59 protein-coding genes and 1 riboswitch (2 of these 60 cut by a window edge) are annotated in these 57,671 nt (G+C 41.3%); of the genes, 51 read left to right on the top strand and 8 right to left on the bottom strand.

Features of this window, described 5'->3' with window-relative positions; all coding sequences use genetic code 11:
- From MHH41_RS15020 to MHH41_RS14915, 22 genes are all read left to right on the top strand, one after another.
- Positions 1 to 72, top strand: the 3' end of a protein-coding gene (locus MHH41_RS15020; protein WP_340866515.1) for a 3-hydroxyacyl-CoA dehydrogenase/enoyl-CoA hydratase family protein. Its footprint begins 2,316 nt before the window's first position; 72 of the gene's 2,388 nt are visible here — the last part of the coding sequence; its start codon lies beyond the left edge, outside the window; its stop codon occupies positions 70 to 72.
- 12 nt (positions 73 to 84) lie between these two features.
- Complete coding sequence (locus tag MHH41_RS15015) at positions 85 to 1,260, top strand: acetyl-CoA C-acetyltransferase (RefSeq protein ID WP_335343202.1); 1,176 nt, start codon at positions 85 to 87, stop codon at positions 1,258 to 1,260.
- A 14-nt stretch (positions 1,261 to 1,274) separates the two neighbouring features.
- The gene (locus MHH41_RS15010) at positions 1,275 to 3,056 is read left to right on the top strand and encodes an acyl-CoA dehydrogenase family protein (RefSeq protein ID WP_251190843.1); all 1,782 of its coding nucleotides are present in this window, start codon (positions 1,275 to 1,277) and stop codon (positions 3,054 to 3,056) included.
- Between the two features lie 276 nt (positions 3,057 to 3,332).
- Positions 3,333 to 3,689, top strand: a complete 357-nt coding sequence (locus tag MHH41_RS15005; RefSeq protein WP_003213086.1) for an arsenate reductase family protein — start codon at positions 3,333 to 3,335, stop codon at positions 3,687 to 3,689.
- A 66-nt stretch (positions 3,690 to 3,755) separates the two neighbouring features.
- Complete coding sequence (gcvH, locus tag MHH41_RS15000; RefSeq protein WP_003213614.1) at positions 3,756 to 4,139, top strand: glycine cleavage system protein GcvH; 384 nt, start codon at positions 3,756 to 3,758, stop codon at positions 4,137 to 4,139.
- Between the two features lie 45 nt (positions 4,140 to 4,184).
- On the top strand, positions 4,185 to 4,421 hold the full coding sequence (locus MHH41_RS14995) for a YusG family protein (protein ID WP_003212882.1): 237 nt from the start codon (positions 4,185 to 4,187) through the stop codon (positions 4,419 to 4,421).
- Between the two features lie 128 nt (positions 4,422 to 4,549).
- Positions 4,550 to 4,894 (top strand): toprim domain-containing protein, encoded by a 345-nt coding sequence (locus MHH41_RS14990; RefSeq protein WP_003213068.1) that lies wholly within the window; start codon positions 4,550 to 4,552, stop codon positions 4,892 to 4,894.
- Positions 4,895 to 4,906: 12 nt separating this feature from the next.
- Complete coding sequence (locus tag MHH41_RS14985) at positions 4,907 to 5,209, top strand: thioredoxin family protein (protein ID WP_050944089.1); 303 nt, start codon at positions 4,907 to 4,909, stop codon at positions 5,207 to 5,209.
- A gap of 120 nt (positions 5,210 to 5,329) precedes the next feature.
- Positions 5,330 to 5,671, top strand: a complete 342-nt coding sequence (locus tag MHH41_RS14980; protein ID WP_003212918.1) for an SCP2 sterol-binding domain-containing protein — start codon at positions 5,330 to 5,332, stop codon at positions 5,669 to 5,671.
- A gap of 102 nt (positions 5,672 to 5,773) precedes the next feature.
- Positions 5,774 to 5,882, top strand: a riboswitch (SAM riboswitch).
- 154 nt (positions 5,883 to 6,036) lie between these two features.
- Positions 6,037 to 7,062: a methionine ABC transporter ATP-binding protein gene (locus MHH41_RS14975; RefSeq protein ID WP_050944687.1), complete on the top strand. Its 1,026-nt coding sequence runs from the start codon at positions 6,037 to 6,039 to the stop codon at positions 7,060 to 7,062.
- Entirely contained in the window at positions 7,055 to 7,723 is a 669-nt protein-coding gene (locus MHH41_RS14970; RefSeq protein ID WP_024423401.1) for a methionine ABC transporter permease, read from the top strand. Before MHH41_RS14975 ends, MHH41_RS14970 begins: the two co-directional genes overlap by 8 nt.
- 14 nt (positions 7,724 to 7,737) lie before the next feature.
- Entirely contained in the window at positions 7,738 to 8,559 is an 822-nt protein-coding gene (metQ, locus tag MHH41_RS14965; protein ID WP_003212678.1) for a methionine ABC transporter substrate-binding lipoprotein MetQ, read from the top strand.
- Between the two features lie 104 nt (positions 8,560 to 8,663).
- On the top strand, positions 8,664 to 9,032 hold the full coding sequence (locus tag MHH41_RS14960) for a carboxymuconolactone decarboxylase family protein (RefSeq protein ID WP_003212803.1): 369 nt from the start codon (positions 8,664 to 8,666) through the stop codon (positions 9,030 to 9,032).
- A 215-nt stretch (positions 9,033 to 9,247) separates the two neighbouring features.
- On the top strand, positions 9,248 to 9,385 hold the full coding sequence (locus MHH41_RS14955) for a hypothetical protein (protein ID WP_162839378.1): 138 nt from the start codon (positions 9,248 to 9,250) through the stop codon (positions 9,383 to 9,385).
- Positions 9,386 to 9,596: 211 nt separating this feature from the next.
- A complete protein-coding gene (sufC, locus tag MHH41_RS14950; protein ID WP_003213654.1) occupies positions 9,597 to 10,382 on the top strand; it encodes a Fe-S cluster assembly ATPase SufC in 786 nt (261 codons plus the stop codon).
- An 18-nt stretch (positions 10,383 to 10,400) separates the two neighbouring features.
- Positions 10,401 to 11,714: a Fe-S cluster assembly protein SufD gene (gene sufD, locus MHH41_RS14945; protein ID WP_003213450.1), complete on the top strand. Its 1,314-nt coding sequence runs from the start codon at positions 10,401 to 10,403 to the stop codon at positions 11,712 to 11,714.
- A complete protein-coding gene (locus MHH41_RS14940) occupies positions 11,714 to 12,934 on the top strand; it encodes a cysteine desulfurase (protein ID WP_137054427.1) in 1,221 nt (406 codons plus the stop codon). Before sufD ends, MHH41_RS14940 begins: the two co-directional genes overlap by 1 nt.
- Positions 12,924 to 13,370, top strand: coding sequence for a Fe-S cluster assembly sulfur transfer protein SufU (sufU, locus tag MHH41_RS14935; protein WP_003212941.1), 447 nt, complete (start codon positions 12,924 to 12,926; stop codon positions 13,368 to 13,370). Before MHH41_RS14940 ends, sufU begins: the two co-directional genes overlap by 11 nt.
- A gap of 17 nt (positions 13,371 to 13,387) precedes the next feature.
- Entirely contained in the window at positions 13,388 to 14,785 is a 1,398-nt protein-coding gene (gene sufB / locus MHH41_RS14930; protein WP_003213112.1) for a Fe-S cluster assembly protein SufB, read from the top strand.
- A 972-nt stretch (positions 14,786 to 15,757) separates the two neighbouring features.
- Positions 15,758 to 17,371 carry a type I restriction-modification system subunit M gene (locus tag MHH41_RS14925; RefSeq protein ID WP_340866514.1) on the top strand — a complete coding sequence of 538 codons (1,614 nt, stop codon included), beginning with the start codon at positions 15,758 to 15,760 and terminating at the stop codon, positions 17,369 to 17,371.
- Complete coding sequence (locus MHH41_RS14920) at positions 17,364 to 18,599, top strand: restriction endonuclease subunit S (protein ID WP_340866513.1); 1,236 nt, start codon at positions 17,364 to 17,366, stop codon at positions 18,597 to 18,599. Before MHH41_RS14925 ends, MHH41_RS14920 begins: the two co-directional genes overlap by 8 nt.
- Before the next feature lie 28 nt (positions 18,600 to 18,627).
- Entirely contained in the window at positions 18,628 to 21,678 is a 3,051-nt protein-coding gene (locus tag MHH41_RS14915) for a type I restriction endonuclease subunit R (protein ID WP_340866512.1), read from the top strand.
- Between the two features lie 295 nt (positions 21,679 to 21,973).
- Here the strand turns inward: MHH41_RS14915 and MHH41_RS14910 are convergent, their stop codons facing one another.
- Positions 21,974 to 22,624 carry an FMN-dependent NADH-azoreductase gene (locus MHH41_RS14910; RefSeq protein ID WP_340866511.1) on the bottom strand — a complete coding sequence of 217 codons (651 nt, stop codon included), beginning with the start codon at positions 22,622 to 22,624 and terminating at the stop codon, positions 21,974 to 21,976.
- 83 nt (positions 22,625 to 22,707) lie between these two features.
- On the opposite strand from MHH41_RS14910, the gene MHH41_RS14905 reads away from it, so the two are divergent.
- Complete coding sequence (locus tag MHH41_RS14905; protein ID WP_106029290.1) at positions 22,708 to 23,640, top strand: helix-turn-helix transcriptional regulator; 933 nt, start codon at positions 22,708 to 22,710, stop codon at positions 23,638 to 23,640.
- Positions 23,641 to 23,716: 76 nt separating this feature from the next.
- Here the strand turns inward: MHH41_RS14905 and MHH41_RS14900 are convergent, their stop codons facing one another.
- Positions 23,717 to 24,916, bottom strand: coding sequence for a DUF418 domain-containing protein (locus MHH41_RS14900; RefSeq protein ID WP_340866510.1), 1,200 nt, complete (start codon positions 24,914 to 24,916; stop codon positions 23,717 to 23,719).
- 252 nt (positions 24,917 to 25,168) lie between these two features.
- On the opposite strand from MHH41_RS14900, the gene MHH41_RS14895 reads away from it, so the two are divergent.
- From MHH41_RS14895 to MHH41_RS14845, 11 genes are all read left to right on the top strand, one after another.
- Entirely contained in the window at positions 25,169 to 25,864 is a 696-nt protein-coding gene (locus MHH41_RS14895) for a response regulator transcription factor (RefSeq protein WP_050944081.1), read from the top strand.
- A complete protein-coding gene (locus MHH41_RS14890) occupies positions 25,851 to 27,158 on the top strand; it encodes a HAMP domain-containing sensor histidine kinase (RefSeq protein ID WP_340866509.1) in 1,308 nt (435 codons plus the stop codon). The genes MHH41_RS14895 and MHH41_RS14890 overlap by 14 nt, the downstream gene beginning before the upstream one ends.
- Positions 27,159 to 27,195: 37 nt before the next feature.
- A complete protein-coding gene (psiE, locus tag MHH41_RS14885) occupies positions 27,196 to 27,624 on the top strand; it encodes a phosphate-starvation-inducible protein PsiE (protein ID WP_003212694.1) in 429 nt (142 codons plus the stop codon).
- 220 nt (positions 27,625 to 27,844) lie between these two features.
- A complete protein-coding gene (locus MHH41_RS14880; protein WP_340866508.1) occupies positions 27,845 to 28,390 on the top strand; it encodes a PadR family transcriptional regulator in 546 nt (181 codons plus the stop codon).
- On the top strand, positions 28,383 to 29,129 hold the full coding sequence (locus tag MHH41_RS14875) for a transporter (RefSeq protein ID WP_340866507.1): 747 nt from the start codon (positions 28,383 to 28,385) through the stop codon (positions 29,127 to 29,129). The genes MHH41_RS14880 and MHH41_RS14875 overlap by 8 nt, the downstream gene beginning before the upstream one ends.
- 581 nt (positions 29,130 to 29,710) lie before the next feature.
- On the top strand, positions 29,711 to 30,619 hold the full coding sequence (locus MHH41_RS14870; RefSeq protein WP_340866506.1) for an alpha/beta fold hydrolase: 909 nt from the start codon (positions 29,711 to 29,713) through the stop codon (positions 30,617 to 30,619).
- A 139-nt stretch (positions 30,620 to 30,758) separates the two neighbouring features.
- Positions 30,759 to 31,715, top strand: a complete 957-nt coding sequence (locus tag MHH41_RS14865; RefSeq protein ID WP_226803994.1) for an ABC transporter substrate-binding protein — start codon at positions 30,759 to 30,761, stop codon at positions 31,713 to 31,715.
- A 70-nt stretch (positions 31,716 to 31,785) separates the two neighbouring features.
- Entirely contained in the window at positions 31,786 to 32,802 is a 1,017-nt protein-coding gene (locus MHH41_RS14860; RefSeq protein WP_003213394.1) for a FecCD family ABC transporter permease, read from the top strand.
- Positions 32,795 to 33,832: a FecCD family ABC transporter permease gene (locus tag MHH41_RS14855; protein WP_340866505.1), complete on the top strand. Its 1,038-nt coding sequence runs from the start codon at positions 32,795 to 32,797 to the stop codon at positions 33,830 to 33,832. The genes MHH41_RS14860 and MHH41_RS14855 overlap by 8 nt, the downstream gene beginning before the upstream one ends.
- Positions 33,833 to 33,853: 21 nt before the next feature.
- The gene (locus MHH41_RS14850) at positions 33,854 to 34,573 is read left to right on the top strand and encodes an IucA/IucC family C-terminal-domain containing protein (RefSeq protein ID WP_340866504.1); all 720 of its coding nucleotides are present in this window, start codon (positions 33,854 to 33,856) and stop codon (positions 34,571 to 34,573) included.
- A gap of 111 nt (positions 34,574 to 34,684) precedes the next feature.
- Complete coding sequence (locus MHH41_RS14845; RefSeq protein ID WP_003212829.1) at positions 34,685 to 35,143, top strand: hypothetical protein; 459 nt, start codon at positions 34,685 to 34,687, stop codon at positions 35,141 to 35,143.
- Between the two features lie 81 nt (positions 35,144 to 35,224).
- Here the strand turns inward: MHH41_RS14845 and MHH41_RS14840 are convergent, their stop codons facing one another.
- On the bottom strand, positions 35,225 to 36,103 hold the full coding sequence (locus MHH41_RS14840) for an endonuclease I family protein (protein ID WP_340866503.1): 879 nt from the start codon (positions 36,101 to 36,103) through the stop codon (positions 35,225 to 35,227).
- A 169-nt stretch (positions 36,104 to 36,272) separates the two neighbouring features.
- On the opposite strand from MHH41_RS14840, the gene MHH41_RS14835 reads away from it, so the two are divergent.
- Entirely contained in the window at positions 36,273 to 37,508 is a 1,236-nt protein-coding gene (locus MHH41_RS14835; protein WP_340866684.1) for a pyridoxal-phosphate-dependent aminotransferase family protein, read from the top strand.
- 159 nt (positions 37,509 to 37,667) lie between these two features.
- Positions 37,668 to 38,858, top strand: a complete 1,191-nt coding sequence (locus MHH41_RS14830) for an MFS transporter (RefSeq protein ID WP_340866502.1) — start codon at positions 37,668 to 37,670, stop codon at positions 38,856 to 38,858.
- 54 nt (positions 38,859 to 38,912) lie between these two features.
- Here MHH41_RS14830 and MHH41_RS14825 read toward each other — a convergent pair whose 3' ends face one another.
- Together MHH41_RS14825 and MHH41_RS14820 are read right to left on the bottom strand one after the other, a co-directional pair.
- Positions 38,913 to 40,070: an oxalate decarboxylase family bicupin gene (locus tag MHH41_RS14825; RefSeq protein ID WP_340866501.1), complete on the bottom strand. Its 1,158-nt coding sequence runs from the start codon at positions 40,068 to 40,070 to the stop codon at positions 38,913 to 38,915.
- Positions 40,071 to 40,134: 64 nt separating this feature from the next.
- Entirely contained in the window at positions 40,135 to 41,295 is a 1,161-nt protein-coding gene (locus tag MHH41_RS14820) for a PucR family transcriptional regulator (protein WP_340866500.1), read from the bottom strand.
- 320 nt (positions 41,296 to 41,615) lie between these two features.
- Between MHH41_RS14820 and MHH41_RS14815 the strand changes: the two genes are divergently transcribed.
- From MHH41_RS14815 to MHH41_RS14795, 5 genes are all read left to right on the top strand, one after another.
- On the top strand, positions 41,616 to 42,467 hold the full coding sequence (locus MHH41_RS14815) for a DUF72 domain-containing protein (protein ID WP_003212748.1): 852 nt from the start codon (positions 41,616 to 41,618) through the stop codon (positions 42,465 to 42,467).
- A gap of 63 nt (positions 42,468 to 42,530) precedes the next feature.
- Positions 42,531 to 43,904 (top strand): bifunctional metallophosphatase/5'-nucleotidase, encoded by a 1,374-nt coding sequence (locus tag MHH41_RS14810; protein ID WP_340866499.1) that lies wholly within the window; start codon positions 42,531 to 42,533, stop codon positions 43,902 to 43,904.
- Between the two features lie 67 nt (positions 43,905 to 43,971).
- Positions 43,972 to 44,277, top strand: coding sequence for a YunC family protein (locus MHH41_RS14805; RefSeq protein ID WP_050944071.1), 306 nt, complete (start codon positions 43,972 to 43,974; stop codon positions 44,275 to 44,277).
- Positions 44,278 to 44,352: 75 nt separating this feature from the next.
- A complete protein-coding gene (yunB, locus tag MHH41_RS14800; protein WP_044140941.1) occupies positions 44,353 to 45,117 on the top strand; it encodes a sporulation protein YunB in 765 nt (254 codons plus the stop codon).
- Positions 45,118 to 45,243: 126 nt separating this feature from the next.
- The gene (locus MHH41_RS14795) at positions 45,244 to 45,474 is read left to right on the top strand and encodes a hypothetical protein (protein ID WP_106029280.1); all 231 of its coding nucleotides are present in this window, start codon (positions 45,244 to 45,246) and stop codon (positions 45,472 to 45,474) included.
- A 56-nt stretch (positions 45,475 to 45,530) separates the two neighbouring features.
- Here the strand turns inward: MHH41_RS14795 and MHH41_RS14790 are convergent, their stop codons facing one another.
- A complete protein-coding gene (locus MHH41_RS14790; RefSeq protein WP_251191405.1) occupies positions 45,531 to 46,475 on the bottom strand; it encodes a M23 family metallopeptidase in 945 nt (314 codons plus the stop codon).
- Between the two features lie 327 nt (positions 46,476 to 46,802).
- Between MHH41_RS14790 and lipA the strand changes: the two genes are divergently transcribed.
- Entirely contained in the window at positions 46,803 to 47,699 is an 897-nt protein-coding gene (gene lipA / locus MHH41_RS14785; RefSeq protein WP_034317455.1) for a lipoyl synthase, read from the top strand.
- Positions 47,700 to 47,736: 37 nt separating this feature from the next.
- Here lipA and MHH41_RS14780 read toward each other — a convergent pair whose 3' ends face one another.
- Complete coding sequence (locus MHH41_RS14780; protein ID WP_050944070.1) at positions 47,737 to 48,372, bottom strand: YhcN/YlaJ family sporulation lipoprotein; 636 nt, start codon at positions 48,370 to 48,372, stop codon at positions 47,737 to 47,739.
- A gap of 120 nt (positions 48,373 to 48,492) precedes the next feature.
- Between MHH41_RS14780 and MHH41_RS14775 the strand changes: the two genes are divergently transcribed.
- From MHH41_RS14775 to MHH41_RS14765, 3 genes are read left to right on the top strand one after another with little or no spacing between them, the layout of a single operon-like run.
- Positions 48,493 to 48,768, top strand: a complete 276-nt coding sequence (locus tag MHH41_RS14775) for a YutD family protein (protein ID WP_003213192.1) — start codon at positions 48,493 to 48,495, stop codon at positions 48,766 to 48,768.
- 19 nt (positions 48,769 to 48,787) lie between these two features.
- Entirely contained in the window at positions 48,788 to 49,222 is a 435-nt protein-coding gene (locus tag MHH41_RS14770) for a DUF86 domain-containing protein (RefSeq protein WP_113387334.1), read from the top strand.
- A gap of 18 nt (positions 49,223 to 49,240) precedes the next feature.
- Complete coding sequence (locus MHH41_RS14765) at positions 49,241 to 50,014, top strand: TIGR01457 family HAD-type hydrolase (RefSeq protein WP_340866682.1); 774 nt, start codon at positions 49,241 to 49,243, stop codon at positions 50,012 to 50,014.
- A 41-nt stretch (positions 50,015 to 50,055) separates the two neighbouring features.
- Here the strand turns inward: MHH41_RS14765 and MHH41_RS14760 are convergent, their stop codons facing one another.
- Positions 50,056 to 50,556: a phosphatidylglycerophosphatase A family protein gene (locus MHH41_RS14760; protein WP_106066291.1), complete on the bottom strand. Its 501-nt coding sequence runs from the start codon at positions 50,554 to 50,556 to the stop codon at positions 50,056 to 50,058.
- Between the two features lie 132 nt (positions 50,557 to 50,688).
- Between MHH41_RS14760 and yutH the strand changes: the two genes are divergently transcribed.
- The 6 genes from yutH to MHH41_RS14730 all read left to right on the top strand — a co-directional run.
- Positions 50,689 to 51,699, top strand: a complete 1,011-nt coding sequence (yutH, locus tag MHH41_RS14755; protein WP_034620180.1) for a spore coat putative kinase YutH — start codon at positions 50,689 to 50,691, stop codon at positions 51,697 to 51,699.
- Positions 51,700 to 51,784: 85 nt separating this feature from the next.
- Positions 51,785 to 52,768, top strand: coding sequence for a 2-hydroxyacid dehydrogenase (locus MHH41_RS14750; protein WP_212045506.1), 984 nt, complete (start codon positions 51,785 to 51,787; stop codon positions 52,766 to 52,768).
- 208 nt (positions 52,769 to 52,976) lie between these two features.
- Positions 52,977 to 54,278 (top strand): homoserine dehydrogenase, encoded by a 1,302-nt coding sequence (locus MHH41_RS14745; RefSeq protein ID WP_113387332.1) that lies wholly within the window; start codon positions 52,977 to 52,979, stop codon positions 54,276 to 54,278.
- Positions 54,278 to 55,339 carry a threonine synthase gene (gene thrC / locus MHH41_RS14740; RefSeq protein WP_044140848.1) on the top strand — a complete coding sequence of 354 codons (1,062 nt, stop codon included), beginning with the start codon at positions 54,278 to 54,280 and terminating at the stop codon, positions 55,337 to 55,339. The genes MHH41_RS14745 and thrC overlap by 1 nt, the downstream gene beginning before the upstream one ends.
- Positions 55,336 to 56,268 carry a homoserine kinase gene (gene thrB, locus MHH41_RS14735; protein ID WP_034620114.1) on the top strand — a complete coding sequence of 311 codons (933 nt, stop codon included), beginning with the start codon at positions 55,336 to 55,338 and terminating at the stop codon, positions 56,266 to 56,268. Before thrC ends, thrB begins: the two co-directional genes overlap by 4 nt.
- A 302-nt stretch (positions 56,269 to 56,570) precedes the next feature.
- On the top strand, positions 56,571 to 57,671 hold the 5' portion of the coding sequence (locus MHH41_RS14730) for an alpha/beta hydrolase family protein (RefSeq protein WP_340866498.1). The gene runs 870 nt beyond the window's last position; the window shows 1,101 of its 1,971 coding nt (coding positions 1–1,101); its start codon is at positions 56,571 to 56,573; its stop codon lies beyond the right edge, outside the window.

Raw genomic sequence — 57,671 nt, 5'->3', positions numbered from 1 at the left:
CTTGTAGGAGAAGTGAAATCACAAGCACGCATGCAGCACATGCTCGTCAAAGGAAAACCTTTACGTAACTAAGGGGGAGTCAAAATGAGAGAAGCAGTCATTGTCGCTGGTGCGAGAACACCAGTAGGGAAGGCGAAAAAAGGATCGTTAAAACATGTTCGGCCTGATGATATGGGCGCATTGTGTGTAAAAGAAACATTAAAGCGTGCTGGTGATTACGACGGACAGATAGATGATTTGATCATCGGATGTGCAACACCAGAAGCAGAGCAGGGGTTAAATGTGGCTCGGAATATTGGAGCATTAGCAGGGCTTCCGTATACAGTACCTGCCATCACCATCAACCGCTACTGCTCATCTGGTCTTCAGTCAATCGCTTATGCAGGTGAGCGGATTATGCTCGGTCAGGCAGAAACGATCTTAGCTGGAGGAGTCGAATCGATGTCACAGGTGCCGATGATGGGTCATTCCATTCGTCCGAATGCTCAATTGGCAGAACAAGCGCCTGAATACTATATGAGCATGGGGCACACGGCAGAGCAGGTGGCGCAAAAGTATCAGGTCACACGTCAAGAACAGGATGCCTTTGCGGTAAGAAGTCATCAAAAGGCAGCCAAAGCATTACAGGAAGGAAAATTTTCAGATGAAATTGTCTCCGTTGATGTAACAGAGCGGCGGGTAGGGGAGCAATATCAATTAGAAGAACATCAATTTAAGTTTTCACAGGATGAAGGCGTGAGAGCAGGGACAACGGAAGAGATTCTTTCTACTTTGCGTCCGGCTTTCTCGACAAAAGGCACGGTGACCGCAGGAAACTCTTCACAAACAAGTGACGGTGCTGCGTGTGTGATGATGATGGATCGTGAGAAAGCATCCTCACTTTCCCTTCAGCCGCTCGCCAAGTTCCGGGCGTTTGCTGTTGGCGGTGTACCGCCTGAGGTGATGGGAATCGGTCCAATTGAAGCCATTCCGCGTGCGCTGAAAATCGCTGGACTTGAGCTGAAAGATATCGGACTGTTTGAATTAAACGAAGCGTTTGCCTCTCAGGCCATTCAAGTCATTCGTCATTTAGGAATTGATGAAGAGAAAGTGAATGTCAATGGCGGGGCAATCGCGCTAGGACATCCGCTGGGCTGTACAGGAACGAAATTGACATTGTCACTCATTCATGAAATGAAACGGCGAAACGAGCAATTTGGCATCGTCACAATGTGTATCGGCGGGGGCATGGGAGCAGCAGGAATTTTTGAATTGATCTAAAGGGGGAAAACAGAATGAAAGCAATGGAAGAGGTAAAAAAGGGTGGAAGCTTCTTAATTGATGAAACGAATTATGAGCATATCTTTACACCAGAGGATTTCTCTGATGAGCATCAAATGATTGGAAAGACAACAGAGGATTATATTTTACAAGACGTTGTTCCATATATAGATCAAATTGAAAAGCATGAATTTGAGCATTCCGTCAGGCTTCTTAAAAAGGCTGGAGAGCTTGGGCTGCTAGGAGCTGACGTGCCTGAAGAATTTGGCGGGCTTGGATTAGATAAAATCAGTTCAGCCATTATTACCGAGAAATTCTCCAGAGCAGGGAGCTTCTCGCTTTCCTATGGCGCCCATGTCGGCATTGGGTCTCTGCCAATCGTGCTGTTTGGAAATCAAGCGCAAAAGGAAACATATCTTCCTGGACTCGCTTCTGGAGAAACAATTGCAGCGTACGCCCTCACTGAGCCAGGATCAGGCTCTGACGCCCTTGGAGCAAAGACAACTGCGGTCTTAAATGAAGCCGGAACTCATTATGTGCTGAATGGGGAAAAACAGTGGATCACAAACTCCGCATTTGCCGACGTCTTTGTCGTATATGCGAAAATTGATGGTGAACACTTCTCTGCTTTTATCGTAGAAAAGGATTTTCCAGGTGTCAAAACGGGACCTGAAGAGAAAAAGATGGGCATAAAAGGTTCATCGACAAGAACGTTAATTCTCGAAGATGCTCAAGTGCCGAAGGAGAATTTACTAGGTGAGGCTGGCAGAGGTCATGTCATTGCCTTTAACATTTTGAATATCGGACGCTACAAGCTGGCTGTCGGAACAGTTGGTGCGTCAAAACGTGTCATTCAATTATCGGCAGAATATGCAAACCAACGTAAGCAATTCCAAACGCCAATTTCTCGATTTAGCTTAATTGGTGAAAAAGTAGCCAACATGTCGGCAAAGCTCTATGCGATGGAAAGTGCTGTTTACCGCACAGTCGGATTATTTGAACAGCGCATGGGTCTATTAAGTGAAGAAGAGCAAAAGGATGGCAAACAAATTGCCCAGTCCATTGCAGAATATGCGATTGAATGCTCTCTTTGTAAAGTGCTTGGCTCTGAAACTTTAGACTATATAGCGGATGAGGGCGTGCAGATTCACGGCGGATATGGATTCATGCAAGAATACGAGGTCGAAAGAGCCTATCGTGACTCGCGGATTAACCGTATTTTTGAAGGGACTAACGAAATCAACCGTCTGCTTGTACCAGGCACATTCTTGAAGAAAGCGATGAAGGGAGAGCTTCCGCTGCTTCAAAAGGCGCAAACCTTACAGGAAGAGCTCATGATGATGATGCCGGAAGAGCCAGGTGATCAGCCGCTCGATCAAGAAAAATACTTGCTCGCCCATGCGAAAAAGATCGCCTTAATGGTATCTGGAATGGCGGCGATGAAGTATGGAAAAGCATTAGACAAAGAGCAAGAGATTCTTGTGAACATAGCGGATATCGTCAATGAAATTTTTGCTGCTGAATCGGCGATTCTGCGTACTGAAAAGGCAATCGCTGCATCAGGGCTAGATAAGAATACTCAAAAGCTTGCTTACACACAAATTTTCACGCAGGAAGCCTTCTTAAAAATTGAAGCTCATGCAAAAGAATCCTTGATCGCGATGGAAGAAGGAGATGCACTCCGCATGAGTCTGTCAGCTCTTCGCAAACTGACAAGATTCACCCCGATCAATGTCATCGCCAAAAAGCGCGAAGTGGCGAAACGAATCTTTGAAGCAGAGAAATATATCGTATAAGACGGCTTAAAAGGTGCGGATATCATTCCGCACCTCAGCGTGTAGACAAACCCTCGCATTCGTTGTCAGGTCTGCGCTCCGGTGCTCGTCCTTCCTAGACTTCAAAGGTTTTCTATCACGCTGAAAAGAAGACAAAGGGCTAAAATAAAATCATTTTAGCCCTTTGTCAACAATCTGAGGTGCGGGTATCACTCCGCACCTTTTTGTAAGCATACATTTAGGTTTTTAAAATATTTTGTGATAAAATGTTCCCACTACTTGCAGGAGGTGAAAATAGTGGCTTTAGATTTTTATGAATACCCATCTTGCGGTACATGCCGAAAAGCAAAAAAATGGCTGGAAGAACACAATAAAGACATCAACAGCATACATATCGTCGAAGAGACGCCTGATAAAGAAACATTAAAAGCGCTTTACGAAAAAAGTGGCTTAGAGCTGAAGAAGTTCTTTAATACAAGCGGACAGAAATACCGAGAGCTACAGCTGAAAGATCAACTTCCTGCAATGTCAGAAGGCGAGCAGCTAGAATTACTCGCATCTAACGGAATGCTGATCAAGCGCCCGATTACAACAGACGGTAAACGAGTCACAGTTGGATTTAATGAAGATACATTTAAAAGCGTCTGGAAATGATGTAACTTTCATTCAGATTGTGGTATCTTCAATATAGATTGAAAGAAAAGACTGGAGGGGTTTTGAATGAGCACACCAAAAGATTTACGTTATTCAGAAGAACATGAATGGGTCAAAGTAGAAGGAGATAAGGTGCGTATCGGTATTACGCATTTTGCTCAATCTGAGCTAGGCGATATCGTGTTCGTTGAGCTTCCTGAAGTAGGAGACAAAATTACAGCGGACGAGCCTTTCGGAAGTGTAGAATCTGTGAAAACAGTTTCTGAGCTTTACGCACCGATCAACGGTACAATCGTCGAAGTGAACGATGAGCTGGATGACAGCCCTGAATTCGTCAACGACTCTCCATACGAAAAAGCATGGATGATCGTGGTAGAGCCAGCTGATACATCTGAAATTGAGAACTTGATGACTGCTGAGCAATATGAAGAAATGACAAAAGAAGACTAATTCACGTGAAATTGGACACTCTACCTTTATGGGGGGGTGTCCAATTTGTCTTTTCAAAAAGAACATGTGGATATAACAGATCATGTCACTGGACGATTCAAAGAAAGCGGCATGGTGCTGTATCATCAAAATGAAGAGATTGGCACGATGATTAGTGAAAACCAATATGAGTTAAAATCAGGTTATTCCTATGAGCAAAATCGTTTTTATCGTCTGACGGATACATTGACCCACGGAACAGAAAAATATGTAGACTGTGATGATGAAAATGGCTGGTGCTAATCACAGATGAGGCTGCAGTGAGCATAAGCTGCAGTCTTTTTAGTGCAAGCGCCCAATCTTTACAACCTGAATGAAAAATTGTAATCTAAGGGAGAAGTGAACAACGTCAAAAGGGCCGGGTGATCGTGATGAATGTAGAGGTAGAAAAGGTCATCATTGTAGAAGGTAAAACAGACAAACAAAAGCTAAAAGAAGTCATAAGTGAACCTGTTACCATCATTTGCACCAATGGCACGATCAGTACATCGAAGCTGGATCAGCTCGTAGACGAATTATTGGGGAAAGACGTTTACATATTAGCAGACAGTGACGATGCAGGCGACAAACTGCGGAAGCAATTTCGAAAAGAATTCCCTGAAGCATTTCATCTTTTTGTCGACAGAACGTACCGCGAAGTGGCCGCTTCACCGTCAGCCCACATTGCATCTATCCTATTAGCTGCAAACATTGATGTTCATTCGAAATATTTATGAGGGTGGACGTATATGAAAGAGATTGAAGAACACGAATTCAAGGAGATAAAGGACGATTTATTTCTTTTATACTTATATACACCGTTTTGCGGAACATGTCAGTTGGCAAAGAAAATGCTGGCTGTCGTAAACACCATGCAGCCGGATGTACCTTTTTATGAAAATAACTTAAACTACTCACCATGCTTTGCGAAAGATTTTGAGATCGAAAGCGTTCCTTGCTTTCTACTGTTTAAAAAAGGTGAGCTGGTGCAAAAAGGCTATGCCTTTCACTCCGTTCCATATCTTCATGAAATGATTGAAACCGCTAAATAAAGCGGTTTTTTGTCATATTTCAAGCAATTCATCTGAAAATTTGTCGAGTTATTTATAAAGGACAAGCGAATGTTTGTAGAGAAATGTTATGTATAACCAAATGACAGGGAGGTTATACATGTGGAAAAAGTGAAAACCCATGGAAACACAGGACAGCGATTATTGCTAAAACCGCTGCTCTCATCATCATCCTTGAAGATTACATTTGAGGCGGAAACAGACTCTTGTACATTGATTGTGGATGAGCGTGGTGAAGTGAAGAAACTACCTGCAATTGAGTTATCGGATCTCATCTTTTATGGTGAGAGAAAAGAAATACTTCAATTATTAGATGGAGATATGTCCTTACAGCAGTTAATTAGCAGGGGACAAGTGAAAGTAAAAGGGTCATTCCGTGCGCTCCTAAGACTAGAGGCGGTACTTTGGCTGACGAACGGTTTTTTTCGAAAAATGATAACTTAGTCGTTTACTTGGAAATTAGCGATTTACAGCGTTGACATATCTCGGGTAGCATGATATTCTACGTTAGTAAAAACATGAACATCACATAAAACAACATATTTTCTCTTATTAAGAGAGGTGGAGGGACGTGCCCTATGAAACCCGGCAACCGTCAGCATAGCTGAAATTGGTGCCAATTCACTCAAAGCCGCAATGCTTTGAAAGATGAGAGAAAGGCGTATTGAACATAAAAGGCCTTTCTGCTTGCATTGCAGTTAGGTCTTTTTTACTGACCTCACGTCAGGCGAGAAGCATTACAGCAGGAAGAATAAATAACGTATGTGATGGCAACCTATAGATTCAGCAAGAAAGCAGGTGAACAGACTGTGATCCATTTACAGAATGTATCAAAAACGTACCACTCAAAAAGCGGAAATGTTGATGCCGTGAAAGACGTCAACTTGGATATTGGTAAAGGTGAAATATTCGGAATTATCGGGTATAGCGGTGCCGGAAAAAGCTCGCTTATTCGCCTATTAAACGGTCTGGAGCTGCCAACAGCAGGAATTGTTGAAGTGGCAGGCAACCGGATCAATGAAGTATCGAATGCGAAACTTCGGAAAGCAAGACAAGAAATCAGCATGATTTTCCAGCACTTTAACCTACTTTGGTCAAGAACAGTGAGACAAAATATTATGTTCCCGCTTGAGATCGCAGGTGTACCTACATCGAAACGGAGAGAGCGTGCGAATGAACTGATTAAATTAGTCGGTTTAGAAGGAAAAGAAAATGCGTATCCGTCTCAGCTTAGCGGCGGACAAAAGCAGCGTGTGGGGATTGCGAGAGCATTAGCAAATGATCCAAAGGTTCTTCTTTGTGACGAAGCAACATCAGCGCTTGATCCGCAAACAACGGATTCTATCCTTGATCTTTTAGCAGATATCAATAAACGACTTGGGCTGACGATTGTGCTGATTACACACGAAATGCATGTCATTCGCAAAATTTGTCATCGCGTCGCGGTCATGGAAAATGGACGCATTGTCGAAGAAGGCGAAGTATTACGCGTCTTCAGACAGCCGAAGGAAGAGATGACGAAGCGATTTGTACAGCAGCTTGCTGAACCAGAGGAAGCGAAAGAAACAATCGAGCACGTCTTAGAGCGTGTAAAAGAAGGTCAGGTCGTACGGTTGTCCTTTATTGGCGATTCTGCCGAGCAACCGCTGATCACTGAAATCATTCGATCCTTCAATGTCGATGTAAACATCCTTCAAGGAAAGATTTCTCAAACGCAGGAAGGCGCGTTTGGAACACTCTTTATCCATATAAATGGAGAAGAGACCGAGGTAGAAAAAGCCATCGCCTATATCCAAAGCAAACAGGTTGAAATTGAGGTGATGACACATGTTTGAGAAATGGTTTCCAAACGTTGATCTAGACGTCATCTGGAGTGCAACAGGTGAAACAGTGTATATGACACTCATTTCATTGGCATTTGCTTTTGCAATCGGGATTATCCTAGGACTCCTGCTCTTCCTTACAGGAAAAGGCGGTCTTTGGGAAAATAAACCGATCAATGCTGTCATCGGTGCAGTCGTCAACATTTTCAGATCGATTCCTTTTATCATTTTAATTATTCTTTTATTAGGGTTCACGAAATTCTTAATGCATACAATTCTAGGTCCAAATGCAGCACTCCCTGCCCTTGTCATTGGGTCAGCTCCATTCTATGCACGTCTTGTCGAAATCGCACTGCGTGAGGTAGACAAAGGAGTCATTGAAGCAGCACGGTCAATGGGAGCGAAAACGTCGACCATCATTTTCAAAGTATTGCTGCCAGAATCATTGCCAGCCCTCATTTCAGGTATTACCGTAACAGCGATTGCTTTAATTGGCTCAACTGCGATTGCAGGTGCAATTGGAGCAGGCGGACTTGGTGACCTTGCTTATGTGGAAGGATACCAATCTGGTAATACAGATGTTACACTTGTTGCCACTGTGTTTATTCTCATCATCGTCTTTATTATTCAAATAATCGGTGATTTGATTACAAATAAAATTGATAAACGTTAAGGGAGGATTTATTCATGAAGAAATTGATTTTAAGTGCACTATTTCTAGCATTTGCAGGCATCTTAGCTGCATGCGGTTCATCTAATAACGCAAGTGATAGCAAAACCATTACGGTTGCCGCTTCAAAAACACCCCATGCCGAGATTCTTGAAGAAGCAAAACCACTTCTAAAAGAAAAAGGCTACGATCTAAAAGTGAAAGTACTTAGTGATTATAAAATGTACAACAAAGCGTTAGCTGAAAAAGAAGTGGATGCAAATTTTTTCCAACATATCCCTTACTTAAATGAAGAAAATAAATCAAACAAAGATTACAACCTAGTTAGTGCTGGTGCGGTTCACCTTGAGCCTTTCGGTATCTACTCTAAGAAATACAAATCAGTAAAAGATATTCCAAACGGCGGCACGATCATCATGACAAACAACGTAGCTGAACAAGGCCGTATGCTTGCACTATTGCAAAATGCTGGTGTCATTAAGATTGATCCTAAAGTTGATACAATCAACGCAACAGTAAAGAACATCAAAGAAAACCCGAAGAACCTAAAGTTCAAAAAAATCGCTCCTGAACTAACAGCGAAAGCTTATGAAAACAGTGAAGGCGATGCCGTGTTTATTAACGTCAACTATGCGATTCAAAATAAATTGAATCCGAAAAAAGATTCAATTGAACTTGAGCAAACAAAGAACAACCCATATGCAAACATCGTGGCGGTTCGCAAAGGTGAAGAAAAATCAGATAAGATCAAGACATTAATGGAAGTTCTTCACTCTGATAAAATCAAAGAATTCATCGACAAAAAATATGACGGTGCTGTACTACCGGTATCTGAATAACAATGTGTTAACCTCGCTTTCATCAAAGCGAGGTTTTTTTGTGTATTTTTTCAAATCTCGCTCATAATAAAAATGTACAAATGACCTGAAGGGATGGAATGAAGATGAATGAACAGCATATGAGCGGATCCATGCAGCAATCACTGACTGATTATAAAACGGCAATGGGTGAATTTCAGAAGAAAATGCCGGTGTTTGGGAAGAAATTCAATGAATTCACGGAGCAGTGCTTTCAGAGCGATTCATTAACGCAAAAGGAAAAACAAATGATTGCCCTTGGCATCAGTATTCATGCACAGGATGAATACTGCATGATTTATCATACAAAGGGAGCGCTCGATCAAGGCGCGACAGAAGAGAATTTGCTAGAGGTCGTCAGTGTGGCGGCAGCGTTCGGCGGCGGTGCTGCACTAAGTCAAGGCATCACAGTTGTTCAGCAATGTATTGACGAATTTGGAGGACAGACGCATTAAGGGAAGGATAAGATGGCATTTATCCATATCAGGGAGTTGAGTCCTTCTCAGCCGATTGTGTGAGAAAATATGCCAGCATAGCGCGTCATATCCCTTTTGAGTGAAGCCACATGTCTTTGATACAATGAAGCTACACTCAAAGAAGGGAATGGTTTATTATTTGTTCGGACCATAGTACACTGGGATTGGATTATACCGCCGAGATGGAAAAGGCCATGCATAAGGCTCATGGCATGAGCTATGCAGAGTACGAAAGAGACCATGACTTACGGATGAAAGTGGAATATAAACGAGAGCAGTCCTATCGAGATGAGAAAAGACAGCTCGCAAAAATGAATATACGAGGCTATTAAATAGCTAAGGGGCGGGGAGAACAGATTCCCGTCCTTTCTTTATGAAAACAGTCTTTTCGACATAAATCCTTTTATCTACCGGCTTTTTTTGTTAGAATTTTGAGAGCATCCTCTCACGCATATCGTGAATGTGTTGTATTCAGTTTTAATTTGTTATAAAATTAGAATGAGAATAAATTGAGAATAATGATTATTTTGGAGGTATCGATATATGACTGCTTCGACATTAACAATTAAGGACTTGCACGTTGAGATTGAAGGGAAAGAAATCTTAAAGGGTGTAAACCTCGAGATAAAAGGTGGAGAATTCCACGCAGTAATGGGACCAAACGGTACAGGTAAATCAACTTTATCTGCTGCCATTATGGGTCACCCTAAATATGAAGTAACAAAAGGTAGCATTTTGCTTGATGGCGAAGATGTACTTGAAATGGAAGTAGATGAGCGCGCTCAAGCAGGTCTTTTCCTTGCGATGCAATACCCATCTGAAATTAGTGGTGTGACAAATGCGGACTTCCTTCGTTCAGCTATTAACGCTCGCAGAGAAGAAGGCGATGAAATCTCTCTAATGAAATTCATCCGCAAAATGGACGAAAACATGGAGTTCCTTGAAATGGACCCAGACATGGCGCAACGCTACCTAAACGAAGGTTTCTCAGGCGGAGAGAAAAAACGCAATGAAATTCTTCAATTAATGATGATTGAGCCTAAAATTGCGATCCTTGATGAAATCGATTCTGGTCTTGATATCGATGCGTTGAAAGTGGTTTCTAAAGGAATTAACAGAATGCGCGGCGAAAGCTTCGGCTGCTTAATGATCACTCACTATCAGCGTCTACTGAACTACATCACACCAGATCACGTTCATGTCATGATGCAAGGACGTATCGTGAAATCTGGCGGACCAGAGCTTGCACAACGTCTAGAAGCAGAAGGCTATGACTGGATTAAAAAAGAGTTAGGAATTGAAGACGAAACTGTTGGTCAAGAAGCGTAAGCGTTAGGAGGATTATTGATGACATTAGAAACGAAATTATCAGTAGATCAAGATTATGTCAAAAGCTTCTCCGAGAAGCATCAGGAACCGGCATGGATGAGTTCCCTTCGCTTACAGGCTCTTGAAAAAGCAGAAGACCTTCCAATGCCAAAGCCTGACAAAACGAATATTTCTAAATGGAATTTAACCAATTTCAAACAGCATACAGTCGAAAGTGCGCCATTTGGATCATTAGAAGAGCTTCCTGAAGAAGTGAAATCTCTCATTGATTTAGAGGACACGGATAAGACAGTCTACATTCAGCGTGATCAAACGCCAGCATACTTGTCTCTTTCAACGGAAGCGAAAGACAAAGGCGTGATCTTCACTGATCTTCATACAGCGCTTCGCGAACATGGTGATCTAGTGAAGAAATACTTCATGACGGATGCAGTGAAAGTAGATGAGCATAAACTAACAGCTTTACATGCTGCTTTAGTCAATGGCGGAGCTTTCCTCTATGTACCAAAAAATGTAGAACTTGAAGCGCCAATTCAAGCCATCTACCTGCATGAAAATGACGACACGACTTTGTTCAATCATGTCATCGTCGTAGCAGACGATCATAGTGCAGTGACATATGTAGAAAACTACATTAGTACAGCAAAACCTGAAGAAGCAATCTTCAATATCGTGTCCGAAGTGTTCACGGGAGCTAATGCCCGCGTCACATACGGCGCAGTAGATAACCTTTCAGAAGGTGTCACAGTCTATGTGAACAGACGCGGTATGGCAAGTGGCCGTGACAGTAAAATCGAATGGGCGCTTGGCCTTATGAATGATGGAGACGTCGTGTCTGAAAACATCACAAAGCTTATGGGCGACGGGACATTCGGTGATACAAAATCAGTTGTTGTCGGCCGCGGGAATCAAACGGAAAACTTTACAACAAGCATCATCCACTTCGGTAAAAACTCTGAAGGGTATATCTTGAAGCATGGTGTGATGAAGGATCAAGCATCCTCTATCTTTAACGGAATTGGTAAAATCGAGCATGGCGCAACGAAGTCAAATGCCGAGCAGGAATCACGTGTTCTCATGCTGAGTGAAAAAGCACGCGGTGATGCAAACCCAATTCTATTAATTGATGAAGATGATGTAACAGCAGGGCATGCTGCTTCTGTTGGACGTGTCGATCCAATTCAACTCTATTACCTCATGAGCCGCGGGATTTCCAAAGAAGATGCAGAAAGACTTGTGATTTATGGCTTCTTAAATCCAGTCGTCAAAGAACTGCCGATTGAAGGAGTTAAAAAGCAGCTCGTTTCTGTGATTGAAAGGAAAGTAAAATAATGAATATCAAAGACGTTCGTGAGCAATTTCCAATCCTTCATCAGCAAGTGAACGGACATGATTTGGTGTATTTGGACAGTGCAGCGACTTCTCAAAAACCAAGAGTGGTCATTGATGCAATGAATGAGTATTACCGGTCTTACAACTCGAACGTCCACCGGGGTGTTCATACCCTTGGCACAAAAGCAACGGACGCATACGAGGGTGCGAGAGAGAAAGTTCGTGCATTCATCCGTGCTTCATCTGTCCAAGAAATTATTTTTACTAGAGGGACAACAACTGCACTAAACACAGTGGCGATCAGCTATGCTAGAGCAAACCTCAAAGAAGGCGATGAGATTGTCATTACGCACATGGAGCACCATGCAAATATCATCCCTTGGCAGCAAGCAGCAAAAGCAACTGGCGCCACATTGAAATATATTCCGTTACAGGAAGACGGCACGCTATCGCTGGAAGATGTGAAGCAAACAATCACACATCAAACGAAAATCGTCGCTGTCACACATGTTTCAAACGTATTAGGAACCATCAACCCGATTAAAGAAATCGCCAAAATAGCCCATGATCATGGGGCAATCATTGTAGTCGATGGTGCACAAAGCACGCCGCATATGCAAATTGATGTTCAGGATCTAGATTGTGACTTTTTCGCATTCTCCGGGCATAAAATGTGTGGACCGACTGGCATCGGTGTGCTTTACGGGAAGAAGGACCTTTTGAATAATATGGAGCCTGCTGAGTTTGGCGGTGAAATGATCGACTTTGTGGATCTGTATGATTCTACTTGGAAAGAGCTCCCGTGGAAATTTGAAGCGGGAACACCGATTATTGCCGGAGCAGTTGGACTAGGAAAAGCGATTGATTTCTTAAATGACATTGGTATGGAGGAAGTCAGCCGTTACGAGCATCAGCTTGCCACTTATGCGCTTGAGCGCTTCAAGGAGCTTGAAGGTGCGACTGTTTATGGACCGCAGCACCGAGCTGGGCTTGTGACGTTTAATTTAGATGACGTCCATCCGCATGATGCGTCGACTGTTCTGGATACGGAAGGTGTCGCCATTCGTGCTGGACATCACTGTGCACAGCCGCTCATGAAATGGCTTGGTGTATCAGCGACTGCAAGAGCAAGCTTCTATCTGTACAATACAGAAGAAGAGATTGACAAACTCATTGCGGCGCTCCGTAAGACAAAGGAGTATTTTACGAATGTCTTTTAATGTAAACTTAGACACACTGTATAGACAAGTGATTATGGATCATTATAAAAATCCGAGAAACAAAGGTGTGTTAAACGACAGCATTGTCGTCGATATGAACAACCCAACGTGTGGTGACCGCATTCGTCTCACGATGAAAATCGAAGACGAAAAAGTCATGGATGCGAAATTTGAAGGAGAAGGATGCTCCATTTCGATGGCATCTGCCTCTATGATGACGCAGGCGATTAAAGGGAAAGATATTGAAACAGCTTTGAAAATGTCTCAGATTTTCTCCGATATGATGCTAGGAAAAGAATACGACGATTCCATTGATCTTGGTGACATTGAGGCGCTGCAGGGAGTGGCAAAATTCCCTGCCCGCATCAAATGTGCAACATTATCCTGGAAGGCGCTTGAAAAAGGCGCATCTGCCGAAGATAACGGCAAATCATAAGATTGGAGTGAAAATGGATGGCTAAAAAAATGCCAGATGTTGGTGAATATAAATACGGCTTTTCTGATAAAGACGTTTCCATTTTCCGTTCAGAGCGCGGATTGACAAAAGAGATCGTTGAAGAAATTTCTCGTATGAAAGAAGAGCCTCAGTGGATGCTCGACTTTCGTTTGAAATCTCTTGAGCTCTTTTACAACATGCCGATGCCACAATGGGGCGGAGATTTAAATGCATTAAACTTTGATGAAATTACGTACTACGTAAAGCCATCAGAGCGCTCTGAGCGTTCTTGGGATGAAGTACCAGAAGAAATCAAAGAAACCTTTGATAAGCTTGGGATCCCTGAAGCAGAGCAAAAGTACTTAGCAGGTGTATCTGCTCAGTATGAATCTGAAGTTGTGTATCACAACATGAAGCAAGACCTTGAAGATCTAGGCATTGTGTTTAAAGATACAGACAGCGCATTAAAAGAGAACGAAGACATCTTCCGTGAGCACTGGGCAAAAGTCATTCCTCCGACTGACAACAAATTTGCTGCGCTTAACTCGGCTGTATGGTCTGGTGGTTCATTTATCTACGTACCGAAGGGTGTCAAAGTAGATACACCACTTCAAGCATACTTCCGTATCAACTCTGAAAACATGGGTCAGTTCGAGCGTACACTCATCATCGTTGATGAAGGCGCACATGTGCATTACGTAGAAGGCTGTACAGCACCAGTTTACACAACAAACTCACTTCACAGTGCGGTTGTTGAAATTGTCGTGAAAAAAGGCGGCTACTGCCGTTACACAACGATTCAAAACTGGGCAAACAACGTCTTCAACCTTGTCACAAAACGTACAGTATGTGAAGAGAATGCGACAATGGAATGGATTGATGGAAACATTGGTTCTAAGCTGACAATGAAATACCCAGCAGTCATCTTAAAAGGTGAAGGCGCACGTGGTATGACATTAAGTATTGCCCTAGCAGGTAAAGGTCAGCACCAAGATGCAGGTGCAAAAATGATTCACCTTGCACCAAACACATCTTCAACGATCGTATCGAAATCGATTTCCAAACAAGGCGGTAAAGTCACATACCGCGGAATCGTTCACTTCGGACGTAAAGCAGAAGGTGCACGCTCAAACATCGAGTGTGACACACTCATCATGGATAACAAATCAACATCTGATACGATCCCTTACAATGAAATCTTAAACGACAACATTTCATTAGAGCACGAAGCGAAGGTATCAAAAGTATCAGAAGAGCAGCTATTCTACTTGATGAGCCGCGGAATTTCTGAAGAAGAAGCAACAGAAATGATCGTCATGGGCTTCATCGAACCATTCACAAAAGAACTACCAATGGAATACGCCGTTGAAATGAACCGTTTGATTAAGTTTGAGATGGAAGGTTCGATTGGATAACAAATGAAACCTTTATATATCAAGGTTTTGAGTGGTTTTTATACCGTCCCAAGTTGAAATTATCTTTTAGTGTAGGAGGCGAACTTTTGAGTTCGTCTTCTTCTATTTTTTCTGTTATATCAAGATAAGTATCGGTAGGTGTTTTGATGGTTTTATGCCCAAAACGATTTGATACATAATTAAGGCTTGCACCTGATTCAAGCAGTAGAACTGCATGAGTATGCCAAAACGTGAGTCCTTTATAATCAACACCAGCTTTTTTGCAGTAACTCTACATTGGTATGATGAATATTAGAAGGTACTAAATAATGACCGTAACAATTTTGAAAGATAATGCTATCTTCATTTTTACGGAACCTTGGATTGCCTAAAAGTAATTCATTTCGCTTCATTTTGAACTTCTTTAATTCAAGTACTAAATCATAATCAATTTTGATGGTACGATATGATGAGGATTTTTTGTAATGTTGTCAATATGACATTGTTATTATCATCAAGACTTGTTTGTCTATCGTTATTTTATCGCCATTAATATCTTCCCACCTTAAGGCTAATGCTTCATTTATTCTCAAACCAGTTTTGCTTAAAAAGAGCATGAGCGTATAATAAAGCTGATAATCTGGAAAGCGCAGATGTTTATATGATTTAACTCTTCAAGGCTGGAATATTTCACTTTTTCCTTTTTCAGTGCCACAGAGTCTTTAACAGGAACCTTTAATTTATCAGCAAGGTTCTTTTCAAGTACCTCAAGTTCATTAACCGCATAATGTAAGATACTGTTCATAACTGAAAGGTATTTCAACCTCGGTAATAGCAAGAGAAAAGCAAGCTATCTTATTGAACAATTGTGATTATGTATTGGGTCAACCTTATAGGGGGTGGCATTTTTTTATTAAATTATAAGACCTATTAACAGTTTGGTCTTTATAGTAAAATAGAAATAAACGCTATTTAGAAATAGGAGATTAAAACATGGCAGAGATCAATTCAAAACATTTATATCAAGCTTTATGGAGTTCAGCAGACATTTTACGTTCCAAAATGGACGCAAGCGAATATAAAAGCTATTTATTGGGCTTAGTCTTTTACAAATATTTATCGGATAAGATGCTTATTCATGCTACATCATTACTTGAAGAACCAACAACCGACCTAGAAGTCGCACAAAAAGGCTACGCAGCGGCGTACCAAGATGAAGATGTGAAAGACGATTTACTTAGTGAATTACAATACGACTTTTCTTACACGCTTGAACCTGACTTAACCTTTACTGCACTTGTTCAAGCGATCCATAAAGGGCGATTTCAACTAGAAGATTTAGCGCAAGGTTTCCGCAATATTGAGCAATCAAGCGAAATATTTGAAAATTTATTTGAAGATGTTGATCTATACTCGAAAAAACTTGGTTCAACACCTCAGAAACAAAATCAAACGATTGCAGAAGTGATGAAAGAATTATCCGTATTAAACGTTGCAGGACATGAAGGTGACATGTTAGGTGATGCATATGAATATTTAATCGGTCAATTTGCATCGGATTCAGGTAAGAAAGCAGGCGAATTTTACACGCCACAAGCTATATCAACGCTTATGACAAGAATCGTCTTACATAGCAAAGAAAATCAAAAAGGTTTTTCAGTGTATGATCCAACAATGGGATCGGGTTCACTTCTATTAAACGTGAAAAAATTCTCTAATGAAGCCGGAACGATATCATACTTCGGACAAGAGTTAAATACGTCTACATATAACTTGGCTCGTATGAACATGATTTTGCATGGTGTAGATACTGCCAACCAACATTTGAACAATGCAGATACATTAGATCAAGACTGGCCTACCGATGAACCAACGAACTTTGATGGCGTATTAATGAACCCACCATATTCCGCTAATTGGACTGCGGAAAAAGGTTTTTTAGACGATCCACGGTTTTCAATGTACGGTGTATTAGCACCGAAATCGAAAGCAGACTTTGCTTTCTTATTACATGGCTTTTATCACTTAAAAGACAATGGTGTTATGGCGATTGTATTGCCACATGGCGTTTTATTTAGAGGAAATGCAGAAGGTAAGATTCGTAAAATCTTATTAGATAATGGCGCAATTGATACAGTGATAGGGCTACCTTCGAATATTTTCTTTAATACGTCTATCCCAACTACTGTTATCATTTTAAAGAAAAATCGTTCAACAAAAGATGTATTGTTTATTGACGCCTCAAACGATTTTGAAAAAGGTAAAAATCAAAATGTTTTAACTGATAAACATATCGACAAAATACTTGAAACATATACTCAACGTGAAAATATTGAAAAATACGCACATGTCGCTTCTTTCGATGAAATTGTTGAAAATGATTACAACTTAAATATCCCTCGCTATGTCGATACATTTGAGGAAGAAGAAGAAATTTCACTTATCGAGCTATCTGGTGCAATCCAACAAACACAACAAGAATTAAAACAAGTTGAACAAAACCTATTTGCGATGTTGAATGAATTAGAAGGTACGAATGAAGATGCTAACAAAGAACTTCAATATTATATTCAAACATTAGGGTTAAGCGGTGGTAAGAATGAGTAAGACTATGCCTGATTTGAGATTTAAATTATTCGAAAAAGCATATAAAACAGTTCCTTTAAGTGAAGTAGTCGATAAATTAAAGTCTTACTCATTATCTCGTGACGTAGAGACTGCAGAAGTTACAGGATATAAATATATACATTATGGTGATATCCATACTAAAAAAGCATCTTTAATAGATGATTCTAATATATTACCGAATATTGTAGCGAAGGATTATATCTCTTTACAAAAAGATGATTTAGTATTAGCTGATGCTTCTGAAGATTATCAAGGTATTGCGACACCTGCTTTAATACTAAATACACCTAAGCAAAAGATAATAGCAGGTCTACATACAATCGCTTTAAGACCAAAAAACAATTACAGTTCAATTTATATTTATTATCTATTACAATCTCAAAGCTTTAAGAAATTTGGATATAAAACAGGAACAGGGATGAAAGTATTTGGGATTAATTATCCTAATTTAATTAAGTTCAAAAATTTATATCCATCTTTCGAAGAACAACAAAAAATCGGCAGATTCTTCAAACAATTGGACGATACGATCGCTACGCAACAAAAACTGGTCGAACAGCAGCAACAATACAAAGAAGCTATGCTTCAGAAAATGTTCCCTCAAAAAGGAGAACGTGTGCCAAAGCTTCGATTTGAAGGATTTACTGGGGATTGGGAAATTCGTAAATTTAAAGATTTTATTTCTAAGGCTGGTAAGAAAAATAGTAGTGGAAAAGACTATATTTCATATTCTGTTAATAACAAATTAGGGTTAGTTAGACAAGGAGAACAATTTGAAGGTAGCAGACTTGATAATTTAGACAAAACAGCATACAAATTAGTAAATCCCAATGAATTTGCTTATAACCCTGCAAGAATTAATGTCGGATCCATAGGATTCAATAACTTAGGAAGTACAGTAATCGTTAGTTCCCTATATGTTGTTTTAAAAATGAGTGGAGAAATCAATAATGAATATATTTTACAATTTATTAAATCAAAAAATTTTATCAAGGAAGTCAAAAAAAATACAGAAGGAAGCGTTCGAGAGTATTTATTTTACGAGAACTTTAAAAATATAAAATTCCCATATGCTCCTAATTATAAAGAACAACAAAAAATTGGCTCTTTCTTCAAACAACTAGATGATACAATTGCTCTTCACCAGAAGAAACTTGAGGATTATCAACAGCTAAAAAAGGTATTATTAAAGCGCATGTTCGTTTAATCGTTTAAAATCGAAATGAGGTGAGCGTTTGGTTCATTCTTTTGTACCTGAATCAGAACTAGAAGATAGTTTAATTCAACAATTAATACGTGGTGAATCCCAATGGAGGTATCGTGGTGATCTACATACGGAAGATCAGTTGTGGAAAAACTTTAAAAACCAGCTCGAAAACAATAATAAAGATGTACTGAACGAGGTCCCTTTGACAGAACAAGAATTCCGTCAAATTAAAGATCAGCTTCATTTCGTGAATTTTTACGAAGCGGCGAAATGGTTAGCTGGTGAAAATGGCATTGCTAAAGTCCAAGTACAGCGAGAAGATGCTGCACTTGGTACTATTCGTTTGAAAGTATTAAATCGTGCTGATATAGCGGGCGGCATGTCCTCTTATGAAGTGATAAATCAATATCAAAGTAATAAACGTAAAAAAGAAGATCAAGAACGTCGATTTGATGTCACCCTATTAATTAATGGGTTACCGATGATTCATATTGAATTGAAGAATCGAAAGCACTCCTACATGGAAGGTTTCCGCCAAATTAAAAAGTATCTAAAAGAAGATAAGTTTACTGGTATCTTCTCGGCTGTACAAATGTTTGTCGTATCGAATGGAACAGACACCCGTTATATTGCGACTGCCCGTGACGAGAAATTGAACGAACAGTTTTTAAGTAAATGGGTAGATCGTGAAAATCAGCCGGTCAATAATTACTTAGATTTTGCTAAAGAGGTTCTCTCTATTCCGCAGGCACATAAAATGGTGACGCAATATACGGTAATTGACAGTGTGAAAAAGGCATTGATTTTACTTCGTCCTTATCAAATTCATGCAATAGAAGCAGTGAAGGAAGCTTCACGGAGACAAGAATCTGGCTATGTATGGCACACAACCGGTTCAGGAAAAACATTAACATCGTATAAAGTAGCACGCAATTTACTGCAAATTCCGTCCATACAAAAAACGATCTTTATTGTGGATCGTGTCGACTTAGATCAACAAACAACGGGTTCATTTGAATCGTATGCAGAACATGATATGATTGAGATCGATGAAACGGACAATGTGAATGATTTAATTAAGAAGTTACTGTCCCAAGATCGAAATGTTGTTGTGACAACGATTCAAAAGCTTAATCATGTTATGAAGCGATTTGAAGGAAAAGACGATACAAAGAAATCGAATATGCTCTGCCAATTGAAAATAGCATTTGTAGTCGATGAGTGTCACCGTGCGGTCTCACCTCAAAAACAGCAAGAAATTAAAGAGTTCTTTGTACGCTCGTTATGGTACGGCTTCACTGGTACACCTATTTTTGCGGAAAATGCGAAGCATGCTGTAGGCAACCTACCTCGCACAACAGAGGGGCAATACGGACGACGATTACATGAATATACGGTCAAAGAAGCTATTTACGATAAAGCGGTGCTAGGATTCCAAATTGAATACAAGAGTACTTTTTCAGAAGAAGAACTTGACGAAGCATTGATTCAATTAGACAGTGAAATTGAATTAGACGACCTCACACTTGCGGATAAAGAAGCACGTTTACCAAAACGGGTTTATGAACATGAACGTCATATGCTAGAGGTCATTCAATCAATCGTCAATAAATCCCGCAACAAACTCGGTTTTCAAAATGGTGTGGGTAAGACGTATAATGCGATTCTAACGACTTCTTCAATCGCTCAAGCACAACGCTATTATGACTTGTTTAAACGTGTAAAAGCAGGTGAAACACCCGTTCAGATTAGCGAGAAAACAAAACGTACTCTACCTGACTTCCCGAAAGTTGCGATCACTTATTCGATTTCCGAGAATGAAGAATCCTCTATCGAAAATCAAGAGAAGATGAAGGAAGCCCTTCTTGAGTACAATGAGGCCTTTAACACGAGCTACACATTGGAAACGATGCGTTCATACAATCGAAACGTCAATGACCGTTTGGCACGTAAAAAAGAGAAGTTCTTACCTAGATCAGAACAGTTGGATATTATCATTGTTGTGGATCGTTTATTAACCGGGTTTGATGCACCTTGTTTATCGACATTGTTCATTGACCGTCCTGCAATGAAACCTCATGATCTAATTCAAGCCTTTTCACGTACAAATCGTCTTTTCGATAAGTCGAAAAAATACGGGCAGGTTGTGACATTCCAAACACCCACGATTTTTGAAGAAAAAGTGAAGCAAGCGCTTTTCCTTTATTCAAATGGTGGCGAAAATGAAGTTGTTGCTCCAACGTGGGAGGAAGCACACGAGGCGTTTCTTACAGCAATTGAGGAATTACGTGAAATAGCCCCAACGCCCGAAGGAATAGACATAGAGAGCTTAAAACCAGCACAATTAAAGAAATTTGCGAAAGCATATCAAGCTTTAGATAAGGCATTTGCTAATATTCAGGTATATACTGAGTATAGTGATGCACAGCTCGGTTCAGACTATCCAATCCAACTTGACGAAATAGAAGAGTATCATGGCAAGTACGTCAATGTATTAGAGAAGCTTCGGAAGGAAAAAGAAGATAAAGACGATGTGGACGTTAATATAGAATATGAGCTGGAATCTGTAAAAACAGAAGAAATCAATTACGAATATATTTTACTTCTAATCCAATCCTTTTTACCGAATTCGCAAAATGAAAAAGCGAAACAACCGCCCACCGAAAAGACAGCGGTTGAAATTAATCAGTATCTAGCAAGGTTGAAAAAAGGAAATCCAACACTTGCTGGATTAATGGAAACTTTATGGGCGAGCATTCAAGAAAATCCGGAAGCTTATCGTGATCAACATGTATCCTCTTTATTAGAACAAATGATTCAGCAAACGATTAAGACACTCGTTGATGACTTTGCGAAAACTTGGTGGGTACAGAATGATGAATTAGCATTTATGGTAGCTAATTATAATCCAGCTCTTACTAAACAAAATGGGGAAGCCGAATTAAAAGAAACAAGTGATTACGAAGGTTATAAAGAGCATACAGACAATCCCGTAAAGCGTTTAACCTATTGGAAAACTGTCAAACAAGCTTTCGAAGAAATGATGCTACATGATATTTTACCATTGCAGAAGAGATAATTAAAACAAGGTTAGATTCAAAAAATGAGCAAATGAAAGAGAACCCACAGGATTGTAAGTTCTCTTTTCACCCTCATTCTTCCGTGCCAACACCGTGCCAAGTTGAGATTATAATCCATTCTAAACCATTTTAAGAAATGGCGTTATATCAAAGGTTTGAGCGGCATTGTTATAAATCAATTCGTGCCATTTCGAGTAGCATTAATCAAGTTCGAAATGGAAGGTTCAATCGGTTAATAATAAAAGAACGTGATATCAAACGTTTTTGGTCTTTTTGTGTTTGAAAAAAAAGATCTTACATCCCGCTAGGCGAGTAAAACGCATCAAAGGCTTTAGACAAATCGTCAGCTGCAGATGACAAGATCGTTTCTTCTTCTAAAATCGCTGTTCCTTGTGCTCGGACAATATGAAATTGTTGAAAGCCCATCAAGTTTTGGAATATTTCTTTTAGGTAATCATGTGAAAATTCCAGAGGTGTGTATCGATCGTTATTTGTGAAAATTGAGCCACTTGCTTGAAGCAAAAGTACACGATAATCGTCTGTCATCAGACCAACTGAACCATCTTCTGTATATTTAAATGTTTCTCTAGCAATCAAGATATTATCTATATAATCTTTCATACGTGAAGTCACATTAAAATTATGAACAGGTGATACAATGACGATTCGATGATGTGCTTTGAATTGAGCCAATAAAGCAGATGAAGCAGCAGCGATTTTTCCTTCGGTAGCTGTTAATGTTTGTTCAGATGCTTGCTTATCCCAAATACGTAGCAGCTGGTCTTTTTCGATACGAGGAATTTCTGTTTCATGTAAAGGTAAAATTGTTGGTTCTTCATGAGGGAATCTTTCTTTAAACTGTTCTAAAAATAGTGTTTGCAGTTTGTTTGAATAACTTTCTCGATGAGTGAAATCAGGGTGCGCGTTAATGATTAATGTTTGCATATACATGCTCCTTTTCTTTTGATAAACTGAGTATAAAATATAAAGGTGACAAAACATGTCACCTTTTTCAAAAGGAAAATCAAATGAAAAAATCAGAACGATTAAACCAAGAGCTTATTTTTTTAAGTGATAAATACTCATTTCAGTTAAAGGATTTAGAAACCGAATTTGGCATATCGAAACGTACGGCTTTGAGAGATATGGAAGAGCTAGAGTCCATGGGCTTAGCTTTTTACGTTGAAAATGGCAGACATGGAGGATATCGACTGGTGAAACAATCTCCAATGGTCCCTATTTATTTCAATACCGATGAAGTTCAAGCTATTTTTTTCGCGCTTAAAGCGCTAGACCTGGTGTCAGCCACACCTTTTAAAAAGTCCTACTCACAAATTCGGCAAAAACTGTTTGCCACAATGTCTGATGAGAGAAAACAAATGATCACAGAGACTTTGGATGTGATTCATTACTATAATGTCGCACCAGTTAGTGAACAAAATCATTTGGAATTGATTTTACAGGCGATGATGGAAGATCAAATCGTGAAGATGACGTACACGCAATATGAAAATAAAAGGATCAGGCTGCAATTTCTTGAGTTGTTTTATCGAAATGGGATTTGGTTCACCAAAGCATATGATGTTCAAAATAAAAAGTGGGGCATCTATAGATGTGACTTTATGAAGGACTTGATCATTGAAGAAGAAGGCAGAGGCACCTTTACGAAGGAAGAATTAAAAACACTGCAGCTCGAGTACGAAAAAACTTATCATGACATCTCATTTAAATGTCGATTAACGGAACAAGGAAAAGAAAAGTTTTTGAAGAATCATTACCCGAATATGAGATTGGAGATCATTGATGATACTCCATATATTATGGGTGGGTACAACCAAGAAGAATTATCGTATATGACTCACTATTTGATCTCATTTGGGAAGCATGTGAAAATTGAATACCCAGATGAATTAAAAGAGAGTTATTTGACTCAATTACAAGAAATGATTGAGCAGTATTGAAAGTGAACGGATTGTCTCTGAATCACAAACTTAACATATTAAAAAAGGCGAACTGTAGCCATTCGCCTTTTTTCTTTTACTTCGCCGCATGAAATGTATTGGTTTTCGATCTGTCATTGACCTTCCCATACGTCAGCTGACGCCAAATAAATTCCATCGGTCCATACTTAAACCTCTTTAACCAAAACGTACTGAAAAGCACAAGGAAGACATACACGCCAATAGCCATGAAGAACGTACCAGCCGGCTGAAGATGATCGACAAGCCCCGCTCCATACTTTAGAAATAGCATGGTTCCAATGATCGAGTGAAGCAAATAACAGGTCAGGGACATCCGTCCGACTTTGGTAAAGACCATCAAAGCACTTCGCAGCTGAGGAACGTGCAGAAACAGCATCGCAAGTGTACTCATATAGAACATACTGCCAGTTAATCCCCCGTTTTGTTCCAGAGCAGTGGCCATGTTCACCCAGAGTGTATGTTCAAAAGGATTGACCGCTGCTATAATCGTACTGCTTTGTGTGATGAGAAAAGCGATGGTACAAATGATCCAAATGCGATTCCAAATCGTTTTTTTCGCCTCCATGTTTTTGAAAAACGCCATTTTCACAAAATAAACACCAAGCAAAAACATGAAGAACATGGAATAGACGATTGAAAATGAGCTGGAAGCCATCGTCACCATATCTGTCCATCGGTCACCAATAGATGCTAAATAAGTCAGACTGTTGTGGCTGGTCAAATCAAAATCGGCAAAGTCCGGCTTGCCCGATGAGCCTGTACTGATGGTATGAAGCAGCATTGTGAAAAAGGGTGTGAGCAATTGAATCATAAAGAGTGTGATCAGCCAGTATCGGATGGTTTTGGCTGTACGTTTGTAAAAGAAAAGCAATAAAAAGCCAGCGACTGCATAATACGCTAAAATATCACCAATCCAAACAAAGGTGACATGCAGAAGGCCAAACCCTAAGAGAATGGTTAATCTGCGGGCAAACAGCTTGTTCGGACTGTCCACCTTCTGAGCAGCGCGGTCCATAAAAATCATAAAACCAACCCCGAATAGGAAGGAGAACAACGTAATAAATTTCCCTGAGGCGAACCAATTCACCAAGTTGTGAAAGACATCATTTGCTTCCATATCGAACCCCTTCGCCGAATCAACGATCAAAAAGTAATTCACCAGAATAATTCCCATTAAGGCAAATCCCCGTACGATGTCTAAGAAATGAACCCGATCCTTCAAACTCATCGCGTGTTCTACTTTGTTTGCATTCATATCCATGCTCCTTTTCTTGTTATGATAAATGTCATTCGGATCAATCCATCGATCCTTACAATGAATCAATATACGTCCCAATTCTTAACAATTTATGAAGATCCAATTTTTTGAAAATTAATGTGACAAATTGATGGAAGATGGTCAAATTCATAAACTGTTAAGATTTCTGCTGTATCTTTTCACATAGCTAGATGATATATAGTAAAGACATAAAAGAAAGTACATCACGTATCATGAGGTGAGAGAAACATGACGCATCGAATATTAGTCGTAGAAGATGATCAGGATATTGGAGACCTTTTGCAGGAATCCCTTACACGTGCTGGATATGAGGTGCAAAGAGCGATGAATGGCGAGCAAGCATTGAAGTTTGCGGACGATTCGCTCGATTTGGTGATTTTGGATGTGATGATGCCAGGCATATCAGGCATCGAAACGTGCCGGCAAATGAGAGCCTCTTCTAACGTCCCGATTCTATTTCTAACAGCTAAATCAAGTACATTCGATAAAACCGAAGGCTTACTTGCCGGCGGGGATGATTATATGACAAAACCCTTTTCACAAGAGGAGCTTCATGCTAGAGTCATTGCACAATTACGCAGGTACACCGTCTATCAGGAAAAGAAGGAACAGGAAGAAACGTTTCTTGTTGGGGGCAAGCTAAGGGTGAGCGAAGAATTTAATGAAGTGTGGAAAGAAAATCAACAAATCAAGCTATCTGATTTAGAATACCGTATGTTGAAGCTGCTCATGAGCAGGCGAAACAAAATCTTTTCAGCCCAAAATATTTATGAGAGTGTATGGGGACAGCCTTATTTCTATTGTTCCAACAATACGGTGATGGTGCATATTCGAAAGCTGCGTGCCAAAATTGAAGATGATCCTGCACGTCCTGTATATATCAAAACAGAATGGGGAAGAGGATACCGATTTGGCACATCGTAAATATACACTAGCCAAAAAGCTAGCACTATTGATTTTGACAGCTACGGTCGTGAGTGGACTTGTCTTTTTGACGCTGCAAAAGATCACCGATGACCTCATTGACGGATATTTGAGTTCGGACGAGTATTACGAGGCGGAGTCAGCCAGATATATTCAAAAATTCAGCCGCTATGTGTCTGAGCATGAGCTGTCTTCTACAGATCGACAAGCGTTTGGTGAGTGGGTGAAAAAAGAGAATTACATTAATTTGACCATCTTCAAGGATGAAGTGCTGCAATATGACTCCATCTATTCGTCTGCTGATGAATCGGCGTATGGAAAAGAAAAGGTGACCCAGTACGCTGAGCATCATTCGTATCCAGTTCAGTTTAGCGATGGTGAAGGCCGGGTTATGGTGGATGGTTTCTATTCGTCTCGTTACCACGATCTCGCCTTTACACTCGAGCTGCTTGGGGCGACGCTTATTTTTCTCCTCATTGTTCTGCTTGGCATTCGCAAAAGTTTACGCTACCTGCAAACGATTCACCAAGACATTCATATTCTTGAAGGCGGCGAGCTGGCTTACGAGATGACGGTGAAAGGGCATGATGAATTAGCGATGATTGCCAAAAGTATTGAGGATCTTCGTAAAGCTTTTCTGGACAAGCTTCAAGCCATCGATGAGCTGCAAGAAGAGAGCCGCAACTTAGTTACTGAAATGTCGCACGATATGAGAACACCGCTGACATCGCTAATGATGAATTTAGAGTTTGCGAAAAAAGAGGTTGCTGGGACGGATACACGTAAAGATCAATATATAGCAAGTGCTTATGAAAAAGCACTGCAATTGAAAAATCTGTCCGATAATCTGTTTGCCTATTTTCTGCTTGATAAAGAACATGAACCTGAGCTTGAGACCGTTGCAGTCAAAGAGGTCATTTACGATCTCCTATCAGATCAGGTGGCGATCTTGCAGCAAGAGACATTCAAGGTTCATCTTTTAGGAGAGCTGCCTGACAGCTATATCAACGTGAATGTCGAGGAGCTGGGCCGAGTGTTTGATAATCTAATGTCGAACATACTAAAATACGCCGATCCGAAAAAAGACATCAATCTCACGTGTCTATCCGATCAAGAAATCTTTGAGATCCATGTCAGCAATGCGATAAAAGAGACAAATGACACGCAGGAAAGCACTGGACTTGGTGAACGAAGCATTAAACGAATGATGTCCCGCATGCACGGGCAGTTTGAGAAGATGGAAAAGAACGGCGTTTACTACACCGTGCTGCGATTCTGGCACATCAAAATATAGATGACAAATGAATAATATGGAATGGAGAGACAATCTCATGAAACGATTCAACAATTTCCAAAAGGTACCCGATCTCTTGCAAGGTCTGCTGAATATTTGTCTATTCTTTCTAGCCCTTGCTTTAAGCGTTCTCTTAATTAGTGAAACGTGGTATATTGTCCAATTTGTCTACAAGAATGTGGTCAACAAAGGAGAAAGCTATTATGAAATGCTTGGTGAGCTGCTGATCTTCTTTATGTACTTTGAGTTTATTGCCTTAATTATTAAGTACTTTAAATCAAACTTTCATTTTCCGCTTCGCTATTTTATTTATATTGGCATCACAGCCGTCATCCGTTTGATTATCATCGATCATAAAGAGGCTGTGTCGACCTTCTGGTGGGCGCTGACCATTCTAGCCATGACCGTTGCACTCTTTATCGCCAGTAAACGACATGCGGTTCAGGAGCATGAAGAAGTGAAGTGAGGGGAGAAGACGAACGGTTGCCGTTCGTCTTTTTTTTGTTTGATCGAGGTGGCTCACTCATCGTATTGCACACCTCTATAAACATCACGCTAACGCTTGCTTACAGGATTTTTTGAGAGCTCTGAAAAAGTGCTTAACATGAAAGAAAATTTAAATCTAATCTTGAAATAATACTCAATGTTGAGTATTGTGTAAATAGATATTGAATAGGAGGAGTCTGATGACGGACTTATATATATTAGGATTAATATCGATGAAACCGATGTCAGGGTATGATGTTGAGCAGAATTTAAAAAATACAATGGTCGATAGATGGGGAGGAATTCTAGTTGGCTCAATCTATTATGCGCTAAATAAATTAGAAAAAGGAAACTATATAAAAGTTTGTGAAACTAGGACGGTAGGGAAAAAGAGTACTAAAATTTACAAAATTACAGAAATTGGAAAAGAACACAAGAAAGAATGTGTGATGAAATGTCTTGTAGAATCTCAAAATACTTATCCAACTCAACTTTTTGCTGGACTAATGTTTGCTGACGAAATTGAAAAACAAGAAGCTGTTAAATCATTAAATATTCAAATTGAAGCGCAAAAAAGACATTTAGCAGAAATAAAAAAGGGTGAAGAAGAAAAAGAGAAACAAATGAATCTACCTCCTTTAACAAGACTAACGTTTGATTACATTTATGAAATGGAAGAAATGAAAATGAAGTATCTTTATGAAGCTATTCATTTAATTAAGACGAGGGAGTTAACCGATGAATAAAATCGATCATATTGTTATCAATGTTGATGAGAAATATCAAAAAGACAAAAAAATGATAGATATGATACAACAAAATGGTTTTCCGTATGCACCTAAAAAAGGTAAAAGAACAAAAGGCTTTAAAATAAGCAATCTTTGGATTGGAAAGGAGTATCTTGAATTAGTGAATATAACACAGAAGGATGGCGGTGGCTGGAAAAAAGATTGGACAGAGTTGTATAATCGAGGCACAAGAGGAGCAATATGCTTAATGATTGATGTATCAGATATTGATTATTTACATCAATCGCTTTTAGACAAAGCATTTGATGTACAAACGCCAGAAAGAATCGAATATAAATTATTTGGACTACTTAAAATTTCATCACGATGGAGAAACATGTACTTACCTTATTTTGAAAAAGAGGCCTTTCAAATTGGATTTCAGCAATTAGATAACGAAGATATTTCTGAAAAATTTCAAAAGAAAATGATCCCCAATAGTATCAGTTATAAGATAATGGGGATGACCAAAATTATAATTAATGGCAAGTGGACTGAATTAGACTACAATATGATTGAGAATACCTTTCGTAATACTCAAAAAGAAGGCAATGCATTAAAAATAAAACTTAATAATGGAAGCGATATAATTTTTGTTAAAAACAATGATTTTTCCCTTTACGTAGAAATGGATAATCACAGTTTTCAATCTAAGTCTATAACAAAAATAGAAAATGTATATTTAGTAAACAATTAGATTCAATACATATAGATAATCATAAAAAAATGATTGTTTTTCTGAAATTCATCAGCATATGGCTTATTGTTGTGACCGCCGGGTGAAATGAACATCATTAACTGGAAAAAAGCATGTTATCATATCTAGTGAAAAAGTATCTCATTCTGCTCAGCGGTCACAATAATATGTATAAAGAGAATGGTGATATTTTTCTTTATTAAAATGCTAAAAAGTCATAGTGGGTAATAATAAATTCATTACTTGCTACTTAAAAGTTGGTATACAATAGGACAATAAATAAGAACGATATCAATGGATTTGTTCATGAAGAATTATCGTTGAATGCGGACTTAGAAATTGATGCTGAAAATTAAAAAAGCTTTATAGAAATATTGTCATTGCACTGCCCAAAAAAGCATGAAAAGCTATGAAATAAATTACGTCTTTCCTATACCCGAAGCATAAAAAGCGTTAAAACAAATTGTTGCCATTATTCAAAACAAGACCTTTCCTTTGCGGGATATTACTTAATAGAATGTAGTCATGAGAATGGCCAGTATCGCTTGCCATTCTCGTTTCTGTTTGAAGGAGCGAAAAAATTGACAGACACGAAGACAGAACCATTTTCATTTACAAGTATGCAGCAGGCAGCTCCTGTTCATATTCCAGAAAGACAATTCATGTCATCACACGACGGCACAAGCCTTGCGTATTATCCGTTTTTAGCAGAAAAAAAGAACGTGGCAAATGTCATCTTGATCCATGGTGGAGGCGCTCACAGCCTAGCTGGTTACGAGCATATCGCCTATACGCTGCAACATGATTTTCATGTGAATACGTTTTTAATCGATTTAAGAGGTCACGGCTATTCTGATGGAAAAAAGGGTGATACACCTAGTGTCACAGATGTGTGGCACGATATTTCGCAGTTTGTGAATATGGTCAAACAGCAGCATAAAGGAGCTGTTTATCTTTGCGGGCATTCATCTGGAGCGGGATTACTGCTAAACTACCTATCTTGGCCGAAAAAAAGAGAAGTAGACGGGTACTTTTTTATTGCCCCTGAATTTGGCTATAAATCAGGCACTGCGAGCCCTAATCAAATCCCATTTGCAACCGTTCAAGTATGGAAATTCGTTCTGTCTGCCATGACAAAAGGATTGCTGATGAGTCATTCTGAAGCCGTTCGTTTTCACTATCCAATATGGGCAGTCGAGCAGGATCCGCTTTTGTTGACAGCCATCACCGTCAATCTAGCACTTGCCTTAACCCCATCTGCACCTAAAAAACAATTTGCGATGATGGATCGGCCATATGCGATGTTAGTAGGAAGTGAGGATGAGCTGTATGATATAGAAAAATTTCCTGCCTATCATGAGCTGCCCGATGAAACGATCAGAAAACAATCAGTCTATGAAGTGATGGATGGACATACCCATTTGTCGGTGTTACTAGAAGCGGGAAAACAGATTGGAAGGACCATCCAAATGTGGAATCGTTCTATTTAGTATGAACAACTAGTCAACACTCTCCCTTTTTCTTAAAAATTTACATTGACACCATCCTTTTCTATGATAAAATCATAGTGTGATAATGAGAATCGTTATCAAACGATATGACTACATATAGAATGGATAGGTGAGGTACATGTTCAAAAAATCTTTTTGGTCGCTATTAGTTGTGCTCTCCATCGTTTTACTTGCAGCTTGCGGCAGCAATAGCAGTGAAGGCAAGTCAGCTAATAAAGAAAAAACAAGAACCGTTGAAAGCGCTATCGGTTCAACTGACAATATTAAGGATAAACCAAAGCGTATTGTGACGCTGTACCAAGGAGCAACAGATGCAGCAGTCGCGATGGGCATTAAACCAGTGGGTGTTGTAGAATCTTGGCTTGAAGCACCTACGTATAAATATTTAAGAGATGATTTAAAGGATGTCAAAATTGTTGGACAGGAAATACAGCCAAACTTAGAGGAAATTGAAAAACTTAACCCAGACTTGATCATTGCATCAAAAGTCCGCCACGAGCAAATTTTTGATCAACTGCAAGAAATCGCTCCAACTGTTGCAACAGAAACAGTGTTCACATTTAAAGATACAGTGAAATTAATGGGTGAAGCGTTAAACCAGCAAGACAAATCAAAAGAATTGCTAACGAAGTGGGATGACCGCGTCGCTGACTTCAAAGAAAAAGCGAAAAAAGACATCAAAAACTGGCCAATGAGTGTGTCTGTAGTGAACTTCCGTGCAGATCATGCTAGAATCTATCAAACTGGATTCGCAGGGTCAATTTTAACAGAGCTAGGCTTTGAAGGACCTAAGAATGTCAAAGATAAAAAGCAAGACATCATTACACTGACAGACAAAGAGAGCATTCCGCAAATGGATGCAGATGTCATCTATTACTTCATGGATGATCAGGATAAAGCCGTTGAAAAAGCTTATAAAGAGTGGACGAGTCATCCTTTATGGAAGCAGCTTGACGCAGTGAAAGCGAAACAAGTGCATAAAGTGGATGAAATCACTTGGAACATGGGCGGCGGTATTATCGCTGCAAACATGATGCTTGATGATATTGATGATCGTCTCGGAATTGATAAATAAGGATAACAGAGGAGAAAATGTGAAAAACCATTTTCTCCTTTTTCCATAACAGATTGAAAGCGGGAATCAGATGAGAAGTTTATTAAAAAAGGATTCGAGCAAGGCGCTGCTGTTTGCTGGATTCGTCGTATTGATGGTGGTCTTTTTTATACTCAGCATTTCTCTTGGGCAAACCTCGATTTCCCTCAAAGCCACCATCCATGCGTTTCTTCATTTTGATGAATCGGATCCAAACAGTGTCATTGTCATGACATCCAGATTATCAAGAGCTTTAATTGCAACAGTTGTTGGATCAAGTCTAGCGATTTCAGGTGCACTGATGCAGGCATTAACGAGAAATCCGCTTGCAGCGCCAGATTTGTTAGGAATTAATGCAGGTGGACTATTTTTTATCGTCATTTCAATTGTTTTCTTTTCAACAGAGTCATTAACAGGCTATATGTGGACAGCCTTTCTAGGTGCGGCAATTGCAGGGATGCTCGTTTTTCTCTTGGGCTCCATTGGAAGAGATGGATTGACACCGGTCAAAATTGTCCTTGCAGGTGCGGCGATATCTGCACTGTTTGCGTCCTTTACACAAGGTCTTTTAATCGTGAATGAACAGTCGATTCAAAGCATCCTGTTTTGGATGGCGGGTTCAGTTTCTGGAAGAAGCATTGATATGCTGCTGCCTGTTTTGCCTTATATTTTAGGTGCGACAGTTGTGGCGCTGCTTCTTGGACGCTCCATCAATGTCCTTTTGTCAGGAGATGATATTGCGAAGGGACTTGGTCAACGTACGCTGGCGCTGAAAATCACGATGGGAGTTCTCGTCGTCTTTTTAGCGGGTGGTTCCGTCGCTGTCGCAGGATCGATTGGATTTGTTGGTTTTCTAGTGCCGCATATTGTGAAAAAGCTTGTCGGACCTGACCACCGCTGGGTACTGCCGTATTGTGCCGTAGTGGGGGCGTCGCTTTTACTTGTCGCAGACCTTGCGGCTCGTTTTCTGATCATGCCGCAGGAAGTACCGATTGGTGTCATGACGGCGGTAGCAGGAGCGCCTCTATTTGTTTATCTCGTGCGCAAGGGGTTGAAGACAGGTGGCTAAAACATATACAGTGCGTTCAAAGGGCGGGCGCATTTCATTTCAATTTTCAAAGCGGACGTTTTTGATTTTACTTTTATTGACGGCCATTGCTTTTGGGTTATTTATTCTCAGTCTCTGTATGGGCAGCCGATTTATTTCGCCTGTGGATGTGCTTCTTCATATAATCGGTCAGGGAGAGGGAAATACCTTTGTGCTCAATACACTGAGGATTCCAAGAACACTGCTGGCTGTCTTAGTAGGGGCCGCACTTGCGGTATCAGGGCTTATTTTGCAAGGATTAATCCGCAATCCGCTTGCATCGCCTGACATCATTGGGATTACGAGTGGTGCTTCGTTCGGTGCGATTATGTTTATTGTCTTTTGGATGGGCACTGTGCCTATTGCATATCAATCCTTATGGGCGATTGCAGGTGCGTTTGCTGTCTCGTGTCTGATTTATTTGCTTTCATGGAAAAAAGGGGTCAAGCCGATCACACTTGTCCTAATGGGCATTGGGATTTCTGCCATTATGAAGGCGTGTGTGACGTTTACTCTTGTTCTTAGTGATACGATGACAACGACAAAATCATATATCTGGCTGACAGGCAGTTTATATGGTTCTACGATGAAGGACGTCACGTCGATGCTTCCTTGGATCATGATCATTTTACCGATTGTCATGGTGTTAGCAAGAACGATGAATGTGAAGGAGCTTGGAGATGATCTTGCAACAGGTCTCGGGGTAAAAGTGCAGGCAAAACGGTTATTCTTTCTGCTGATGAGTGTGACATTGGCAGGGATTTCCGTTGCCTTTGCTGGCGGTATTGAATTTGTTGGACTGATGGCGCCGCATGTTGCACGGATGATCATCGGCCGTTCCTTCATTGCGCTGGTCCCGGCATCTGCGCTTGTTGGAAGTATTCTCGTGATGCTCGCAGATTTAGTCGCTAGAACGGCTTTTCTACCGTTAGATGTACCAGCAGGTGTATTCACAGCTGCAATTGGGGCACCGTTCTTTATTTATTTGTTATACCAGCAGAGAAATCGATAAACGAAAGATGGAGGTTTTGATATGAGGCCAGAGTGGGTTGAGAGAGAATTACTTGATTTCGGGGTACACATCACAAATGGACCAATGACATCTGATCGCACACTTGCTGCGCTTTTTTCAGAAGCATCTGTCCTGCGTTTATTAGAGGCTGAAAAGGAAGCTATGCATGCACCGAATTTAGCTGTAGCGGCGTCAATGTTTTCAAAGCGTTATGCCTACTTAGCGGTCAGTTCCTCTTTGTACATGATGACGCTGTATGACGGTGTTTATCAGTTTCCACCAGAGGCATGTGTCTTTAGAGAGGATCGGAAAATCGAAATTGATGAGTCATTGTGTTCGTTTGTTCCATTAGAAGGAGATCGGAATGAATGGAGAGAGCAGGTTGTGCATGCGCTGTTTACGGAGTGTGTCACACCTCTTTTAGATGTACTGAAGCGTACGTCAAGACTTCCGTATACCATTTTGTGGGAAAATATAGCAGTTCGCATCAATTCTCTTTATCGCAGCATGATGCGAGAGGCTGAAGACCCTGCGGTGAAGCAGCGCGTGCGAGAGGATTATCTGTATCTGAAGCAAGCAACTGGTGATGTATTTGGAGCAAAACAAAATCCATTTCATCACAGCTTAAACTTAGATGACAGTTTACTAGAAACATCCAACCGAAAGACTTGCTGTATGTATTATAAGCTCGAGAAAAAATCTGAGAGTCTCGATTATTGTCTTGTCTGTCCGCTAAAATAAAAAAACACCTTATACTGAAGGTGTTTTTTTATTGGTTTAAATAGTTAGGTGTAAAATTAAATAAAGTTTTTTTGTTATTTCATCATCTCATATTTTATGGAAGGAACTCATATGAAAAAAATTATAATATGTATCATTTTTATGATGACAATCATCGTGGGCCTGTTTTTTATTCAACCACTTAAAAACCAAATTTCTTTTCTTACAGTAAAAAATACAAATCTGACTGAATTAAAGGTAGGACATTTGAAGTTGGGATTGAAAAAGGAAAAAAGCAGTGAAAATGAATGGATGAAAACTTCAAATTCAAATTATTTTAAAGTGAATAGAAGAAAAGAAATAGTGGCAATTTCTTTAGAAAATAATCAAAGTAATATAAACAACACAATAAATATTCATTCAACTAAGAAAGATATATATGATTATTTTGGTGAAAATACATACGGTAGAGACGATGACCAAGGATATAACATAATAGGTTATAAGGATTCGGAGCATGATATCAAAATAGAATTTTTCTACTTAGATAAAAATTTAGAGAGAATAATCATTAGTGAATTTAAGGAATAACGGAATATCCAGAATGTGTATGAGCGGTGAAGTCATTTTATTTTAAAAGGCACTGCTTGTTCGTAGCAGTGCCTTTCTTTTTTATTCCCAAATCTCACTTGCCCATTCTGGGTGATCGATAAAGGGATTGCGGTTGTTCTGATACGTTTCATAAATAATCTCGTTGCGGTTTCGTTCGATTTGATCGACAGGATCTTGTTTGTGCCACTTGAGAAGTACGGACATTTTGCCGTGAAGAGGGGCGCTACCATTATTCACTTTGTCGTTTAATTCTAAATCTGGAAAGCGGTCATCGCCCTCGTACCGCACCGCCATATAAAAGAGCATTCTTGCCACATCCCCTTTCACCCGGCTGTGAGGTTCGAATGAGTCGCTATCGTAAAAATTGCCCGGCGCTCCCTTGTATTCATTTCCGCCCAGATCAAAATCTAAATTTCCTCGTGTGCTATTCGTTTGCACGTCTGTTGCTCGCAGATGATGGAGATCTGTACCAGGGCCCTGGCTTGTCCCAAAATTGCCGTGTGACTTAGCCCACACATGCTCCCGGTTCCACTGGCCAACATTTCCGCCATTCGATTGCTTTGAGCGGGAGACACCGCTATAGAGCAAGAGCACGTTGTTTGGATTTTTTGGATCTTCATCTGTTTTCTTTAAGGCATCCCAAACTTGGCTGTAGGATAGCTGCTTATGATCATCAATAATATCGTGTAAAGCTTTTTTTAAAGCGGTTCCTGATTTGCCATTAGCAGATTGATAATAGGAATCGATTTGACTTGTAGCGGTTGTTTTCGCTTGTTGTGTAGATGTTTCGTTTTGAAGCTGTAACGGGGAAAATGTGATGGTTTGGCTCGTTTCATTCAGAGTAAAGCTTTGAGCATTCGCAGTTTGCGGCAGCGGGGCGGCTAACGTACCGAATATCATGATTCCGGCAGCCACAGTTCCAAATAAGGTTCTCTTCATTCGATTTCCTCCTTGATAGGGAATGTATTCTCTTTATTTCTATCATAATGTTAGAAAGAAATAAATGGATTTCTCGTAAATTTTATGTAATGAGTTCATAGGAAAAGAGATTGCTATTTTATCAGCATTACTGTATAAGTGGGCATATAGGATGACAGCAAGGGAAAGGATGGATAACGTGAAAGAACTGCAAATACCTTCAAGAACGATTATGACACCAGGACCTGTTGAAGTAGATCCCAGGGTACTCCGTGTAATGAGTACACCAATTCTCGGTCAATTTGATCCAGCATTTACACATATCATGAATGAGACGATGACCTTATTGCGGTCCCTTTTCCAAACAGAAAATGAATGGGCTTTTCCAATTGACGGCACGTCTCGTTCAGGGCTTGAAGCTGTGCTTGCCAGTGTCATTGAGCCGGGAGATTCGATGCTTGTGCCTGTCTTTGGCCGGTTCGGTCATCTTCTCATTGAAATAGGACAGCGCTATGGTGCTGAGGTACATACAATGGAATGTGAATGGGGAACCGTTTTTGACCCTAGTGATATCATTCAGAAAATGAAGCAGGTCAAGCCTAAAATCGTTGCGTTGGTCCATGGTGAAACATCCACCGGGCGATTGCAGCCACTTGAGCAAATTGGTGAAGCGTGCCGGGCACTGGATGCATTGTTCATTGTAGACGCTGTAGCAACCATTGGCGGGGTTCAGGTGAAAGTGGATGAATGGAAGATTGATGCGGCGATTGGCGGTACGCAGAAGTGCTTGTCTGTTTCATCAGGCATGTCACCTATCACGTATAATGACCGGGTGGCAGCTGTCGTTGAATCGAGAAAGAAAGTGGAAAAGGGAATTGCGACACAGGATGAATTGCAGGAGCAAATGGATATTTCTCCAATTAAAAGCAATTACTTTGATCTCAGCCAGCTTCAGGATTATTGGAGCCCTAGGCGATTAAATCATCATACAGAAGCGACAACGATGCTCTATGCACTTCGAGAAGGGGTTCGTGTTGTGCTGGAAGAAGGTCTGTCTGAGCGTTTCCAAAGGCACGCATATCACGAGAAGGCCTTGATGAAAGGACTTGAAGCGATGGGACTTGAATTGTTCGGTGATCCACATTGTAAAATGCCGGTTGTGACATGTATTGAGATTCCAAGTGGTATGGATGGAGAAGCGGTACGTGCCGATCTGCTTAAGCATTTTGGTATCGAAATTGCCAGCTCCTTTGGACCGCTAGCCGGACGTATATGGAGAATTGGCACAATGGGCTATAGTTGCCGAAAAGAAAATGTGCTGTTTGTGTTAGCAGGGCTGGAAGCAATTTTAATCAAGCATGGTGCATCCATCCATTGCGGCGCAGGGCTTCAGGCGGCTCTTTCTATCTATGAACAAGGTGAATAAAGTCATACGGATACTCGCTATTTGCGGGTATTTTTTATTTGGAAAAGAAAACTAAATTTTGAAAAACTAGACTTATAGACAGTGATATCGCTATACTGAAGAAGTTCTGATCATTTTTGTCATCATTTTCATTTATTTTGTAGAAAGAGGTTTTTTGATATGAAGAAAATGGGCAGATTATACATTTTGATGCTCAATATTTTTATTGCCATGCTTGGCTTTGGCCTCATTGTCCCTGTCATGCCAAGTTACATTGAAGCCTTTGGCGCAACAGGAAAAACACTCGGTTTTCTTGTCGCTGCAACAGGTCTTACACAGTTTGCTTTATCGCCGGTTGCAGGCGCACTGACCGATCGATTTGGACGTAGAAAATTGATCATTGCGGGGATTGCCGGCTTTACGATTGCCCAGTTTATTTTTGCATTTGCTGATCAGCTTTGGATGCTGTTTGTGTCTCGGTTTTTAGGTGGTGCTGCCGGGGCTTTACTCATGCCAGCCATGTTTGCATACATCGCTGATATCACAAGTGAGAAGGATCGAGGGAAAGGAATGGGGCTATTTAGTGCTGCAATGACGTTAGGCTTTGTCATTGGACCAGGCGTAGGCGGCTATTTGGTCGAGTACGGAATCGCTTTTCCTTTTCTCATCGCAGGTTCCTTTGCAGCTCTTTCTACCCTATTGTCCATCCTGTTTTTACCTGAAACATTAACAAAGGAAAAGCAGGAAGAAGCGAGGTTAAACAAAGACATTCATTTCAACCCGTTTGTACAAATGCTGCAAGCTTTAAAGACATCCTACGGTTTTTTGTTTATATTGGCGTTTGTCCTCAATTTTGGCATCATTCATTTTGAATCGATTTTCGGCTTATATGTAGACCAAAAACATGGATTTACACCGAAGGATATTGCGTTTGTGATTACGGTTGCGGGTCTTGCAGGCGTGCTTGTCCAAGGTGCGTTGGTGAATGCCTGTGTGAAACGATTTGGTGAAATGCGCGTCGTGCGTTATGCACTGCTAGGAGCGGCTTTGATGCTCATCGTCTGCCGTGTTGCACCGTCCTTTTGGCTAATCTTTGCAGGCTCTATTTTATTTTTGTCGGCTACATCATTTGTTCGTCCAGCCCTCAATACATTGCTGTCCAAAATGGCAGGTAATCAGCAAGGAGTAGCGGGCGGCCTCAATACATCCTTTATGAGCCTTGCCAATATTGTCGGACCGAGCCTTGCGGGCATTTTATTTGATGTGAATATTGAGTTTCCTTTTATGCTCGGAACACTGGTGCTTTGCATAAGCTTCATTGCATCCATCGTGTGGGGGAAAAAAGTGCAGCATCCTTCGGCAGTTTCTTAAAATTTGTTTATAAAAAACCGATCAGTACAGCTTGATCGGTTTTTTTGATGCGCATCATCTCTTATATTTCACGACAGGTGATTTTTCTTTATGAAGCGCTCGAATCATGGCAGCATCTACATGCAAATGCTCTTTCACTAATTGAGGAGGGGTTAAGGCCATCCACTGATTTAACGAAATATCTGCAAAGCGATCACTTTTAAACATTTCAAAAAACCAAAGGCTCGTTTGGCCGATATTTTGGATGTAATGTCCCATACCAAAAGGAACATATCCGACATCACCTGCTCTGTAATTAAAGGTGCGGGCAGTGCCCCCTGCTCCAAAGACTGTCATTTTGGCTGTACCGGTTAAATAGTATTGCCACTCATCGTTATTAGGGTGCCAGTGCATTTCTCTCATGCCGCCAGGCTTTACTTCAACAAGCGCAGCTGCAATGGTTTTTGAAACAGGGAAGTTTCGTGAATCGACAATGCGGACAGTTCCCCCAGAGGTCGTCAGCGGTTTTTGGCGAAGCAGCTGGTACGTAAATGGCGGCTCGATGCTTCCGTATGGATCAGATACCGTTTGGCTTTCTATTGATGCTGGCGGAGAGCCTTGAAACATGTAGCGCTGCTTATTCGGAATATGGTCAAACAGCTTCTTAGGAACGCCAAAATTGTCGGAGAGAATGTTTTTCGGTGTATGGGCAAACCAGTCTGTGATGGTGAACGTATCAAATTCAGAAAAAGCGCCATCATCAAAGACTAAAAGAAATTCACACCCGTCCTCAAGTCCTTGAATGGAGTGCGGAATACCTGGGGGGAAATACCATAAATCTCCTTCTGCTACATCAGCGATCATATTTCGCCCTTCTGCATCTACAGAGGTGATGCGGGCTTTTCCTAAAATCATATACGCCCATTCAGCCTGCTTATGCCAATGGAGCTCTCGCACTCCGCCTCGAGTCAGCCGCATGTTGACACCCGCAATCGTTGTGGAAACAGGCAGCTCTCGCTTCGTAATTTCTCTCGACCAGCCGCCATGATTTAAATGCATATGTGTATCGGAATATGAAAATTTTAAATTAGGAATGATTCCGGCATCGGTTTTAGGTGGAACAAGCATATCTGGGTTCTCGATATCTCGAAGGACGTCCCGCGGGCCTAGATCGGTGGCACCAGCACCATCCTCTCGAATGGGTTGCGGGATGTGACGCAGCTCATCATCCATTTATCATCCCTCCTCTTGTATCATTTTTCTCCTCCAAACTATATGAAACTTCGGAAGAAAACATTCACTCAGGATGGGGTGAAAGAAGCATGTGAATACGTAATGCTAAGCGCAGCCTTAATGTGGTTTCAGGGTCTTTTAAGCTGATCCGCAGCAGCTCCTCACACTTCTCCAATCGATAAATGACCGTGTTGCGATGAATAGACAAACGTTTCGCTGTTTCTGAAATGTGGCAATGCGTTTCTAAATAGACAGATAAGGTGTGGAGGAGATTTTGACCGGCTTCATATAACGGGTGAAGGTGCATCTGGTGAAACGTGACTAAATCCTTTCTTGGAATAAGCTTTAATAAATCTGGCACATCCTTTGCCTGATAGAAGTGTATATATTCCGACTGCGCCGAGAGATGTCCGGCTTGAAGCGCTTCTAATGCTTCACTATAGCCCTCAGATAGATGGGTGATGCGACAACTAGTCAAGCTCGCGCCAAAGGAAATGGTGTGATTCACTTGAATGCTAACGAGCATCTGCAGCTGCTTCAAAAAAGAAAGGAGTCTTTCACTCATCTCTGACCAACTGCCCGTCTCTTCCATTAATACAATGCCCATATCACCTTTGACAAATAAAAAGGAAGGGAAAGGAGAGCTTGGAAGTGCGCTGTCGAGCAGATCAACGACTTGTTCTAACATCAGTTGCTGCTTCAAAAAATGAGTGGTCTCATGACACTGATCAAGCTGACAGATCATACATAGATAGCTGCTATCTACATTTAATCCAAACGCCTTCGCAATGTTTGAAGCGTCTTGCTGAGAATACGATGAACCCTCTATCCATCTGCGAAATCCTTCATTTCTGGCACGCTTGGCCGTTTGCTGGGCAGAATATTGTCTCATTCGCGCAATCGAGATTTCGTGTACTGCTTGTTCAATGATGACTTGCAGTGTTTCATCCAGCGGAAGGATGAAGGAAGGAATGACCACATACTCACATGTTTGTTCGGTTAGATCAATCGGAAAGACAGAAAAGGTTTGCTTCGTATCTATTATTGAAAAATAATGGGGTGTCCGGCTTTTGAAAAAGGGGAGAATGCGAATCCAATCTGGGCTCGTGATGATGATGTGCGAGTTGCAGAGAAGGCGCCCATGCTGGTTACACAAATAGACAGGCTTGTGAATCCTTTCGGCGATTTTTTGCAATGCTTCAAACTGGTTATCGTCTAAGTTCATATCCACTAAGTCTCCTTTATTGAGAACTTTAGTTCTTGGTGAAGATGAATAAATAAATGGACAATCACTGTTCACTTCTCTGATATGCATTTTATGTTATCAGCTCAAATCATTTAAGATAGAAAGTTGTCAACTAATATCACAAACAAACAGAGTTCATGATAAAATCACGCACCATCAGTCATCTTCATTCAGAATTACGGGCAAATATGATATGTTGTAGACAGAAGAATTTCTTTCAGAAAGATGGGTATGACAAGAGAAAAAGGCTTTCATGTGAGGAAGCCGTCTATACATGAGAGTGGCAAGAGGTGAGAAACATGATTTATATCGGATTAACTGGCTGGGGTGACCATGACAGTCTTTATCCGCCGAAAATCGGCAGCGCGCAAAAGCTGTTTCACTATTCGTCTACGTTTCCCATTGTGGAGCTGGATGCCAGCTTTTATGCAGTTCAGCCTGAACGTAATCATGAAAAGTGGATCAAGGATACGCCAGATACCTTTCAATTTGTCGTGAAAGCATATCAAGGAATGACCGGTCATCAGAGAGGCGAAATTCCGTTTGCTTCGAAGGAAGAGATGTTTGACGCATTTATTCTTTCATTGACTCCGCTTATTCGTGAAGGGAAACTAGCCATGGTTCTATTTCAATTTCCACCATGGTTTGATTGCAAAAAAGAGCACGTCCTTTATTTAAGATGGTGTAAAGAGAAGATGGGGGACATTCCGTGTGCCCTCGAATTCCGTAACCGCACATGGTTCTCAGATGAATTTTATGAGCAGACCTTGTCCTTTATGGAAAAAGAAGGCTGGATTCATTCTGTTTGTGATGAGCCGCAAGTTGGAGAAGGCTCCATTCCGCCAGTCATACAAGCTACGCACCGTGATAAAACATTGGTCCGTTTTCACGGAAGAAATAAACAGGGCTGGCTTCACCCAGCAGACCATGAGAATTGGCGTGAAGTGCGATACTTATATTTATATAATGAAGCTGAATTAAAAGAGTGGAAAAAGAATCTCGACATCCTGCATCAGCAATCAAAAGATGTGTATGTCGTGTTTAATAATAACTCCGGCGGAGATGCAGCGGCGAATGGTCAGCAGATGATTGATTTGCTGGATATTACGTATTCAAGCCTTTCTCCGAAGCAGTTAGATTTATTTAGTTAAATGAGAGCTGCGGCTTTCAACCTGAATGAGACGGTTCAGTGACAACTTGAGGGAGAGATCAACATGCTGCAGAAGCTATGGTTATATCATACAAACGATTTGCACAGCCACTTTGAGAACTGGCCAAAAATCGCAGCTTATATTGAAGAAAAGCGTCAAGTTCACGATCAGATGCTCTTGTTTGATATTGGCGACCATATGGACCGAGTGAACCTCGTGTCAGAAGCTGATTATGGAAAGGTAAACGTCAAGCTCCTCAATCAGCTTGGCTATGACGGGGTCACAATTGGAAATAATGAAGGCATTACGCTGCCTCATGATCAGCTGGATCAATTGTACGAGCATGCACAATTTCCAGTGGTCCTGTCTAATTTATTTGAGAAAGGCAAAAGGCCAGCGTGGGCAAAGCCCTATCATATGATCCAAATGGAAAACGGACTGAAAATATGTCTCTTAGGCGTGACCATTGCGTATACACCTGTCTATGAAAAGCTGGGCTGGGAAATAACAGATCCGTTTGACAGCATACGGGACATGCTGCAGGAAGTGAAGGGACAAGCGGATATCATTGTGCTCTTATCCCATCTTGGTATCATCCATGATCGGGAGGTCGCCCGTGATTTTCCTGACATCGACATCATCCTAGGCTCACACACGCATCATTTGTTAGAACAGGGTGAAATGGACAATGGGGTACTGCTTGCATGCGCTGAAAAGTATGGGCATTATATTGGCTGTGTCGAGCTGACCATTGACACAGTGAGCAAAGAGCTGATCGAGAAAAAAGCGACAGTGCAGTCAGTGGATCAGCTGATCAGTGAATCAGATGAAGCCATTACTACCCTACAACAAGCAGAGAGAAGAGCGAAAGCCCTCATGCAGGAGAAAGTAACTGCGATTGAGTCAAGGCTAGAAACGAAGTGGTTTGATGAATCCCCGCTTCCGCAGCTCTTAACAGATGCCATTAAAGATTGGTGCGGGGCAGATATCGGCATGATGAATGCAGGCATGGTGCTTGATTCATTAGAGGCAGGAATCGTGACTAGAGAAGAAGTCCACCGAATCTGCCCGCACCCAATTAACCCAATTAGGGTGACGCTTTCCGGTCAACAGCTTATCGAAACCGTTCGGCGTGCCTGTGAAGAAAAAATGGAACAGCTACGCATCAAGGGCTTCGGCTTTAGAGGTGAGTTGATGGGGAAAATGCTGTATAGCGGCCTCACCTATACAGTAGAAGAAGGTGAAACCAAACGAGTAAAGGATGTTTTTGTGCATGATCAATTGATCAGAAAAGACGCCTTATATACGGTTGGCACAGTCGATATGTATACATTAGGCTCTCTATTTCCTCATATCCGTGACCATGAACACATTGAATATTTCATGCCGGAATTTTTACGTGATGTGCTTACTTGGCGCCTGAAGGAAGCCACATGAAATCCGCTTTAGCCTAACAACACTCGCCCTCTTGTCACATAGATTGTGATGAGAGGAGTGAAGGGATTTGGTGAATTTAACACCTATTAATATTGATGGACATTCCTTTACAGCCGTCACCGTCAAACTGCCGAAGACGAATTTTATGGCAGTGACAAATGAACATGGGTATATTATGTGCGGTGCACTGGATGTCGGGCTCTTAAATGAAAAGCTTGCAGATAGAGGTATTATCGCAGGGAGAGCAGTTGGTGTGAGAACGATAGAGCAATTGCTTGATGCCCCTTTAGAATCTGTGACATACGCTGCAGAAGCGTTAGGCATTACAGTTGGAACCATTGGAAGAGACGCCTTATTAAAAATGGTGAAATAAAATGAAGAGATGATTCCTATCCCCCCGCCTGTCTGCATACACTTGTAATGGAGAAGGGGGGATTTTTTATTGAGAATGAACCGCCGCTATCGCCCCTATAAAAAGGGCCCTTTGCCATTCCGATACGTCATGCTGCTTGCGATCTTATTCTTTGTACTCTCAACCGTCATAAGTCTATTTTTTATTAACCGCTCCATTAAACCAACCCTTATACACATTGCTGAACTAGAAACAGAGCGTATCGCCAATCATCTGATTCAATATTCCGTCCAAGACTTTGCAGAAGATCAGGAGAATATGAAGGATATGGTGGTTATGAATACAAGTGAGAACGGAAAAGTAACGACCATCGATTTTAATGCGCAAGCAACATCTAAAGCAATGGCTGACCTATCACGTCATCTTCAAAAAAATTTAGAGGACATTGAAAAGGGGAACTTTCAAAAAGAGGCAAAAGAAGCATTAAAGGATCAAACAGATGGACATGACGGCATTATATATAACATTCCGCTTGGGCAAGCGTCCGGAAATGCACTCATCGCCAACCTAGGACCAAAAGTGCCTGTACGGTTTAGTGTCATTGGCGATCCGCATACGGACGTTGAAAAAAACATTAAGCCTTATGGCATCAACAATGCCTTGATTGATATTAGTGTTCTAATCGAGGTCAAGGTGAGAGTCATCATCCCGTTTGCATCTGAAACAATCGTGGTCAAAAACTCAGTTCCCGTCTCCATCCAAGCCGTTCAAGGGGACGTACCAGATTATTACAATGGCAGCGGAACGAACTCAGGCGCTCCATCGATTGTTCTCCCAGAGAAAAAGGAGAAGAAAGAATAACAGCCCAAGGAATGATTGGGCTGTTTTTTGATGTGCAGTCATTGGAAATAAAAACCTCATTCACTACTTGATTCCATATAGATGAATGTGTCATGATCAATTTTAATTGTTATTAGGGGGAGCTTTATGAAGAAACTTTATGTAAGTGGTATTTGTTTTTTGGTTTTTGCTATAGTATTTAGTGCTAAATATATCACAGCATCCATTTTACTGGTCAGAAATGAAAGCTTAAGTATCAATATTTTTAGAGGTATGTTTGACATGATTCCATTGGAAGTAACCGTTGTGTATTTCATTTTTCTCATCATGGGAATTCTATTTTTAATTTTAGGTTTGAAGGAGAAAAATGAGCAGTAACTTGCTTAGACATGAAAAAGGAGAAGGGTGCGAAAACGCTAAACTTCTCCTTTTCTTTAATGTCGTTTTCGCTCAGCTCTTTCCCATGCCCTTAAATGAGGGTATGGATCAAAAGACCATTCAGTTCTGCCATTGTCTTTATACATGCCATAGTGAAGATGCGGCGGAAATTTTCCTGCTGTGCCTGGAGGGCCATAACCGGAGCTTCCGACTGATCCAATGACCTGTCCAGGTTCAACAATTTGACCTGTTTTGAGTCCTTTTGCAAAGCCATTTAAATGAGCGAAGTAATGATAATGGTTATGAATATCTCGAATCCCAATCCGCCAGCCGCCAAAGCGGTTCCAGCCTTTCATTTCAATCACACCATACGATGTCGCACGAACGGGAAGTCCATAATGGGCAAATAAATCCGTACCCTCATGAATTCTTCTGCCTCCAAATCCTCTTGCATCTCCCCATGTACTCCGGTAGCTGTAGTCAGCTCCGACTGGAAGAGGGAAAGCGTGCTTTCCGAGGTCAAGATGGCCATAGTGCTGATATAGCTTCATAAAAGATGAAATGATTCCAACGGTTTGATCTCGTCCATAATAGTCCCATAAAGCAATTTTTAATTGATCAATGCTGTTGCCGTAATGAAGCAAGTATTGAGCAAACGTGAATAATACATCCTCATCGTCATCGCTGTTCGCTTTTCCATCCCCGTTTCCATCAAGTCCAATTCCATCAAACACTTTAATGCTTAAAGGAGAGGTATCCTGCTTATTCGGGTTTTCAGGGCCGATCCACATTTCCCGGGGAATGTAGATGCCAATGACGCCTTTTTGTTTCGGTAAATCTCTTCTGCTTTTTCGAATATTGTGCTCATACTGATCAACCGCAGCAAGTACATACCATGGAACCTGTGTCGTGATGGCGACTTTTTCGTAAAGTGCCATTCGCTGCTTCAGTACATCTGGCTGCTTGCCTTCCCCCTGTGCATGAACAGTTAAAGGAAGCATTGAAAGAGCGATCATGATGGCTAAAACCACTTTCACAAACGTCCATCTCCTTTCATCAAGCATCGTCTTCTACCGTTTAGTGTGGTTAGATCACCCTATTTCATAAGAAGAAAATGTTAGTAATTTTCTTGTGATTTTTTTAGGAGGCTTTTGGGTATTTTTGCAGCTCATTCCCTTGTTGTTCAATCTGTACTATGTTAAAGTGTCTAAAGAAAAGGCTTTAGGCCGAAGATTCAATTTTTTGCAGCTTCTTAGCTGCATCCATCGTATATAGCAGGAAGATTTTTGTAGATGCACCTTTAACGAATTCATATGGAGATGATGGAATTGGCAAAGAAGGAAGAGCACGTAAGAAAACCGGACTGGCTTAAAATTAAGCTGAATACGAATGAAAACTATACCGGTTTGAAAAAAATGATGCGGGAAAACAACCTGAATACCGTTTGTGAGGAAGCAAAATGTCCGAATATTCATGAATGCTGGGCAGTGAGAAGAACCGCTACATTTATGATCCTTGGATCTGTTTGTACGCGCGCATGCCGTTTCTGTGCGGTGAAAACTGGACTTCCAACTGAGCTAGACCTGCAAGAGCCAGAACGCGTGGCAGATTCAGTGGCTTTGATGAACTTAAAGCATGCTGTCATAACAGCGGTTGCAAGGGATGACCAAAAGGATGGCGGAGCAGGTGTGTTTGCTGAAACCGTTCGTGCCATTAGAAGAAAAAGCCCATTTACGACAATTGAAGTTCTCCCTTCAGATATGGGCGGCAATTACGATAATTTGAAGACGTTAATGGACACACGTCCTGACATTTTAAATCACAATATTGAAACAGTTCGCAGATTAACGCCAAGGGTTCGTGCGCGTGCTACATATGATCGTTCATTAGAATTCTTGCGCCGTGCAAAAGAAATGCAGCCCGACATTCCAACGAAATCAAGCATTATGATTGGACTCGGTGAAACGAAGGAAGAAATCATTGAAGTCATGGATGATCTTCTTGCTAACAACGTCGATATTATGGCGATTGGTCAGTATTTACAGCCTTCGAAAAAACATCTAAAAGTTCAAAAATACTATCATCCGGATGAGTTTGCAGAGCTGAAAGAAATTGCGATGTCAAAAGGCTTCAGCCATTGTGAAGCTGGACCGCTTGTGCGCTCTTCCTACCATGCAGATGAACAAGTAAATGAAGCGTCTAAAAAGCGTCAGGCGCAAGCATAACAAGAAAACGCCAGAGCTCTCTGGCGTTTTTCTCGTATTAATTTTGGCCGTAAGGGGCATTTCTTCTCATGGTACGGTCGGAATTCGTCATACCATTTGCATCTTCTTTCGTAGAAATATCTCCACCTTGAGGGGAATATTTCATTTGTTGAATTGTTTTGGTTAAGATTTGATCAAAATCACGTGAATTGGTTTGAAGACGTGAAAAATTGGCAATGGATTGAAAGTGCTCTGGATTATCAGAGACGTATACATGATAATAACGAGGGAGAACAGAAACCGCCGTTTTCTTTACTTGATCGGCAGATTCATCCCGGTTTTTGTTGCCTGTTCGATACACAATCAGTGCATCCTCATCTGTCACAAGTGTGGCTGCATCTTTGATGTTTGGCAGCTGCACAGTTAAACTTGTAATGACGTGGGCAAGATGCTCGCGATTTAAAGCAGGTGTTCTTTCTTTCTGATCCGTTACTTGCTGGTGCTGATAACGAACATACCCTGCTCTGTTTGTGTCTGCTTCTGGCATGTTGGAATTATTTCCTTCATGACGATCCGACAGACGGATGGTTTTACTTGAAGAATCTTCATCCACTTGCCGGTTCATACCTGATTGAAAGCCGCACCCGCCTAAAAGCATGCTGAGAAGAATCGCGGCTGTCAGTTGTTTCTTCATAAATGTGACCTCCTTTTTTCTTTAGCTTCGGCTAAATCGGAAAAAACATGCTTTAGCAATTGATGGAGTTCTTCCAATGAATTATCATTAAAGATGGATCGTTTAAAAAGAGGTGAGAAGATGATCGTCATTCAGAATGCTACTTTTGATCTTGTAAGAGATATTAAAGACGGTTTTGATGAAGAAGCGTTTAAAGCAAGGTACTCAGATATTTTAAATAAGTACGATTATATTGTGGGGGACTGGGGCTACAATCAGCTGAGGTTGAAGGGGTTCTTTGATGACCAAAACCAAAAGGCCACATTTGATACAAAAATCAGCACACTCGATGAATACATTTATGAATACTGTAATTTTGGCTGTGCCTATTTTGTCTTAAAACGAATCAGAAAATAACGCAAAGGGGAGCGTCATGATGTATTTCGTAGATAGGAAAAAGATTGAAAAGACATTACGTTTTTTCGAGGAGCAATATGAGTTGATGCGTAGTCATCAAACATGGACAAGTCCACTAGAGAAAAAAGCGCTGGAACGAATTGTCCATTTGCTCGTCGAATGTATTCTTGATACGGGAAATGACATGATTGATGGCTTTATTATGCGTGATCCAGGAAGCTATGATGACATCATGGATATTCTTGTTGATGAAAAGGTTGTACCAGAAGAGGAAGGCAGTCAGCTGAAAAAGCTTGTCTCGTGCCGCAAAACACTTGTACAGCAATACCAAGAAGTGGTTCATCACGACTTGCTGCAGGTGATCAGCGAGGTTGAGCATGCGCTACAGGTTTTCCCAAACCGCATCCGTACCTACTTAGAGCAGGAGCTAGGCCCAGTATCAGCGTTTAAATAATCCATTGGAGTTGTGAACATCATGAAATACAAAGGCTATTTAATTGATTTAGACGGAACCATGTATAAAGGAACAGAAAAGATCGAAGAAGCAGGTCAATTTGTTCAAAAGTTAAATGAGCTAAACATTCCCTACTTGTTTGTCACGAATAACTCGTCACGCACGCCAAAGCAGGTAGCAGAAAAACTCGTTTCATTCGATATCCCAGCAACTGAAGAACAAGTCTTTACAACAAGTATGGCAACAGCCAATTATATTGCCGAACAAAAGAAAGACGCGTCTGTTTACGTCATCGGTGAAGAAGGAATCAAGCAGGCCATTGAAGAAAAAGGGCTGACGTTTGGTCAGGAAGACGCTGATTTCGTTGTTGTTGGAATTGATCGCAGCATTACATATGAAAAATTCGCAGTCGGTGCGATTGCCATTCGTCAAGGCGCACAATTTGTCTCAACAAATGGAGACATTGCCATTCCAACTGAAAGAGGGCTTTTGCCAGGCAACGGCTCGTTAACATCTGTATTAACCGTCACCACTACAGTCCAGCCAACATTTATCGGAAAACCAGAATCCATCATCATGGAACAAGCCATGCGAGTGCTCGGGACGGATGTGTCTGAGACGCTCATGGTAGGCGATAACTATGATACGGATATTATGGCAGGGATGAATGCAGGAATGGACACATTGCTCGTTCATACAGGCGTGACAACAAAAGAGCTGCTTCACAAATATGACAAACAGCCAACCTTTGTCATTGATTCATTATCTGAGTGGATTGAACGATTATCATAAAAAAAGAGGACAAGCGTTACGCGCGTGTCCTCTTTTTTGCTTTATTCCACATTTCTTGCACTATGTGCCAGCCTGCTTGATGCTGCAGCAGCAATGGCGCCGACAATGTCATCTAAAAAGGTGTGGCACTCCCCTGTGGATTTATCGTTGAGTGTCCCGAGAATTCCTGGTTTTTCTTTATCGATATATCCGTAATTCGTAAAGCCGATCGAACCATAAATATTGACGATAGCAAACGATAAAATTTCATCAACACCATACAGGCTTTCGTCTGTTTCTAGAATGGATTGAAGCGGCTCGGTCAGTTTTTTTTGCTCGGCGAGTACGTCTAGTTCGACGCCAGTTAATATCGCATTTTGGACTTCTCGTTTTGCGATGACACGCTCCACATTGTGGATGCATTCTGTCATGTCTAAGCCAGGATGATATTTTTCCTGTAAAAAGTAGACAAGGTCTGCTATATCTTGAATGGATACGCCTCGTTCTTGTAAACGGCGTCTTGCTGTTTTTTCTACTTCGTTCATCTCATGATGATGTGGCATATATTCCTCACCCAATCCTCGTAATTTGTCCACAACGTGTAAAAAGCTTCGGATAGTAAATAGTATTCATAAATCCCTCAACCTGCGACTACGATATGATAAGAGATCGATCATATGAACGCAGGTGAAAACATGAAAGAAACCATTTATCACACATTTGGTATTGATGTGCGTCAACTTATGCCATATGGCAGTTATCAGAGCTTTCAAACGTCGGAGGCTCTCTTTATCATTGTTCCTGTGTCTCATTTGCGAGAAGAAGAACTCACAGAGCTGTTTCATATCAGTCAGTATTTACTGAATGCCGGAGACCCATACGTCGCTGTGTTTGAATTAACAAATGAAGAGAAGCCCACCTTTACTCATGGAAAGGAGCTGTATGCTTTATTAAAGGCAGCACCGCCGATCTCAAGCCGCTCGTTTCAACAGGCGTCAGAGCTGGCGGCCTTTCATGTCAGGGGAAGAGGATTTCCATATGAGGTGTCTGAAACAAAACGTGTGGGAGCCTGGAAGGAATTATGGGCAAAACGGTTAGATCAGCTTGAAGGCTTTTGGATGCAGCAAATGCACCAAAAACCACTGGAACGATTTGAAAAAAAATTCATCGAATCCTTTCCGTATTATCTTGGATTAACGGAAAACGCCATTCAATATTTAGTGGATACTGAGCTGGATGATGAACCGAAAGAATGTGACTCAGGCACTGTCTGCCACCAACGTTTTTCGCGAAGGACATGGCCGCATGAGCAGCCGCTTCGTTTACCTGTAGATTGGGTCTTTGATCATCCAACCCGGGATATTGCCGAATACTTAAGAGAAACCTTTGTCCAGCATAAGGAAGATTTAATTGAGGAGGGCTTCTCTTTTCTACAGCAATATGAGCAGGTGACACCACTTTCTTCCTTTTCTAAGCGTTTGTTATACAGCCGCCTGTTGTTCCCGCTTCATTACTTTGAAATTGTAGAAGGCTACTACATGTCGGGAGAAAATGAAAAATCATATTATGAAGAACGGCTAGATTACGTCTTAAATGATGCCAATCGCTATGAATACTTTCTCAAGGTCTTTCAAGAAATGAGTGCCATGCGAAGCGGCGGGAGCCTCATTCCACCTGTTGGCTGGATCACAGGTCCACTGATTTGAAGTTTCAGTGAACAGATGAAACGTCTCTTTTCTCTTGAGGCGTTTTTCGTTATGCTTAAAGAAATCAATCAAAGGAGTGTTCTTCTTGACGAAACCTTATGTCTATATCACAAGAAAGCTGGATGAAGCATCACTTACACCACTAAAAGAAGTCGCTCATATCGAGATGTGGCCAAGCGAAGATGAGCCATGTCCACGAGAAGAATTAGAAAAACAAGCAGCGAAAGCGGATGCGCTTCTCACCATGCTGTCAGATCAAGTAGATGAAGCCCTTTTATCAAAGGCTCCACATGTTAAGGTGATCGCAAACCTTGCTGTGGGTTATGACAATATTGATCTTGAAGCCGCTAATAAGCGCAACATCACCATTTGTCATACGCCTGATGTATTAACGGAATCCACGGCTGATTTAGCTTTTGCCCTTCTGATGGCGTCAGCTAGACGGATTGTCGAGGCGAGTGATTGGATTAAGGAAGGAAATTGGACAGGCTGGGGACCGCTTCTTCTTTCAGGAGCTGATGTTCATCACAAAAACCTTGGAATTGTCGGCATGGGCAGTATCGGAACAGCGCTTGCCAAGCGGGCAGCAGGCTTTGACATGAAGGTGCTGTACTATAACCGGTCAAGAAAGCCAGAGGCAGAAGCGCAGCTCGGCGTGACCTATGCGGCTTTTGAGGACTTGCTCACGCAGTCTGATTTCATCGTCTGCCTGACGCCGTTAACCCCAGAAACGAAAGACATGTTTAATGAAAAGGCATTTGATCTGATGAAGAACTCTGCTTATTTTATTAACGTATCAAGAGGACAGACTGTGGATGAGGATGCTTTATATGAGGCAGTCACGACAGGAAAAATTGCCGGCGCTGGTCTGGATGTATTTAGACAGGAGCCTGTCAGCCCATCTCATCCGTTAACAACATTACGTAACGTCACAGTTCTCCCTCATATTGGAAGTGCAAGTGTCGAAACGAGAAAAACGATGATGCGTTTATGTGCTGAGAATATTGCGCTTGTCCTACAAGGTCAGCAAGCCAAAACGCCGGTTCGTTCATCATTTCAGGCTCCCTGAGTTTCGGGAGCTTTTCTGACAAAAATATTTTGAAAATATAGAATCTTGATATAAATAGCTGTTAAGCGGTTTCATTCTAACAATCTCATATTTTATTACCTTGTCAAAATGAGGATACCCCTTTATAATGTGTGTACATTGAATGTCTGTGTTAGGTTAACAAATGTCTTTTTAGAGAGGACATTGGCGGAGAAAGGTGGAATTTCAGGTGAAGGCAATTCGAGTTGGACTATTAGGATTAGGAACAGTGGGAAGCGGTGTCGTCAAGATTATCCAAGATCATCAGGATAAATTAATGCACCAGATCGGCTGTCCGGTATTAATACAAAAAGTGCTTGTGAGCAATCCCGATAAAAAGAGAGATGTGGATGTGGCAAGAGAAGTCTTCACAACTGAAGTATACGATGTGATTAGAGATCCAGAGGTCGACGTCATTATTGAAGTGATGGGCGGCATTGAAGAGACAAAACAATATTTAATAGATGCGTTAAATGAAAAGAAGCATGTCATTACCGCCAATAAAGATTTAATGGCACTTTACGGAACAGAGCTTTTACATGTGGCGAAAGAAAATGGCTGTGATCTTTATTATGAAGCAAGTGTCGCCGGAGGAATTCCGATTCTGCGTACGCTGGAGGAAGGATTGGCATCTGACCGAATTACGAAAATGATGGGAATTGTGAACGGCACAACCAATTTTATATTAACGAAAATGAACGTCGATAAAAGCGCATATGAGGATGTCTTAAAAGAAGCGCAGGATCTTGGCTTTGCAGAAGCAGACCCGACAGCTGATGTAGAAGGACTGGATGCAGCAAGGAAAATGGCGATTCTTGCAAGACTCGGTTTTTCCATGAATGTGGAATTAGACGATGTGAAGGTCAGAGGCATCTCTGACGTTTCTGATGAAGACATTAATTTCAGTAAACGATTTGGCTACACAATGAAGCTGATCGGAATTGCCCAGCGAGACGGAGAGAAAGTGGAAGTCAGTGTCCAGCCAACGTTACTTCCTGATCACCATCCGTTATCATCGGTCAACAATGAATTCAATGCGGTGTATGTCTATGGGAGTGCTGTAGGGGAAACGATGTTTTACGGACCTGGAGCTGGAAGTCTGCCAACGGCAACCGCTGTTGTATCAGACTTAGTCGCAGTCATGAAAAACATGCGTCTTGGCGTGAACGGAAGCGGATTTATCGCACCGCAGTTTGAGAAAAAGATCAAATCACCGTCGGAAGTATTTGCTCAGCAATTTTTAAGAATTCATGTGAGAGATCAAGTCGGGGCATTTTCCCGCATTACATCTATTTTTTCTGAAAGAGGCATCAGCTTTGAAAAGATCCTTCAGCTTCCTGTGAAAGGGCATGATGAGCTGGCTGAAATTGTGATTATTACACACCGGACCTCAGAAGAAGATTTCTCAAATATCCTGCAAAAATTAAACGATCTCGACGTGGTGGTTCAAGTGAAGAGCACGTACCGAGTAGAAGGGAACGGTTTAAGCTGATGAAGTGGAATGGACTTATTGAAGAATTCCAAGAATTCTTACCAGTAAACGAATCAACACCAAAACTAACATTAAATGAAGGGAATACACCGCTGATCCACCTTGCCAAGCTTTCGGAAAAGCTAGGGATTGAGCTTCATGTGAAAACAGAAGGCGTCAATCCAACAGGCTCTTTCAAGGACCGCGGGATGGTCATGGCTGTTGCAAAGGCAAAAGAAGAAGGCAATGATACGGTCATGTGTGCTTCGACAGGGAATACTTCTGCAGCGGCAGCGGCTTATGCTGCTCGTGCTGATATGAAATGTATCGTCATCATTCCAGACGGAAAAATTGCCTTTGGCAAGCTTGCACAGGCTGTGATGTACGGAGCAGAGATCATTGCAATTGACGGTAACTTTGATGATGCACTGAAAATCGTCCGCAGCATCTGTGAAAAATCGCCGATTGCCCTTGTTAACTCTGTCAATCCGTACCGAATTGAAGGACAAAAAACGGCGGCATTTGAAATCTGTGAGCAGCTAGGCTCGGCCCCGGACGTATTGGCGATTCCTGTTGGAAATGCGGGGAATATTACCGCCTACTGGAAAGGCTTCAAGGAATACCATGAGAAAAAAGGAACTGGACTGCCAGTTATGCGCGGCTTTGAAGCAGAAGGCGCAGCAGCGATCGTGCGAAATGAAGTGATTGAACAGCCAGAAACAGTGGCAACTGCCATCCGTATCGGAAATCCTGCAAGCTGGAAACAAGCTGTGGCAGCGGCAGATGAATCAAACGGAAAGATTGATGAAGTGACAGACGAAGAAATTCTCCATGCATATCAATTGATTGCTCGTGAAGAAGGTGTGTTTGCAGAGCCAGGCTCATGTGCGTCTATCGCAGGTGTGCTAAAGCAGGTGAAATCCGGAGAAATCAAGCCAGGCAGTAAAGTTGTTGCGGTATTAACAGGCAACGGATTGAAAGATCCGAATACGGCCATTGATATTTCACAAATTAAGCCGGTCACACTTGATGCAGATGAAGATCAAATTCTTGAACACTTAGAAAAGGCCGCGCGCGTATGAGTAAAGCCTCCATGCTTTTTTCAATCACAGTACCGGGAAGCACTGCCAATTTAGGACCAGGCTTTGATTCAGTTGGAATGGCGCTCAGCCGCTATTTAAAGCTATCGGTCTATGACCATGATAGCTGGCTGTTTGAAGCAGAATCAGATGTCGTGTCTGGAATTCCATCAGGCACCGACAACCTCATTTATCAAACAGCCAAAAAGGTCGCAGATCACTTTGGAAAAACACTCCCGCCTGTTTATGTCAAAGTGTGGAGTGATATTCCATTGGCACGGGGGCTGGGCAGCAGTGCTGCTGCAATTGTGGCAGCCATTGAGCTAGCCAATCAGCTTCTCGAATTAAATATGCCGGATGATCAAAAGCTCTTTTTTGCAAGTGAGGTAGAAGGTCATCCAGATAATGCGGGTGCTTCTTTATTCGGAGGTTTACTGATTGGTCTTCATGAAGAAGACAAGACACATGCTGTCAAAGTGAAGCATGTGGATATAGATGTTGTTGTCGTGATTCCTTTTTATGAAGTACTGACAAAGGATGCCCGTGATGTCCTGCCAGAGGATTTTTCCTATAAACATGCTGTCAGTGCGAGTGCTGTGAGCAACGTGCTTGTTGCCGCCTTAATGACGCAAAACTGGCCGCTTGTTGGAGAAATGATGAATAAGGATTTATTTCATCAGCCTTACCGCACAATGCTCGTCCCAGAGCTGTCGAAGGTAGAGCATGTCGCTTCGCTAAAAGGAGCGTATGGAACGGCATTAAGCGGTGCTGGTCCGACAATCTTAACCTTAGTTGAAAAAGGGAAGGGAGAAGCGCTGAAAAAGCAGCTTGCCCAAAACTTCCCGCATTGCGAAGTAGATTTGCTGACAGTACCAGTAGAAGGTGTTGTCGTGGAGCATGATCCAGTCAATCAAGTAAAGAACGTGCTGTAAAAATGCACGTTCCAGCGTGTAGGCAAACCCTCGCATTCGGTGTCAGTCCTGCGTGCTGGTGCTCACGAATATTAATTCGCTCCGCTCCAGTACTCGTCCTTCCTAGACTGCAAAGGTTTTCTATCACGCTGAAAAGAAGAAAAAGAGCTAAAATAAAGATCATTTTAGCCCTTTTTCAATAACCCGAGAACGTGCTGTAAAAATGCACGTTCTTTTTTTATTCTTGTTTTTATAAAATGAAGCAGGGATTATTATTTAGAGGATCGAACTATTTTTTATGCATAAAAGGAGGAGATACATTCATGAAGAAATTGATGACAGCAGAAGATTTAACGAAGATTGTTTCTGTTTCTCATCCGGTTTATTCACCAGATGGAAAAAAGGCGGTTTTTACAAAGGTCACGGTGAATGACAAAAAGGACGATTACAACATCCATTTATGGGTTCGAGATGAAGAGACAGAGGAGCTGTCACAATGGACATTTGAGGATGGAATGCATCATCAGCCAGTGTGGTCAAAAGACAGCAGGCAGCTTGCGTTTATTTTGCAAAAGCCAAAGGAAGCTCCCCAGCTTGCACTGATTCAGAGCGTGGGAGGCGGTGTGCGCACTTTAACGGCGGTTCCTTACGGGGTATCTCATCCTGTCTTTTCACTAGATGGAGCTTTCATTTATGCGGCTGTGTCACTGAAACAAACAGAGTCTATACATGATGAAAAAAAGGAAGAGGGAGATGATTTCGCTCCTGCGGTATATGATGATTTAACCTATAAAGCAGATGGCAGAGGTTTTTTAGATGGGCGTTTTACGCAGATCATTCAAGTGGATGTTCATTCAGGAGAGATCGAGGCAGTTACGAGCGGACAGCATCATCATGTGAATCACACGGTCTCTCCGTGCGGGAAATGGCTTGCCTATATTCAATCAAATCCTCAGAAACCTTACATAAGTGACGTGTGCCTCCGATCATTAGAGGATGGTACGACAAAGAAAATCACACAATCATCAGGCGCTTATTCCGCCGTGTCTTTTGCTCCTAATGGAGAAAGCCTCGTGTATATCGGACATGAGCGCGAATTTCAAAATGCTACTTTCCCAGCATTATGGCTGTATGATCTGAAGGAGGGAAATGTCGTTCAGTTGTCAGAAATGCTCGATATGTATGTGGGCAACTGTATGGCAGGGGATAGCGTTATGGGCGAAGCCAATCAGCTTCCGCAGTGGACAAAGGATAGCCAGGGATTTTATGCACTTGTTTCTGATCAAGGCAGTACAGGGATTTATTATTTCTCTGTTGAAGGCTTAGCCTATCCTGTTCGATTAGAGGCAGAACATATCACAAACTTCAGCCTTCATCCAGATGAATCCAAATTGCTGCTGAGCCGGCTGTCTTCCGTTTCTCCA

Source organism: Bacillus sp. FSL K6-1145 (genome assembly GCF_038003425.1).
GTDB classification, from domain to species: domain Bacteria; phylum Bacillota; class Bacilli; order Bacillales; family Bacillaceae; genus Bacillus; species Bacillus pumilus.
Note: the sequence above shows the minus strand (reverse complement) of the source record. Positions and strands in the feature narration are given on the sequence as shown.

Bases quoted from the DNA above. Each gene is read 5' to 3' on its own strand.
- sufU (WP_003212941.1), top strand. From the start codon at position 12,924: ATGTCTTTTAATGTAAACTTAGACACACTGTATAGACAAGTGATTATG.
- MHH41_RS14970 (WP_024423401.1), top strand. From the start codon at position 7,055: ATGTTTGAGAAATGGTTTCCAAACGTTGATCTAGACGTCATCTGGAGT.
- MHH41_RS14875 (WP_340866507.1), top strand. From the start codon at position 28,383: ATGAATAAAATCGATCATATTGTTATCAATGTTGATGAGAAATATCAA.
- MHH41_RS14835 (WP_340866684.1), top strand. From the start codon at position 36,273: ATGGATAACGTGAAAGAACTGCAAATACCTTCAAGAACGATTATGACA.
- yutH (WP_034620180.1), top strand. From the start codon at position 50,689: ATGAAAGAAACCATTTATCACACATTTGGTATTGATGTGCGTCAACTT.
- MHH41_RS14760 (WP_106066291.1), bottom strand. From the start codon at position 50,556: ATGCCACATCATCATGAGATGAACGAAGTAGAAAAAACAGCAAGACGC.
- MHH41_RS14810 (WP_340866499.1), top strand. From the start codon at position 42,531: ATGCTGCAGAAGCTATGGTTATATCATACAAACGATTTGCACAGCCAC.
- MHH41_RS14925 (WP_340866514.1), top strand. From the start codon at position 15,758: ATGGCAGAGATCAATTCAAAACATTTATATCAAGCTTTATGGAGTTCA.
- MHH41_RS14775 (WP_003213192.1), top strand. From the start codon at position 48,493: ATGATCGTCATTCAGAATGCTACTTTTGATCTTGTAAGAGATATTAAA.
- MHH41_RS14920 (WP_340866513.1), top strand. From the start codon at position 17,364: ATGAGTAAGACTATGCCTGATTTGAGATTTAAATTATTCGAAAAAGCA.
- MHH41_RS14895 (WP_050944081.1), top strand. From the start codon at position 25,169: ATGACGCATCGAATATTAGTCGTAGAAGATGATCAGGATATTGGAGAC.
- MHH41_RS14990 (WP_003213068.1), top strand. From the start codon at position 4,550: ATGAATGTAGAGGTAGAAAAGGTCATCATTGTAGAAGGTAAAACAGAC.
- MHH41_RS14910 (WP_340866511.1), bottom strand. From the start codon at position 22,624: ATGCAAACATTAATCATTAACGCGCACCCTGATTTCACTCATCGAGAA.
- MHH41_RS14825 (WP_340866501.1), bottom strand. From the start codon at position 40,070: ATGGATGATGAGCTGCGTCACATCCCGCAACCCATTCGAGAGGATGGT.
- MHH41_RS14840 (WP_340866503.1), bottom strand. From the start codon at position 36,103: ATGAAGAGAACCTTATTTGGAACTGTGGCTGCCGGAATCATGATATTC.
- MHH41_RS14985 (WP_050944089.1), top strand. From the start codon at position 4,907: ATGAAAGAGATTGAAGAACACGAATTCAAGGAGATAAAGGACGATTTA.
- MHH41_RS14795 (WP_106029280.1), top strand. From the start codon at position 45,244: ATGAAGAAACTTTATGTAAGTGGTATTTGTTTTTTGGTTTTTGCTATA.
- MHH41_RS14865 (WP_226803994.1), top strand. From the start codon at position 30,759: ATGTTCAAAAAATCTTTTTGGTCGCTATTAGTTGTGCTCTCCATCGTT.
- sufD (WP_003213450.1), top strand. From the start codon at position 10,401: ATGACATTAGAAACGAAATTATCAGTAGATCAAGATTATGTCAAAAGC.
- thrB (WP_034620114.1), top strand. From the start codon at position 55,336: ATGAGTAAAGCCTCCATGCTTTTTTCAATCACAGTACCGGGAAGCACT.
- MHH41_RS14850 (WP_340866504.1), top strand. From the start codon at position 33,854: ATGAGGCCAGAGTGGGTTGAGAGAGAATTACTTGATTTCGGGGTACAC.
- MHH41_RS14790 (WP_251191405.1), bottom strand. From the start codon at position 46,475: ATGCTTCCTTTAACTGTTCATGCACAGGGGGAAGGCAAGCAGCCAGAT.
- MHH41_RS14940 (WP_137054427.1), top strand. From the start codon at position 11,714: ATGAATATCAAAGACGTTCGTGAGCAATTTCCAATCCTTCATCAGCAA.
- MHH41_RS14815 (WP_003212748.1), top strand. From the start codon at position 41,616: ATGATTTATATCGGATTAACTGGCTGGGGTGACCATGACAGTCTTTAT.
- MHH41_RS14955 (WP_162839378.1), top strand. From the start codon at position 9,248: ATGCATAAGGCTCATGGCATGAGCTATGCAGAGTACGAAAGAGACCAT.
- psiE (WP_003212694.1), top strand. From the start codon at position 27,196: ATGAAACGATTCAACAATTTCCAAAAGGTACCCGATCTCTTGCAAGGT.
- MHH41_RS14845 (WP_003212829.1), top strand. From the start codon at position 34,685: ATGAAAAAAATTATAATATGTATCATTTTTATGATGACAATCATCGTG.
- thrC (WP_044140848.1), top strand. From the start codon at position 54,278: ATGAAGTGGAATGGACTTATTGAAGAATTCCAAGAATTCTTACCAGTA.
- metQ (WP_003212678.1), top strand. From the start codon at position 7,738: ATGAAGAAATTGATTTTAAGTGCACTATTTCTAGCATTTGCAGGCATC.
- yunB (WP_044140941.1), top strand. From the start codon at position 44,353: ATGAACCGCCGCTATCGCCCCTATAAAAAGGGCCCTTTGCCATTCCGA.
- MHH41_RS14780 (WP_050944070.1), bottom strand. From the start codon at position 48,372: ATGAAGAAACAACTGACAGCCGCGATTCTTCTCAGCATGCTTTTAGGC.
- MHH41_RS14830 (WP_340866502.1), top strand. From the start codon at position 37,668: ATGAAGAAAATGGGCAGATTATACATTTTGATGCTCAATATTTTTATT.
- MHH41_RS15010 (WP_251190843.1), top strand. From the start codon at position 1,275: ATGAAAGCAATGGAAGAGGTAAAAAAGGGTGGAAGCTTCTTAATTGAT.
- MHH41_RS14905 (WP_106029290.1), top strand. From the start codon at position 22,708: ATGAAAAAATCAGAACGATTAAACCAAGAGCTTATTTTTTTAAGTGAT.
- sufB (WP_003213112.1), top strand. From the start codon at position 13,388: ATGGCTAAAAAAATGCCAGATGTTGGTGAATATAAATACGGCTTTTCT.
- sufC (WP_003213654.1), top strand. From the start codon at position 9,597: ATGACTGCTTCGACATTAACAATTAAGGACTTGCACGTTGAGATTGAA.
- MHH41_RS14770 (WP_113387334.1), top strand. From the start codon at position 48,788: ATGTATTTCGTAGATAGGAAAAAGATTGAAAAGACATTACGTTTTTTC.
- MHH41_RS14860 (WP_003213394.1), top strand. From the start codon at position 31,786: ATGAGAAGTTTATTAAAAAAGGATTCGAGCAAGGCGCTGCTGTTTGCT.
- MHH41_RS15015 (WP_335343202.1), top strand. From the start codon at position 85: ATGAGAGAAGCAGTCATTGTCGCTGGTGCGAGAACACCAGTAGGGAAG.
- MHH41_RS14820 (WP_340866500.1), bottom strand. From the start codon at position 41,295: ATGAACTTAGACGATAACCAGTTTGAAGCATTGCAAAAAATCGCCGAA.
- gcvH (WP_003213614.1), top strand. From the start codon at position 3,756: ATGAGCACACCAAAAGATTTACGTTATTCAGAAGAACATGAATGGGTC.
- MHH41_RS14960 (WP_003212803.1), top strand. From the start codon at position 8,664: ATGAATGAACAGCATATGAGCGGATCCATGCAGCAATCACTGACTGAT.
- MHH41_RS14880 (WP_340866508.1), top strand. From the start codon at position 27,845: ATGACGGACTTATATATATTAGGATTAATATCGATGAAACCGATGTCA.
- MHH41_RS14900 (WP_340866510.1), bottom strand. From the start codon at position 24,916: ATGAATGCAAACAAAGTAGAACACGCGATGAGTTTGAAGGATCGGGTT.